Raw genomic sequence first — 55,012 nt, forward strand, 5'->3', positions numbered from 1 at the left:
TTCGTCTCAACCGAGGCGCGCATTCTACAGCAGCCTCTGTTGCTGTCAAGCGGTTATTTTCAGAAGTTTTCAAAGTTTCCTTTTCAACTTCAACCACTTGCGCTTCCGATCTCTCGTTAGCGGGAGGCGAATTCTACAGCGTTAGTCGCTGCTGTCAACACCTCTTTTTCTCCGCTTTCGACCGAGAAGATCGAACCGTCAATAAGGCGACAACACCCTGCCTTACCAACTCCTTCTGGGCCTCGATAACCTGAAGCAACTCGCTGCCGAAAACTGCGTAACTCATTGAATCTCAAGGAGTTTTCCGTTTCGACTGCGCCGGAAGTGGGGCGAATTATAGACGTCCAGAATCTGCCGTCAACCTCTAATTTGGCTTTTCTATCAATAGCTTGCAAAAAGCCGGGAAACCGCCCGTTTTCCGTCTATATGGGAGAGCAGAAACCACTTCCTCTATATAGACGAAGACTTCAGAGCACCCCCGCCTCTTTGAAAGCAGCGACTGCGCCGGCATCCAGACCCAATATCCGCTGAAGAACCTCCAGCGTGTGCTCACCCAATAGAGGCGGCGCGCTACGGTATTCCACCGGCGTATCGGACAGGCGTATCGGGCTCGCAACCTGCGGTACGATCCCGGCCAAAGCATGAGGCAGCTCAATAGCCAACCCACGAGCCTGAACCTGAGGATCGGCAAACACCTGAGCCAGATCATTGATCGGCCCACACGGCACGCCTGCCTGCTCCAGCTGCATCACCCATTCAGCAGTGGTCTTGAACACGGTCGCCTGGCGGATCAGCGGAATCAGTACCGCCCGATTCGCCACCCGCAACTTGTTGGTCGCAAAGCGCGGATCATCCGCCCACTGCGGTTGCCCGGCCACCTCCGCAAATTTGCGGAATTGCCCATCATTACCCACGGTGAGGATGAAGTCGCCATCGGCTGTAGGAAAGTCCTGATAAGGCACGATATTCGGATGGGCGTTGCCCAGGCGTTTAGGCGCAATGCCTGTAGTCAGGTAGTTCATCGCCTGGTTGGCCAGACACGCCACCTGAACGTCCAGCAATGCCATATCAATGTGCTGACCGCCACCGCCATGATCCCGATGAGCCAGCGCAGCCAGGATCGCTACCGTTGAATAGAGCCCAGTCAAAATGTCTGTCAGCGCCACGCCGACTTTCACCGGCCCCGCACCTTCATCTCCTTCGGGGCGACCGGTCAAACTCATCAGACCGCCCAACCCCTGGATCATGAAGTCATAACCCGCACGCTTGGCATACGGACCGGTCTGACCAAATCCGGTGATCGAGCAATAGATCAGCTTCGGATTGATCACCTTGAGCGACTCGTAGTCCAGCCCATAAGCCGCAAGACCACCGACCTTGAAGTTTTCGATGAGAATGTCCGACTTCGCCGCCAACTCACGCACCAACTGCTGCCCCTCTGGCCGCGTGAAGTCGATGGTCACCGATTGCTTGTTGCGGTTGGCGGACAAGTAATAGGCGGCCTCGCTGGTATTCTCGCCATAAGCGTCTTTAAGGAACGGAGGCCCCCAGGCGCGCGTGTCATCGCCATTGCCCGGACGCTCGACCTTGATGACTTCAGCGCCAAGGTCCGCCAGGATCTGCCCGGCCCAAGGCCCGGCAAGCACCCGCGACAAATCCAGTACTCGTAGATGCGAAAGCGCGCCCATGGCCGTTCTCCTATTAATAGAACGCCTGAATGCCGGTCTGCGCGCGACCGAGGATCAGCGCATGGACGTCATGCGTACCTTCATAGGTATTCACCACTTCCAGGTTGACCAGATGGCGAGCCACACCGAACTCATCGGAGATGCCGTTGCCACCCAGCATGTCACGCGCCATGCGGGCGATGTCGAGGGACTTGCCGCAGGAGTTGCGCTTCATTATCGAAGTGATCTCGACCGCAGCAGTACCTTCATCCTTCATACGTCCCAGACGCAGGCAGCCTTGCAGCGCCAGCGTGATTTCGGTCTGCATGTCGGCCAGCTTCTTCTGGATCAACTGAGTGGCGGCCAATGGACGACCAAACTGCTGACGATCCAGGGTGTACTGACGAGCGGTGTGCCAGCAGAACTCGGCAGCGCCCAGTGCGCCCCAGGAAATGCCATAACGTGCCGAGTTAAGGCAGGTAAAAGGGCCTTTCAAACCACGGACATCCGGGAAGATGTTCTCTTCAGGAACAAACACGTTGTCCATGACGATCTCGCCGGTGATGGATGCACGCAGGCCAACCTTGCCATGAATCGCCGGAGCGCTCAGACCTTTCCAGCCCTTCTCCAGTACAAAGCCGCGAATATCGCCCGCATCGTCCTTGGCCCAAACTACGAATACATCAGCGATCGGGCTGTTGGTGATCCACATCTTGCTGCCGGTGAGGCTGTAGCCACCTTCCACTTTGCGTGCACGAGTAATCATCGCGCCCGGATCGGAACCGTGGTTGGGCTCGGTCAGACCGAAGCAACCGATCCATTCACCCGAGGCCAGCTTTGGCAGGTATTTCTGCTTCTGTGCTTCGGTACCGAATTCGTTGATCGGAACCATGACCAGCGAGGACTGCACACTCATCATCGAGCGATAGCCGGAGTCGACACGCTCGACCTCACGGGCAATCAGGCCGTAGCTGACATAGTTCAGGCCGCTGCCACCGTATTGCTCAGGAATAGTCGCACCCAGCAGGCCCACTTCACCCATCTCACGGAAGATCGCCGGGTCGGTCTTCTCATGACGGAAAGCTTCAAGAACACGCGGCGCGAGCTTCTGCTGAGCGAATTGCTCGGCCGTGTCGCGAATCATGCGCTCTTCTTCAGTGAGCTGTTGATCCAGCAGCAGTGGATCGATCCAGTTGAAGCTAGCTTTACCGCCCATGAGTGAGTCCTCTCGAATCGGGTCAAATAACGTGGGTTGATCCTAGGCCGGGTTCGGCGTCTCGGCAAACGAGGATTTTGCATACTGTTGTGCTAATTTCTCACTTCGAAACGTTGCAGAATCGACTTTATACGATGCATTAGTGAGGTTGACGTACATGCGCAGGAAGATCCCCAGCACAACAGCTCTGATCAGCTTTGAAGCGGCAGCGCGCCACGAGAGCTTTACCAAGGCTGCCCAGGAGCTTTCTCTCACTCAGGGAGCGATTTGCCGACAGATTGCCAGTCTCGAAGAGTTCCTCAATGTCGAACTGTTCCGACGTTCGCGGCGCGGAGTGAAACTGACAGAAGCCGGGCTTTCCTACAGCCGCAGAGTGGCCACCCAACTCGACGCGGTTGAACGGGACACCTTGTCAGTGATGGGCCAGCAAGGCGCCAACGCGATCGAACTGGCGGTGGTTCCGACGTTCGGCACTCAATGGTTGCTGCCCCGGCTCAAGGACTTCCAGCACAAACACCCGGAGGTGACGGTCAACCTCACCAACCGTACGCGCCCCTTCCTGTTTGCCGACACCGACTTCGATGCCGCCATTTACTTCGGCGACGCCGACTGGCCGGGTACCGAATCCCACAGGCTAATGGGCGAAAATCCGATGCCGGTGTGCAGCCCCACGCTGCTGGGCCAAAAAACCAACCTGAGCCCCGGTGAAATCGCCGAGCTGCCCCTGTTGCAACAGACCACTCGCCCTTATGCCTGGCGCCAATGGTTCAACTCCCAGAACCTGAATATCCCGCGAGACATGACAGGACCGCGTTACGAGCTATTCTCCATGCTCGCCCAAGCGGCGATGCATGACATGGGGATCGCGCTGATTCCGCCATTCCTGATTCAGCGCGAGTTGGCGGAGAAGCGTCTGGTCATTGCCAATGCTCAAGCACTATCGAGCATCAAGGCTTACTACCTGATGATTCCTGATCGAAAGGTCGAATCAGCCTCTTTGAAGGCATTTCGCGATTGGCTGGTAAATCAGGCACATAGCTACAACCTAGAAGGATAAAGGCTCACACCAATTAGCTGACTCCGTAGTCAATAAAACAAAAGCACTACAGATATAAGTATTTGTCGCATATCGGAAGACTGTACTGAAAACAGCACAAACGTCCCACAAGCGTTTGAGTACGTGGCTTTGAGCCTCTATTGGCAAGCAATGACAACCTATTCACCGTGCAGATGTGTAAATTCTTGAATTTTGGCAAGAATCCTTAGAAGCCACGGCCTGCAAGGGATTTATCGGAGAGGTGCGACATTCGGTCACGGGGTGACTTGTAGTTAATTTTCCGTCACCCGTCATAATCCCTTGAAGGGCACAAAGTTCGCCTGCAAAATGCCGCGCCCCGCCCTGATTTGGCGGGATCGTGCTGATCGGCCGCCCCAGCCGCACCATCCGAAGTGCCTGGGTTTACTCAATAAGATCACGCAGGAGATTTGACGTGCACATTGGTGTTCCTCTCGAAACCCAGACGGGTGAAACACGGGTTGCTGCAACCCCGGAAACCATCAAGAAGCTGATCGGCCAGGGTCATAAGGTCACTGTTCAAAGCGGCGCCGGCATTAACGCCAGCGTTGTCGACAGTGCTTATGAAGCGGCAGGCGCAACCATTGGCAGCGCCAACGATGCGTTTGGTGCCGAGCTGATTCTCAAGGTGGTCGCCCCCAGCGACAGCGAACTGACGCTGATCAAGAGCGGCACCGTCGTGGTGGGCATGCTCAACCCGTTCAGCAATGAAACCATCGCCAAACTGGCCGAATGCGGCATTACCGCGTTTGCGCTGGAAGCTGCGCCACGCACCTCCCGCGCCCAGAGCCTGGATGTGCTGTCCTCCCAAGCGAACATCGCCGGTTACAAATCCGTGTTGCTGGCCGCTCACTACTATCCTCGCTTCATGCCGATGCTGATGACCGCCGCGGGCACCGTGAAAGCGGCGCGTGTGCTGATTCTCGGCGCTGGCGTAGCGGGTTTGCAGGCGATCGCAACGGCGAAACGTCTGGGTGCGGTGATCGAAGCCTCCGACGTGCGTCCTGCGGTAAAGGAACAAATCGAATCCCTGGGGGCGAAATTCGTCGATGTGCCGTACGAAACCGATGAAGAGCGCGAATGCGCCGTCGGTGTCGGCGGTTACGCGCGCCCCATGCCGGCCAGCTGGATGCAGCGTCAGGCCCTGGCCGTGCACGAACGCGCCAAGCAGGCTGACATCGTCATCACCACGGCCCTGATCCCGGGCCGCAAGGCGCCGACACTGTTGAGTGCCGAAACCGTGGCGCAGATGAAGCCAGGCTCGGTGGTCATCGACCTCGCGGCAGCGCAGGGCGGCAACTGCCCGCTGACCGTGGCCGATCAGGTGGTCGTCGAGAATGGCGTGACCATTTGCGGCCCGACCAATCTGGCCGGTGCGGTGGCGGCAGATGCTTCGGCGCTGTACGCACGCAACCTGCTGGACTTCCTGAAGCTGGTCTTCAACAAGGAAGGCCAATTCGAAGTAAACCTCGAAGACGACATCGTCGCCGCGTGCCTGATGTGCCGCGACGGCCAAGTCATCCGCAAAAACGCCTAAGCAGGGATTCAGACGATGGAAGAGCTTATCTCCCCCGGTATCTACAACCTGATCATCTTCGTGCTGGCAATTTATGTCGGTTATCACGTGGTCTGGAACGTTACACCTGCACTACACACGCCGTTGATGGCGGTAACCAACGCCATTTCGGCGATTGTGATCGTCGGCGCCATGCTGGCGGCAGCTTTGACCGTGACCCCACTGGGTAAGACCATGGGCACCCTGGCGGTGGCTCTGGCGGCCGTGAACGTGTTCGGTGGTTTCCTCGTGACTCGCAGAATGCTTGAGATGTTCAAGAAAAAAGCCCCGAAAGCCGTAAAAGAAGAGGCGCCCAAGTAATGAGCATGAATCTGGTAACGACGCTGTACCTGATCGCGTCGATCTGCTTCATCCAGGCCCTCAAAGGCCTGTCGCACCCGACCACATCTCGGCGCGGCAACGTCTACGGCATGCTCGGCATGGCCCTGGCGATCATCACCACGGTCGGCCTCATTTATAAGCTGGGGGCAGAGCTGGCGACTGCCGGCATCGGTTACGTCATCGTGGGTCTGCTGGTCGGCGGCACTGCCGGGTCGATCATGGCCAAGCGCGTTGAAATGACCAAGATGCCGGAACTGGTCGCCTTCATGCACAGCATGATCGGTATGGCCGCCGTGTTCATCGCCATCGCCGCCGTGGTCGAGCCGCAGTCGCTGGGCATCGTTAAACAGTTGGGGGATTCGATCCCGGCGGGCAACCGTCTGGAGCTGTTCCTCGGCGCAGCCATCGGTGCAATCACCTTCTCCGGTTCGGTGATCGCGTTCGGCAAGTTGTCGGGCAAGTACAGGTTCCGCCTGTTCCAGGGCGCACCGGTACAGTTCAGCGGTCAGCACAAACTGAACCTGTTGCTGGGTCTGGCGACGCTGGCATTGGGCGTCACCTTCATGCTGACCGGCAACTTCAGCGCATTCGCTCTGATGCTGGTCCTGGCCTTCGTGATGGGCGTGCTGATCATCATCCCGATCGGCGGTGCCGACATGCCTGTCGTGGTGTCGATGCTCAACAGCTACTCCGGCTGGGCCGCAGCGGGTATCGGCTTCTCGCTGAACAACTCGATGCTGATCATCGCTGGCTCGTTGGTGGGTTCGTCCGGTGCGATCCTCTCGTACATCATGTGCAAGGCGATGAACCGTTCGTTCTTCAACGTGCTGCTCGGCGGCTTCGGCAACACTGCGGATGCTGGCCCGGCAGGCTCCAAAGAAGCCCGGCCGGTGAAATCCGGTTCGGCTGATGACGCCACCTTCCTGCTGACCAACGCCGACACCGTGATCATCGTTCCAGGTTATGGCCTGGCAGTGGCTCGCGCGCAGCACGCCTTGAAAGAGCTGACCGAGAAGCTGAACCATCGCGGCGTGACCGTGAAGTATGCGATTCACCCGGTCGCTGGCCGGATGCCTGGCCACATGAACGTATTGCTGGCCGAGGCTGAAGTGCCTTACGACCAGGTGTTCGAGATGGAAGACATCAACTCCGAGTTCGGTCAGGCCGACGTGGTGCTGGTGCTCGGCGCCAACGACGTAGTGAACCCGGCGGCCAAGAACGACCCGAAATCGCCGATTGCCGGCATGCCGATTCTCGAAGCATTCAAGGCCAAGACCATCATCGTCAACAAGCGCTCGATGGCCAGCGGCTATGCCGGCCTGGACAACGAACTGTTCTATCTGGACAAGACCATGATGGTTTTCGGCGACGCCAAGAAAGTCATCGAAGACATGGTTAAAGCCGTCGAGTAATAACCTTCGGCAACTTGAACGCCCCGACTCGTCGGGGCGTTTTTGTTTGCGTCTATTACCGTTCCTGCAACGGTGTTTTACCTGAAAGCAGCGCAATAGACGCCTCGAATGCGACCTTGGTAGCGGGACGGGCACCGCCCAAATTCACTAGACTGCACACCTTGCTTCCGTTGCCCGAGATAACAATCATGTACCGTGACCGTATTCGCTTGCCTTCATTGTTGGACAAGGTGATGAGCGCCGCCGACGCTGCCGCTCTGATTCAGGACGGCATGACCGTCGGCATGAGCGGCTTTACCCGAGCCGGCGAAGCCAAGGCCGTGCCCCATGCGCTGGCCGAGCGCGCCAAGGTCGCGCCGCTGAAAATCAGCCTGATGACCGGCGCCAGCCTGGGCAACGACCTCGACAAACAGCTGACTGAAGCCGGCGTACTGTCACGACGCATGCCGTTCCAGGTGGATAGCACCCTGCGCAAGGCGATCAATGCCGGCGAAGTCATGTTCATCGACCAGCACCTGTCGGAAACCGTAGAGCAACTGCGCAACCAGCAACTCAAGCTGCCGGACATCGCGGTAATCGAAGCCGTGGCGATCACCGAGCAAGGCCATATCGTGCCAACCACCTCGGTAGGGAACTCGGCCAGCTTCGCGATTTTCGCCAAGCACGTGATCGTCGAGATCAACCTGGCTCACAATCCGAATCTTGAAGGCCTTCACGACATCTATATCCCGACCTACCGCCCGACCCGAACGCCTATTCCACTGGTGAAGGTCGATGATCGTATCGGCAGTACCGCCATCCCGATCCCACCGGAAAAAATCGTCGCGATCGTGATCACTGATCAGTCCGACTCGCCGTCCACTGTACTGCCGCCGGATAGCGACACCCAGGCCATCGCGGATCACCTGATCGACTTCTTCAAGCAAGAAGTGGCTGCCGGGCGCATGACCAACAAGCTCGGCCCGCTGCAAGCCGGTATCGGCAGCATCGCCAACGCAGTGATGTGCGGCTTGATCGACTCGCCGTTCGAAGACCTGACCATGTACTCCGAAGTGCTGCAGGATTCGACTTTCGATCTGATCGACGCCGGAAAACTGAGCTTTGCTTCGGGCAGTTCTATCACCCTGTCGAGCCGGCGCAATACCGATGTATTCGGGAATCTGGAGCGTTATAAGGACAAGCTGGTGCTGCGCCCCCAGGAAATCTCCAATCACCCCGAAGTGGTGCGGCGCCTGGGCATCATCGGCATCAACACCGCGCTGGAGTTCGACCTGTACGGCAACGTCAATTCCACCCACGTCTGCGGCACGCGGATGATGAATGGCATCGGTGGTTCGGGCGACTTTGCGCGCAATGCGCACCTGGCGATCTTTGTCACCAAGTCGATTGCCAAGGGCGGGGCAATTTCCAGTGTGGTGCCTATGGTCAGCCACGTCGACCACACAGAACATGACGTCGACATTCTCGTGACGGAGATCGGCCTGGCCGACCTCCGTGGCCTGGCGCCGCGCGAGCGTGCCCGCGTCATCATCGACAACTGTGTTCACCCGGACTATCGCCCGGCCTTGAATGATTACTTCACCGCTGCTTGTGCAGTGGGTGGACACACCCCGCACATCCTGCGCGATGCACTGAGCTGGCACATGAACCTGGAAGAAACCGGGCGCATGCTCGCGGTGTAATTGATATGGATAACAGCTGACGCAAACACAGTTTCGTCAGCTCGCTCTGACAACACCCAACTTCGCAAAAAACTGTACTGCTGTACCGGTCTTTTCCTACCGTAATTACCCACCTTTTCCAGCCAAACATCCAAAAACGCACCACTACGGTGCGCATAGGTACAGTTGCCTCAAATTAGACCAGTACACCATCGTTTAACAGTTAACTGGTCTCTCACAATACAGGTGAACTGTATCTACAGAGACTGGCCAAACAAGAGGATCATTGGCATCAGTCAAAGTTAAACCACTACCTAATCCCGCCATAAGCGGAAGGATGTCAACCATGGAACGTACACTCAGTTCCGAGCTGTTCTTCGAAGATACTGCTGCAAAAACCCAGGCTTCCCTGCCTCTGCGCGTTATCGCCAACCTGATGCTGTGGCAGCGCCGCATTACCAGCCGCCATCAACTGGCTCGTCTGGATTCGCGTCTGCTGGCTGACGCCGGGATTAGCGAAGCACAACGCTACGAAGAGCTGAGCAAGCCGTTCTGGCGCTAAGTCAGCGTCGCTGGCTCTGATCCCAACGGGTCCACCGCCAGCAACCCGAATTGAACAAACAGAACCCGTCGTGGGAAACCACGACGGGTTTTGTCGTTTTGGAGCTTCATATTTGGGCTTGTGCCGCCAAGCGGTACAGTTTTATCAAAAAGAAAAATTACCATCACAGTTTAAATACGTTATTTCTCTTCATTAACAGACGGGACTGTTCTAACTGATGTGCACAGGCCTAATATCCAGAAAGAACGTGGCGAGCGCTTTACGACAGGCATCTGATCCTGCGCCACCTCTCAATCGGTCCATCCAAAGGAGCTATTTCATGTCTCGTCTTCGTCTGCTCAGCGCTGCCGCCCTGCTTGCCATGGCTGCCAATGCCCACGCCACCAGCTTTATCGTGACCACCGACTCCATCGTGGGTGGCCTGAAGGCCTCCTCCGACGCGACTTCGGATGTCTCATCCTCCTTTCGCGACGACAAAATCGTCCGTGCTGCCCGTGACGACGCGGCCAGCTTCGTTGCCAGTGAAGGTGCCATCCGCGGCGTGAAACTGGAAAGCGCACTCGACCATATCCGCCAACAGGCTCCACAACTGAATGCGACTGACGCACAGCTGGCCCAGGCCATCCTGACGATCTAAACAACTGTGCTGAACCGGGACACGCCCGTCGTGTCCCATTGTTTCGGCGCTGGCTCTAGCCCGGGCATTGCGCTAGCCTTGGGGCTCGCTTTCAGCTATCGAGCCTCATGCGTTTTCTTTCAAGCCTGTTGATCACTCCGGTTTTTCTCGCGGCCTGCTGGTCGGGTTCGGCCCATGCCTTCGACGCTTTCAACCTGTCTACACAAGGCACCGTAGCCAGTGGTTACGCCAGCAGCATGGTGACCTCCGCGCCCTTCGACCACAAACGGCTGATCGCCGCCCGGGATGACGCTGCAGCGTTCATTGCCAGTGACGGCCAACTGCGAGGCGCGCAACTGGAGTCCGCCTTGATCTACCTACACCGGATCCAGCCAAAACTTCATGCCAGCGACCTTGAACTGGCGCAGGCAATTCTCGTCCAATAGTTATCCCTTGTTTCTCCGGAGTCATTCCATGCGTAGCCCGCTGATTGCTGCCACCCTTGGCCTGCTGTTATTGGCCGACGTGGCCCAGGCGCACACCCTGGTAGCCACCAGTAACATCATCATTCGTGCCTCCCAGCGCTCGCTTGATTTCACTTCCGATACCACCACGTCCATCCGCGATTCGAAGATCGTCCGTGAAGCCCACGACGATGCGGCCAGTTTCGTCGCCAGCGAGGGTGAAATCCGCGGTGCACACCTGGAAGCGGCCTTCGACACCTTGCGCACCCGCGTACCGGAAGCCCGCGACGCCAGTGATCAGGTTCTCGCCGAAGCCATCCTCGCACTGTGAAGTCACTAGGCGCCTGGTTGCTGGCCGGGGTTGTGTTGCTGCTTGGCAACACAGCTCAGGCCGGCCTGCAATTACGACTCAAGACCGACGGCCTGAGCCCCGCGCAACAGCAGGCCAGCCAGGCACTGCTCGATGAAGCCATGCAGGCGTTACCGCCGCGCTTCATCGAGCAACTGGACCGGCGCATCGACGTTGGCTGGACCGACGACATGCCGAGCGATGCCTACGGCCAGGCGTCGCTGGTGTCCGAGCTCGACCTGAATCGCAAGCTGCTCGCCAGCCTCACCGACGGCAGCGCCGCGACCCAAAAAACGTATCGCCCCCACGGCACCGTGCGCCGGGAAATGCTCGCCACGGTGCTGCACGAACTCACCCATATTTATGACCGCGCGCACCTGTGGCCAGACGCCGAGCGCACGCTGATCCAGCGCTGCACGCAACGCAACAGCAGCTCCGGTCCGATCGGCATCCCGGATCAATGCCGCGGGCAGACGGCGCGACGCTGGACCCTCAGCGATGACCCTCGCCTGCTGGATCTGGCCGGCTGGCCGCAATACGTCGGTCGGCGCGGTGAACGTGAACAGCACAACCGGCAGATTGCCCGCAGTCCGGACATCTACGAGACGAGCAGCCCGAAGGAGTTCGTCGCGGTCAACATGGAGTACTTTCTCCTGGACTCAAGCTACGCCTGCCGCCGCCCTGCACTGTACCGCTACTACAAAGAACACTTCGGCTGGGCACCCGCCGCCAAGGATGCGTGCGCCCAATCATTCGCCTTCCTCAATGCCGGTAACGACTTCGCCAAGCAACCCTTGGGTCAGGTCGATCCAGAGCGGGTTTACGCCGTCGACTATCTGCTGGCGGAAGCCAACCAGAACTGGGTCAGCCGCTGGGGCCACAGCATGCTGCGACTGGTGATCTGCGCACCAGGTCGGCCTCGCGGGCCGGATTGCCGTCTCGATCTGGATCAACATTTGGTGCTGTCCTACCGCGCCTTCGTCGGTGACGTACAGCTGTCGAGCTGGGATGGGCTGGTGGGCAAATACCCATCGCGTTTGTTTGTCCTGCCGCTGGCCCAGGTGATCGACGAATACACCAAGACCGAACTGCGCAGCCTGGCCTCAGTGCCGCTGAACCTGTCGCGCAGCGAGATCGAAGACGTGGTGGAGCACGCTGCCGAGATGCACTGGAGTTACGATGGCAATTACTTCTTCCTGTCCAACAACTGTGCAGTGGAAAGCCTGAAACTTCTGCGCAGTGGCAGCAATAATGCGCAACTGACAGGGCTCGACAGCATCATGCCCAACGGCTTGCTGGAAGTGCTCAAGGGGCGCGGGCTGGCGGACACCAGCGTACTGGATGATCCCCGCGAAGCGTTACGCCTGGGCTATCGCTTCGACTCCTTCCGCGAGCGTTATCAAGCGATGTTCGAAGTGCTGAAGAAGCATTTGCCGATCAAGCAAGCAAAGGTTGAAGACTGGCTGGCATTGAAAGCTGATGAGCGCCGCAAATGGATTGACCAGGCTGATCTGCGCACCAGCGCGGCATTGCTGTTGCTGGAGCAGGCCAGTTTCCGTCAGCAGATGGTGCTGGCCCAGGACGAAGTGAAACAACGCTATCTGGGCGCTCAGGAATTGAACAACGGCAGCATGGATAAGGCCAATGCGACCTTGAAGCAGATTCTCGCCAACAGCGGCTTCCTCAGCCGCCCGGCCGAACTGCTCGGCACCGGTGGCTACGGTTTGCCGCAGCCGAATGAATGGACACGCCTGGAGTCGGAAAGCAGCCTGCGCCAGAAGCAGCTTCAAGTGCTGACCGGGGATCTCGATAAAGAAGTCAGAGCCCTGCTCGAACCAAGCCGAGCCGCGGAAATGGCCGCCAATGAAGCCAACCTGAAACAGGTTGGCGAACATCTGAGGAAGTTGCACAAGGCAGCGGGCGGATTGGAGTTGCCCTGAAAGCAAAAGGGCTTCAGAACGTAGTCCTGAAGCCCTCGGTCTTGCTGTTTAGTCTGTGTCGCGAGGCGCTAATTCCTCCTTACCTTCAGCTGACCCGCGCTTTACGCACGCCGTCGGACAAGGCCGCACACAGGCTGAGTACGCCCTCTACAGCCTGATCCGGCGTTGAGGCATTAGCGATGTGATCGATCAATGCCGAGCCCACCACCACACCATCGGCCAGACGCGCGATAGACGCTGCCTGCTCCGGTGTACGAATACCGAAGCCGATGCTGATCGGCAGATCGGTATGGCGACGCAGACGGGTGACGGCCTCTTCGACATGTTCCAGAGTCGCCGCCCCCGCACCGGTCACACCCGCCACCGACACGTAGTAAACAAAACCGGAGCTGCCGTTCAGAACGGTCGGCAGACGCGCGTCGTCAGTCGTCGGCGTGGTCAGACGGATGAAGTCCAGGCCCGCCGCCTGTGCCGGGTCGCACAATTCAGCGTTATGCTCCGGCGGCATGTCGACCACGATCAGGCCATCGACACCGGCTTCTTTGGCCTCAGCAATGAAACGCGGCACGCCGTACATGTGAATCGGGTTGAAGTAACCCATCAGCACCAGCGGCGTCTCGCTGTTGCCTTCGCGGAACTCGCGAACCATTTGCAGGGTTTTCGCCAGGTTCTGTTTGGCGCCCAAGGCACGAATGTTAGCCAGCTGGATCGCCGGGCCGTCGGCCATCGGATCGGTGAAGGGCATGCCCAACTCGATCACGTCAGCGCCAGCACCGGGCAAACCTTTGAGGATCGCCAGGGACGTATCGTAGCTCGGGTCACCGGCGGTCACGAAAGTCACCAGGGCGGCGCGGTTCTGTTCCTTGAGTTCGGCAAAACACGTTTGCAGGCGGCTCATTAGTGTTTCTCCTGCTTGGACTGTTCCATATGGTGCATCACGGTTTGCATGTCTTTGTCGCCACGGCCGGACAGGTTGACCACCATCAGGTGATCTTTGGGCAGGGTCGGTGCGCGCTTGAACACTTCGGCCAAGGCATGGGCGCTTTCCAGTGCAGGAATAATCCCTTCCAGGCGGCAGCATTTGTGGAAGGCGTCGAGAGCTTCATCGTCGGTCACCGAGGTGTACTGGACGCGGCCAATGTCATGCAACCAGGCGTGCTCAGGGCCGATGCCCGGATAATCGAGGCCCGCGGAAATCGAGTGCGCGTCGATGATCTGGCCGTCGTCGTCCTGCAACAGGAACGTACGGTTGCCGTGCAGCACGCCCGGTACGCCACCGTTCAGGCTGGCCGCGTGCTTGCCGGTTTCGATGCCGTAGCCGGCCGCTTCGACGCCAATGATCTCAACGCTCTTGTCGTCGAGGAACGGGTGGAACAAGCCCATGGCATTGGAACCACCGCCGATACACGCCACCAGGCTGTCTGGCAGACGACCTTCCTGGGCTTGCATCTGCTCACGGGTTTCTTTGCCGATAACGGCCTGGAAGTCGCGAACCATGGCTGGATAAGGGTGCGGGCCGGCCACGGTGCCGATCAGGTAGAAGGTGCTGTCGACGTTGGTGACCCAGTCACGCAGGGCCTCGTTCATCGCGTCTTTCAGGGTGCCGGTGCCGGCGACTACCGGGATCACTTCGGCGCCGAGCAGCTTCATGCGGAACACGTTGGCCTGCTGGCGCTCGATGTCGGTGGTGCCCATGTAGATCACGCAGTCCAGACCGAAACGCGCGGCCACGGTGGCGGTTGCCACACCGTGCATGCCGGCGCCGGTCTCGGCGATGATGCGTTTCTTGCCCATGCGTCGTGCCAGCAGGATCTGGCCGATGCAGTTGTTGATCTTGTGTGCGCCGGTATGGTTCAGCTCTTCGCGCTTGAGGTAAATCTTCGCGCCGCCGCAGAACTCTGTCAGACGCTCGGCGAAATACAGCGGGCTTGGACGTCCGACGTAATCACGCTGGAAGTAGGCCAATTCTTCTTTGAAAGCCGGATCTTCCTTGGCCGCTTCGTATTCGCGGGCCAGATCGAGGATCAACGGCATCAGGGTTTCGGCGACGTAGCGGCCACCGAACGCGCCGAAGAGGCCGTTGGCGTCGGGGCCGTTGCGCAGATTAGTCTGGGTCATGGGTCGCTCCAGTTGTATTTCGAGAGGTGACGATGGGGTTCACTCTACCCCTGACATCCCACGCTGAAAACCGATAAGATCGCCGCAACCTGTCAGGAAAACTCACAGATATCATGAGCCATGACCTTCCCCCGCTGAACGCTCTTCGCGCCTTCGAAGCCACTGCCCGCCTGAACAGCGTCAGTCAGGCTGCCGAACAGCTGCACGTCACTCATGGCGCGGTCAGCCGGCAACTCAAGGTGCTGGAAGAACACCTTGGCGTGAGTCTGTTCATCAAGGATGGCCGCGGCCTGAAACTCACAGATGCCGGCGTTCGTTTACGCGATGCCAGCGGTGAAGCCTTCGAGCGTTTGCGCAGTGTTTGCGCCGAATTGACCCAAAGCACCGCCGATGCGCCGTTCGTGCTCGGCTGTTCGGGCAGCCTGCTGGCGCGCTGGTTCATTCCGCGTCTGGGGCGGCTAAACGCGGACCTGCCGGATCTGCGCTTGCACCTGTCGGCTGGCGAAGGCGATCTCGATCCACGGCGGCCCGGTCTGGATGCCCTGCTGGTGTTTGCCGAGCCGCCATGGCCGGCGGACATGCAGGTCTACGAATTGGCCAGTGAACGAATCGGCCCGGTGATGAGCCCACGATTCGCCGGGTACGAAAGGCTGCAAGGGGCACCGGCAAGCGCACTGTTGACCGAACCCTTGCTGCACACCACCTCACGCCCGCAAGCCTGGCCGAGCTGGGCACAGCAAAGCGGCCTCGATGACAAGACGCTGAAGTACGGTCAGGGTTTCGAGCATTTGTATTATTTGCTGGAAGCCGCAGTGGCCGGGCTCGGTGTGGCGATTGCGCCTGAGCCGCTGGTGGCCGAAGACTTGAAGGCCGGCCGCCTGGTTGCGCCGTGGGGTTTCTGTGAAACCCCGGCGCAACTGGCGCTGTGGCTACCCAAGCGCGCCGCAGACGGGCGCGCCCGGCAGTTGGCGCAGTGGCTTAAAAACGAACTGCACCAGACACCTTAATGACCGCGCTTGAACAATAAGTAGGCGGCGAGCAAGCCCAACGCACCGACGGCGACACCGGCTGTAGTCCAAGGGTGTTCCTGGGCGTAGTCACGGGTCGCGATCCCGGTTTCACGGGTTTTGACCTTGACCTCTTCATAGGCATCGGCGAGCAGATGGCGTGAGTGTTTCAGCGCGTTCTCGGCGTTGCTTTTCAGCGTTTTAAGGGTTCTACGCGACTCGTCCGAGGCGTCGTCCTTCAGGCTTTCCAACGATTTCAACAGACTCTCGATCTCGGCTTCCATGCTTTGCAATGAGGCTTTGCGTAACGACGTGTTGGCCATGGTGGCTCTCCTGCATTGTTGATGAGTGACGTGTGTTGATTGGGACTTCAGGGGTTCGAGAAAGTGCAGTAAATCTGATTGTCACTACGGATTGGTCGACAGAAGAAATACGAAAAATCGCTGCTAGGCTGTAGTTCACACCTCAAGGAGAACGCCATGACTGACCATCACACTTACAAGAAAGTCGAACTGGTCGGCTCGTCCACCAGCAGCATTGAAGACGCCATCAACAACGCCCTGGCCGAAGCCAACAAAAGCCTCAAGTACATGGAATGGTTTGAAGTGACCGAAACCCGCGGGCATATCAAGGACGGCAAGGCAGCACACTTCCAGGTGACGCTCAAAGTCGGATTCCGGATTGCCAGTAGCTGAGTTTGGGCCAGTCTTCTGAACTTGCGCGTCGGCCGAATGCCATAGGAAACGGCAAAGCGCCACATGGTGAGCGCATCCGGTCGGTGGCTGGATGCCCTCCCTCTATTGATCCGACCAGGGAGTGCAACCCATGAAGAAGTTTATTCTGGCAGCAGGTTTGTTGAGCCTTGCGGGAACAGCCTTTGCCCAGGGCAAGCCGTGCGAAGAGCTGAAAGCCGAAATCGCAGCAAAACTGGATGCCAAGGGCATCGCCAATTACACACTGGAGATCGTGGATAAAGGGACTGCCGCTGACGGAAAAGTCGTCGGCATCTGCGAAAAGGGCTCCAAGCAAATCGTCTACAAGCAGGGCTGACCGCTCTCGAGAATGAAAAAGCCGACGCAGTGGTGTCGGCTTTTTTGTGGGTGCTTGAACGTCAGCCCTTCATGACCTGCGCCAGCAGCTCATAGGAGCGCACGCGATCGGCATGTTCGTACAGGTCACAGGTAAAAATCAGCTCATCCGCCTGGGTCTGTTCGATCAGCACCTCAAGCTTGGCGCGGATTTTCTGCGGGCTGCCGACCATGGCCAACCCCAGGAAATCACCCACCGCTTCTTTCTCATGGGGCAGCCACAGCCCGTCCATGGTCTTCACGGGTGGGCGTTGCACCAGGCTCTGGCCACGCATCAACGCAAGAATCCGCTGGTAGACCGAAGTTGCCAGATAATCGGCCTGCTCATCGGTGTCTGCGGCCACCAGCGGCACACCAAGCATCACGTAAGGTTTATCCAACACCGTTGAAGGCTTGAAGTGGTTGCGATAGACGCGAATCGCCTCATGCATGAAACGCGGTGCGAAATGTGAGGCGAAGGCGTAGGGCAAACCGCGCTCACCAGCCAGTTGTGCACTGAACAGGCTCGAACCCAGCAACCAGACCGGGACATTGGTGCCGGTACCCGGCATGGCAATGATCCGCTGATCCGGCGTGCGTGGGCCGAGGTAGCGCATCAACTCGGCCACGTCTTGCGGGAAGTCGTCGGCGCTGCCGGAGCGTTCACGACGCAAGGCGCGGGCGGTCATCTGATCAGAGCCAGGTGCGCGCCCCAGTCCCAGGTCGATCCGGCCTGGATACAGACTTTCAAGGGTACCGAACTGCTCGGCGATCACCAGCGGCGCGTGATTGGGCAGCATCACACCGCCCGAGCCGACACGAATGGTCGAAGTGCCGCCGGCCAGATACCCCAGCAAAACCGAGGTCGCCGAACTGGCGATCCCGTCCATGTTGTGGTGTTCGGCGACCCAGAAGCGGTTATAGCCAAATTTTTCGACGTGCTGCGCCAGATCCAGGGAATTGCGCAGGGACTGGGCCGCACTGCCGTTCTCTCGCACGGGCACCAGATCGAGGGTCGAAAACTTGATCTCAGACAGTCGTTTCATAAACCTGCTTCTCCAATGGGTAAGCAGGTTCTTTCACGAACGAAAACCTGCCGAGTCTATAAGCGTGTTCTCTGCAATGAGGGCATATACCCGAGTTTCAATAGGAGAGACAAAATTCCTACGCAATTAGAGGACCGATCAGATGAGGTGAACTTTGCCCGACGGTCTATCCTCAGAACCCTGGTAACCGAAAAACCACGAAGGCGCGACGTTTAGCGCCGGATTTTGAGGAGGTAGACATGGCTATCACAAAGAAAGCATCGGCTCATTGGGAAGGTGATCTGAAGACCGGCATCGGCTCGATTTCCACGGAGACCGGTGTACTCAGAGAAGCGCCCTACGGCTTCAAGGCCCGTTTCGAAGGCGGTAAAGGCACCAACCCGGAAGAGCTGATCGGCGCGGCCCACGCAGGCTGTTTCTCCATGGCGTTTTCAATGATTCTCGGCGAGGCCGGCCTCAAGGCCGACAGCATCGACACCAATGCCGAAGTCACTCTGGACCAGGTAGACGGGGGTTTTGCAATCACCGCAGTGAAACTGATCCTCAAGGCGAAAATCCCCGGGGCGACCCAGGCGCAATTCGAGGAACTGAGTAACAAGGCCAAAGAGGGCTGCCCGGTGTCCAAGGTGCTGAATGCGAAAATCAGCCTGGATGCGACGTTGGTCAGCTAAACCGATAAAAGATCGCAGCCTTCGACACAGGTCACTCGATTCATGTAGCTGCTGAAAGCTGCGATCTTTTTTTAACGGTGACAAACCCGATTGGCAAAACTGTGGTCGAATAAATGACAGCAGCTTCAGCGCATCACCGTGCGCGCTGCCTCAAGGGAGCTTCAACCATGAAACGTTTTGCCTTGGCGGTTATCTGTTGCACGCTGGCCACATCGGCCCTCGCTCAACCGAAATCCTGTGAGGAACTCAAGGCCGAGATCGAAGCCAAGATCCAGGCTAACAACGTCTCGTCCTACACCCTGGAAATCGTCACCAACGACGAAGTACATGATCAGAACATGGTGGTCGGCACGTGCGAAAACGGCACGAAGAAAATCATCTACCAAAAAAATGACAGTTGATTCGCCTCATATGACGCAGTTGCTCTGCCAATCTTCAGCGACGATCTCCCGCTTGGCGTTGTACAGCCGGGCGCTGGGGGTGAACGCCAGGGAGCGAGCTTCCAGCAGATAACGCTGGCCGGCCTCGAAATGGTCGTACTTGATGCTCAGGTAGCACAACCGCTCCAGCGGAGCGTTCATCAAGCCCGAGCCCCCGCCGTAGACCTCAAAATCGAAGCGCACTCTCAGCTCATGGCTACCCGGAGTGACCTGAAAGTAACGCCCGTCGCTCAACCGCTGGTTGTCCAGCCGATCGGCCATCAACAGTTTCCCGCCGGGGCTCGGCGTAGCAAAGTCGATCCAGGCCATCTGCGGATCGACCGCCGGCAACGGACTCGCGCAGCCGACAAAGGCACCTGCAGCGAGTAACAGCAACAACCTGCGCATGATCAATATCCCAAGGACTGGTCATTCAGCATAGCGCCGATCAGGTGCGTTGGCAGCCCGCCGGCTTGCCCTGTCCAATCACTTTTCGCTGCTGATCATAGAGCTTTGCCCATGGCCGAAAGCCGATATTCCCCGCTTGCAGCTGATACCGCTGACCAGCGTTGAAGTCCTTGAATTTCACATTCAACCGGCAATCGCGCCACAACGGCTCGGCATCGGGACCAATGTTGGTCGGCTGGACCGCGAACAAGTAGCGAACCTTCAGCTCATGGCTGCCGGGCTGTACCTCGAAGTAACGCTTGTCGATGGAAGCCTTGTTATCGACTTCCAGCGCTTGCAGCGCGGTGTCTTCCTGCCGTGAATCCAGATCGATCCAGGCCTGCGAAGGATCAGGGGTGGGCAATCCGGCACAACCGGCCAGCATCAGCAGGCCTCCCGTCAGCATCAACTTGCGCATAGCGGAGCTCCAATAGGCGGGATAGTCTTGCGGGCAGACTTTCCAGGGATTTTTTTATTTTGATCAGGCCGTGTCCAAGCCTTGGGTTACTTGATCGCGTTTTACGCATTTTGTTTCCGGGTGCGATTCTTTTGTTGCTCAACGGCTGCGCGAGCGTCAGCTATTACGGCCAGTTGGCCAGTGGTCAGCTGCACTTGCTGCGGGCTCGGGAGCCGGTTGCCAAAGTGATTGCCGATCCCGGCCGCGATCAGCAATTGCGCGCGCATCTGGCCCAATCACAAAAGGCCCGGACATTCGCCAGCCAACACCTGCATCTGCCGGACAACCAGAGCTACCGCTTGTACGCCGACATCGGCCGGCCGTTTGTAGTCTGGAATGTTTTTGCCACGCCGGAGTTTTCGCTCAAGCCGCAAAACCATTGCTTCCCCATCGCTGGCTGCGTCGCCTATCGCGGGTTTTACAGCCAGAGCGCTGCCCGCGGTGAAGCCGCGCTGCAGCGCTTGCAAGGTATGGACGTGTCGATCGGCGGCGTCGAGGCTTATTCGACGCTCGGTTGGTTCAATGACCCGATTTTGAGCTCGATGATGGGTTGGGGCGACGAGCGGTTGGCCACGCTGATTTTCCATGAACTCGCCCATCAACGTTTTTATGTGAAAGACGACACTGAGTTCAACGAGTCCTTCGCCACCTTCGTCGAGCAGGAAGGCACTCGCCAATGGCGCGCATTCCAAGACCTGCCGCCGGATGATGGAGCGTTGGTGCGCCAGCGCGACCAGTTCATCCAGTTGATCCTGGACACCCGCACCAGGCTCGAACGGCTATATGCCCTGCCGCTTTCTGCTGAGCAAATGCGCGAGCGAAAAGCGGCAGAGTTCGAACAATTGCGCCGTGAATACTCGACGCTGCGCGACCGCCAATGGGCTGGCAACAAACGTTATGACGCCTGGATCAATGCCCCGATGAACAATGCCCGATTGCTGCCGTTTGGTTTGTATGACCAATGGGTGCCGGCGTTTGCAGCGTTGTTCAAGCAGGTCGATGGGGATTGGGTGAAGTTTTATGCAGCGGTGGAGCAGTTGGGCGCGTTGCCGGTTGGGGAGCGTAAGGCGGCGTTGAAAGCGTTGACGGGATCGACGAGTTCCGGTGGCTGAGCAGACCTATTCGCGGGCAAGCCCGCGAAAGCGCACTGATCAACGCGGCAAAAACGCCTGATGCAACTCATCCAGCGTCTCGAAGTGATACGCCGGTGCTTCGGCGCTCAACTCTTCCCGACTGCCAAACCCATACCCCACTGCCGCAGCATCCAGCCCGTTGCTGCGAGCACCGATCAGATCGTGTTTACGGTCGCCAATCATCAGCGTATCGGCCGGATCCAGGCCTTCTTCGGCCATCAAGTGCGCAATCAGCTCGACCTTGTTGGTCCGCGTGCCATCCAGCTCACTGCCGTAAATCACTTTGAAATGTTTGGCGAAGTCGAAGTGCCGGGCGATTTCCCGGGCGAAAACCCATGGCTTGGAGGTCGCGATGTACAGCTGTCGCCCTTGCCCACCGAGGGTTTCCAGCAGCGGCGTAACCCCATCGAACACCCGGTTTTCATACAGACCGGTGACCTTGAAGCGCTCACGATAGAAGTTCACCGCGTCCCAGGCCTTAGGCTCGTCGAAGTCGTAGAACTGCATGAACGCCTGCAATAAGGGCGGACCGATGAAATGTTCGAGCCTGGTCAGGTCCGGTTCATCAATGCCCAATTTGCTCAGGGCGAACTGGATGGAACGGGTGATGCCTTCGCGCGGGTCGGTCAGCGTGCCATCGAGGTCGAACAGAACGGTTTGGTAATGCATGAAATTTCCTGAGCAATAGCGAGACGCTTTCCGTTATCAAGAGGCTTAGTGCTGATCGTAGCCTTCGGCCAGATGCAGATCCTTGAGCTTCACGTAGTTCGCCGCGCTGTAGGTGAAAAAGGCTTTTTCCTTGTCAGTCAGCGGCCGGATCTGTTTCACCGGGCTACCGACATAAAGGAAACCGCTTTCCAGGCGCTTGCCCGGTGGCACCAGGCTGCCGGCACCGATGATCACATCGTCCTCGACCACCGCACCGTCCATGACGATGCTGCCCATGCCGATCAGAATCCGGTTGCCCACGGCGCAACCATGAAGCATGACTTTATGCGCGATGGTCACATCGTCGCCGATCAGTAACGGAAAGCCATTGGGGTTGAATGGCCCGGCGTGAGTGATGTGCAACACGCAGCCGTCCTGCACGCTGGTGCGCGCACCGATACGGATGCGATGCATGTCGCCGCGGATCACTGTCAGCGGCCAGACGGAGCTGTCTTCGCCGATTTCAACGTCGCCGATCACCACCGCCGAGCCGTCGACAAAGGCGCCTTTGCCCAGCAGCGGTGTGTGGTTCTGGTACTTGCGAAGGGTCACGATAGGGTTTCTCTCTGTTGCCGATAGCTGCGGTGAGCGTCGATTGTAATTAAGATGGGCGCATGTTTCTTCCCGCATGTTTTCCAGCCAAGGTACCAACCGTGAGCGTGAACAACCCTCTCCTGCAGTCCTACGACCTGCCGCCGTTCTCGGCGATCCGTGCCGAACACGTGCAACCGGCCATTGAAAAGATCCTGGCTGACAACCGAGCCGCCATCGTCGAGATCCTCAAAACCCAGGGCAAACAACCGACCTGGTCCGGCCTGGTGCTGGCGATGGACGAACTCAACGATCGTCTGGGCGCCGCCTGGAGCCCGGTCAGCCACCTCAACGCCGTGTGCAACAGTGCTGAATTGCGTGAGGCTTATGAGTCCTGCCTGCCGGCCCTGAGTGCCTACGCCACCGAGCTGGGCCAGAACCGTGAACTGTTTCAGGCCTATGAAGCGCTGGCCAACAGCCCTGAGGCCGCCGGTTTCGACGTGGCGCAGAAAACCATCCTGGAGCATGCCCTGCGTGACTTCCGGCTGTCGGGTATCGACCTGCCTGAAGCCGAACAAAAACGTTATGCCGACGTGCAGAGCAAGCTGTCGGAGCTGGGCAGCCGCTTCTCCAATCAGTTGCTCGACGCCACCCAGGCCTGGACCAAGCACATCACCGACGAAGCCGCCCTCGCCGGCCTGACCGAGTCGGCCAAGGCGCAAATGGCCGCCGCCGCGCAAGCCAAAGACCTCGATGGCTGGCTGATCACCCTGGAATTCCCGAGTTACTACGCGGTGATGACCTACGCCCAGGACCGCGCCCTGCGCGAAGAAGTCTACGCCGCCTACTGCACCCGTGCGTCGGACCAAGGCCCGAATGCCGGCCAGAATGACAACGGCCCGGTCATGGAAGAAATCCTCGACCTGCGTCAGGAACTGGCAAAACTGTTGGGCTTCGCCAGTTTCTCGGAGCTGAGCCTGGCCACCAAAATGGCCGAATCCAACGATCAGGTGCTGAGTTTCCTGCGCGACCTGGCCAAACGCAGCAAGCCGTTCGCTGCCCAGGATCTGCAACAGCTCAAGGCCTACGCCGCCGAACAGGGTTGCCCGGATCTGCAAAGCTGGGACAGCGGTTTCTACGGTGAAAAACTGCGTGAGCAGCGCTACAGCGTCGCTCAGGAAACCCTTCGCGCGTACTTCCCGATCGACAAGGTTCTGGGTGGTCTGTTCAGCATCGTCCAGCGCCTGTACGGCATCGAGATCGCCGAGCTGAAAGGCTTCGATACCTGGCACCCGGACGTTCGCCTGTTCGAAATCAAGGAAAACGGCCAGCACGTCGGCCGGTTCTTCTTCGACCTCTATGCCCGCGCCAACAAGCGTGGCGGTGCCTGGATGGACGGCGCCCGCGATCATCGCCGCACGATCAATGGCGTGCTGCAAAGCCCGGTGGCGAACCTGGTGTGCAACTTCACCCCGGCCGACAGCGGCAAACCGGCCTTGCTGACCCACGACGAAGTGACCACCCTGTTCCACGAATTCGGTCACGGCCTGCATCACCTGCTGACCCGCGTCGAGCACGCTGGCGTGGCCGGCATCAATGGCGTGGCCTGGGATGCGGTCGAGCTGCCAAGCCAGTTCATGGAAAACTGGTGCTGGGAGCCGGAAGGCCTGGCGCTGATTTCCGCTCACTACGAAACCGGCGAACCGCTGCCTCAGGATCTGCTGGAGAAAATGCTCGCGGCGAAGAACTTCCAGTCCGGCCTGATGATGGTCCGTCAACTGGAGTTCTCGCTGTTCGACTTCGAATTGCACGCCACCCACGGCGACGGTCGCAGTGTGCTGCAAGTGCTCGAAGGCGTGCGCGACGAGGTTTCGGTCATGCGTCCGCCGGCCTACAACCGCTTCCCCAACAGCTTCGCCCACATCTTCGCCGGTGGTTACGCCGCGGGTTACTACAGCTACAAGTGGGCCGAAGTATTGTCCGCCGATGCCTTCTCGAAATTCGAAGAAGACGGCGTGCTCAATGCCGAGACCGGTCGTGCGTTCCGTGAAGCGATCCTGGCACGGGGCGGTTCTCAGGAACCGATGGTGCTGTTCGTCGACTTCCGTGGCCGTGCACCCTCGATTGACGCACTCTTGCGCCATAGCGGCCTGAGTGAGGACGCGGCAGCATGAGTGAGGGACCTGTGATTACCAAAAAACGCTTTATCGCCGGGGCGGTTTGCCCGGCCTGCAGCGAGCCGGACAAGTTGATGATGTGGAGCGAAGACGCAGTTCCGCATCGCGAGTGCGTGGCCTGCGGTTATTCCGACACACTGAATGAACAAGGTCTGTCGGTGCCCAAGGAATTGGGCACCCGGGTCAACACCTCGGCATTGAAGGTGCCGGATGCCAAAGTCCAGGCCGTGCAGTTTTTCCCGAACCCGAAGTTGAAGAAAAAGCCTGACGAACAGCACTGACTGAACACCACCTTCCACTTCCAATGGGGTGGAAGGTGGTATCTATCTACCACCTTTGCCCTGCGCTTCCTTTTTAGGCTGACCACATTCAGCCTCCATTCAAGGAAGACGCCATGCCCGATATCAATCCACTTCTGCAGCACTGGGATCTGCCGCCCTATTCGGCCGTCCGCACCGAACATCTGGTGCCGGCCATCGACAAAATCATCAGCGACAACCATCAGGCCATTGCCGACATCATCGCCAGCCAATCGGCATTTGCGACCTGGGACGACCTGGTGTTGGCGGTCGATGAAACCGATGCACGCCTGGACGAAGCCATGGGCATCATCGAAACCCTCTCCATGATTAAGCACGACGGCAATGCCTGGGAAATCGCCAGTGGTATGTGTCGCGATGCAGCGACGCAGTACAAAACCGAAAAGTGGAGCAATCAGGCGCTGTTCCAGGCCTATCAACGCCTTGCGCAAAGCCCGGCCGCCGCGAATTTCGATGAGTCTCGCAAAGCGGTGCTGAACAAGATTCTGCGCAGGTTTCGTTTCTCTGGCATCGATTTGCCCCTCGATCAACGGCAGCAACTGGCTCGCCTGAATCGCGACATCAGCGCCCTCGAGGACCTGTTTCTAACGCATCTGGAAGAGGCCAGCGCAGCCTGGAGCAAGCGCATCGACGACATCGCCCAACTCAACGGCCTATCCCAGGTGACCACAGATCGCCTGGCACTCAACGCACAGCAGGCAGGACATGCGGGCTGGCTGATCACCCTGGACCAGGACACCTACAATCAAGTCATGGCCTATGCCGAAGATCGCTCCCTGCGTGAAGAATATTTCGTTGCCTTCAATACTCGAGCCTCCGATCAGGGCCCGCACGCCGGGCAATTCGATAATGGTCCGGTGTTGGAATCGCTGTTGGCTCAGCGTCATCGCAAAGCCCGACTGCTGGGGTATGAAAACTTTGCCCAACTGAGCCTGGCAAAACGGATGGCGGACTCAACCGCACAGGTCAGCGGATTCCTGCGTCGACAAGTGGCGCTGAAAACACCGAGCTTCGAGGAAGATGCGCAAGCGCTCGAGGTTTTCGCGGCCGGCCAGGGCATCGCTGAGGTACAGCCTTGGGACCACGAGTTTCTTGCCGAAAAGCTGCGTCAGCAATACCTCGATACCCCCCTGACAAACCTGCGCGATTATTTTCCCCTGGAAGGGACCCTGCGCCGAATCTGCCTGTTCAGCGAGCGCCTGCTAGGGGTCCGGATCGTTGAGCAAACAGAGTTCAGTCGCTGGCATGACAGCGTCCGTCTGTTGGAAGTCAGCGAGCATGGGCAGGTGATCGGGTACATTTACCTCGACCCGTTCCATCGCAAGGAAGCCCCTGACTACCCATGGACCGCAACACCACGCAACCGGCGGGTGGACGCCGAAGGCCGATTGACCCTGCCGATTGCCGTTATTCACGCCAACTTCACTGAGGTTGTGGCTGATCAGCCTTGTCTGCTGACTCATCTGGATCTGCGGGTGCTTTTCCATGAATTTGGTCACTGCCTGCACCACGTTCTGACTCGTTCACCGCACTACACCCTTTCAGGCATCTCCCAACTGGGACGCGACACGGCGGAGTTTTCCGGGCAACTCTTCGAACGCTGGTGTTTTTCACGAGAGTTTCTACGGTGGTTGGCGGCCCACTATCGGACCGGTGAACGCTTGAGCGAGGCTCAAATCGATAAAGCACTGACATCGATTCAAACCCATAGCAGCTGGCAGACAGCCAGATTACTGATGGCTGGCTTGTTTGATTTCCAATTGCACCGCTCCCAAGGCGATGGCCGTAGCGTTCGACAAATATTCGAAGACGTACAGCGGGAAATTCCTCACCTGAAACTGTCTTCCTACAGCCGACTCGCCAACAGTTTCGATTACATGGTGACCGGTTATGGCGCGTCGGTTTACGCCTACAACTGGTCAGATGTGCTGGCCGCCGAAGCCTTCAAACGCTTTGAACGGGATTGGGTTTTCAACGCCCAAACAGGTAAAGCTTTTCGCGAAGCCGTTTTTTCACCTGGGGATTCGCGCTCTCTATTGTCATCGTTAGAGGCGTTTCTGGGACGGCCGCTTGCCGAGGATCTTTTCCCAGTGGCTGTAGATAGCTGAAACGACGGTTACTCGATGTGGGCCGAGTTGAACCAACTCTTCATCGAGCACATGGCAAACGGACTGGTGCTGCAATCACCATTGGTCAGTGCCATACGAAGTTTGTCGACATCGGCCTGCATCATGTAACGCACACCATCCTTGAAATGGGTGCTGTCACCAAAACCGCCCTGGGTCATTTCGTTCAGGGCATCCTCTTTACTCCAGCCCTGCACCACCACCCGGTACATCGCGGCCATCAGACCAGTGCGATCCGAGCCGTGCTTGCAGTGCATCAACACCGGACCTTTGGCCTCGGCGGCCTGAATCGTGCGAAGGGCCTTGAGTACATCACTGTCATCCACGTGATTGGTACGGTAGGGCAACTGTATCTGCGTGATATCTGGTGTGGACAACCAGGTTGAATCCGCCTCGGGCAGGAAGTTGATGACGGTTGCTACCTTGAGTTTCTTCAGCAACGGCACCGCCCCGCCGTCCGGCAACGCGCTGCGATAGAGGGTCGGGGACATCTGATAGAGGTTGTATTGAACCTCCACCGATTGAGCCCAGTCCGTCGGCCGCGGCGGTGGGGTATCGTCGGCCCGGGCCAGTGACAGAGGAAAAGTTGCAGCCAACGACAGACAAAACGCTGGGAAAAGGCGGGGTTGGGACATGCTCAGACGACCGTGTGGGAAGAGACAACTGGATGACACCCAGATTCAGCTTTGAGCGGTCAAAGTCCTGTGAGCCATCTGTCAAAGAATCGTGAATAGGTCGATCCGGGATAGGGACGTGACGGCTATCGTCCGGGGTCGACAAAGCGCCCAGTGGCACTGGTCATATGAGCAGCGCCTCTATACTGTATATAAAAACAGTACAGAGGCGTTTTCATGTCTACCCCTCTTCCCCCGCGCGGTCGCGGCACCGCCACCAACCCGCATAACCGTTTCGCGCCAAGCCGTTCGGTGGCCGAGGATGACGGCTGGTATCAGGAAGCGCCGATCACCCAAGGCACCGAGGTGCACTTCGAGACAGCGAAAACCATCATCACCCGCAACAACTCGCCAGACTTACCCTTCGACCGTTCGATCAACCCCTATCGCGGCTGCGAGCACGGCTGTATTTATTGCTACGCACGGCCCAGCCACGCCTACTGGGACATGTCACCAGGGCTGGATTTCGAAACCAGACTGATCGCCAAGACCAACGCCGCCGATGTGCTGGAAGAACAACTGTCCAGGCGCGGCTATCAATGCGCGCCGATCAACCTGGGCTCCAACACCGACCCTTATCAGCCGATCGAGCGCGAGCACAGAATCACCCGCAAAATTCTGGAAGTGCTGCTGCGCTACCGCCACCCGGTGACCATCGTCACCAAGGGCTCGCTGATTCTTCGCGATCTGGACCTGCTGGCCGAACTCGCCGGGCAACGGCTGGTGGCCGTAATGATCAGCCTCACCACCCTGGACGATGAACTCAAACGCATCCTCGAACCCCGCGCCGCGGCGCCCAAGGCACGATTGCGGGCGATCCGGGTGATGCGCGAAGCCGGGATTCCTGTGGGTGTTTTGTGCTCACCGATGATTCCGATGATCAACGACAGCGAACTCGAGAGCCTGCTGACCGAAGCCCATGGGGCGGGCGCCCAGAGTGCGGCATACATGATGTTGCGCTTGCCGCTGGAAGTGGCACCGTTGTTCGAAGAATGGCTGGCTGCCCACTATCCTCAGCGCGCAGCCCACGTGTTGAGCCTGATCCGCCAGAGCCGTGGCGGCGACCTCTATGACAGCCGGTTTGGTGCCCGAATGCGCGGTGAAGGGCCGTTTGCCGACCTGTTGGCGCAACGCTTTGCCAAAACCATCAAACGCCTGGGGCTCAATCGTCGGGAAGGTTTCGATCTGGATTGCGAGGCCTTTTGTCCGCCGGGTCGCCAGATGTCATTGATTTAAGGACAATTGACCTATTGTGGAGTAGTGAAAAAGACACGCCACGTTTACGCTGGTCACGTTTTTCGTGACCTGGAACACACGTTCTAGAGCGTTTGATTCAGTTTGAGTTAAGCTTCAGCCGCTACCTTGTTCATCGAGTGACTGACGGGTCTGGAATCTCGACCTGGATGTTTTTTATACAGCCACTGGCTTCAGCAAAGAGGATGAATCATGAGTGACAAGGATAAACAGCCTTTGGCTGCATCGGCTGCAGCCCAACCGGAGGCGGAAACCGCCGATGCAGCGCTGCAGCATATCGTTGACGGCTTTTTGCATTTTCATCACGAGATCTTTCCGCAGCAGGAAGAACTCTTCAAAAAACTCGCCACGGCCCAGCGGCCTCGGGCGATGTTCATCGCGTGCGCCGATTCGCGCATCGTTCCCGAACTGATCACCCAAAGCGCCCCCGGCGATCTGTTCGTGACCCGTAACGTCGGCAACGTCGTGCCGCCTTATGGGCAAATGAACGGCGGTGTTTCCACGGCCATCGAATACGCAGTGCTGGCCCTCGGCGTGCAGCACATCATTATCTGCGGCCACTCCGACTGTGGCGCCATGCGCGCGGTACTCAACCCACAAAGCCTGGAAAAGATGCCGACGGTCAAAGCCTGGCTGCGTCATGCGGAAGTGGCTAAAACCATGGTCCAGGACAACTGCCATTGCTCGGATGAAAACGAGAGCATGCACATCCTCACCGAAGAGAATGTGATCGCTCAGTTGCAGCATTTGCGCACGCACCCGTCGGTGGCCTCGCGCATGGCCAACGGTCAGCTGTTTATCCATGGTTGGGTCTACAACATCGAAACCAGCGAAATCCAGGCTTACGACGCCGATATGGGGTGTTTCCTGCCACTCGATGGCAGCCATCCGATTCCGGTGGCGACGCCCAAAGCGCGCTTCTAAACCCTCCTAAATCCTCCTAAATCCAGTGTGGTTTAGCCGAGGCTGCTGATCAGGCAGCCCGGCTTTGCCATGCCTGAAGAAAACGTCGGGAGAGTCACCATGCGTGCCGCTCAATTAAAAGCTGTTCTGCCACGGGAGCTGCTGGCTTCGGTGGTTGTGTTTCTGGTCGCCCTGCCCTTATGCATGGGAATCGCCATCGCCTCGGGGCTGCCCCCGGCCAAAGGCCTGATCACCGGCATCATCGGTGGGCTGGTGGTCGGCTGGCTTGCCGGCTCACCGCTGCAAGTCAGCGGTCCGGCGGCGGGTCTGGCGGTATTGGTGTTCGAACTGGTGCGCCAGCATGGTATCGCCATGCTCGGGCCGATCCTGTTGCTGGCGGGTTTTCTGCAATTGGTGGCCGGGCGCTTGAAACTGGGTTGCTGGTTTCGGGTCACGGCGCCGGCTGTGGTGTATGGCATGCTCGCCGGCATCGGTGTGTTGATCGTGTTGTCACAGGTGCATGTAATGCTCGATGCCGTGCCCAAGCCTTCGGGGCTGGATAACCTGGCAGCCTTCCCCGCTGCCGTGATTCAGGCTTTGCCTTCGTTTGGCTGGCAAGCGGGTTTGCTCGGGCTGTCGACCATGGCCGTGATGTGGCTATGGGAGAAGCTGCGCCCGCATTCCCTGCGTTTCGTGCCTGGTGCATTGCTGGGAGTCGGTCTGGCAACGATCGCCAGCCTGGCGCTCGCCTTGCAGGTTAAACGCGTGGAAGTCCCGGCCAACCTGGCAGAAGCCATCGACTGGTTGCGCCCCGCTGATCTGCTTAACCTGGCAGACCCGACCCTGCTGATCGCCGCCTTCGCCGTGGCCTTTATCGCCAGCGCCGAAACCCTGCTCTCGGCTGCCGCCGTGGATCGCATGCACAGTGGCCAGCGCTCGGATTTCGACCGCGAATTGTCGGCGCAAGGTGTGGGCAACATGTTGTGTGGCCTGCTCGGCGCGCTGCCGATGACCGGGGTGATCGTGCGCAGCTCGGCCAACGTTCAGGCCGGCGCCACCACCCGACTGTCGACGGTGTTTCATGGTCTGTGGTTGCTGGCTTTCGTACTGCTGCTATCGAGCGTGCTGCAAAGCATCCCGGTGGCGAGCCTGGCAGGCGTTCTGGTTTATACCGGTTTCAAACTGGTGGACCTCAAGGCCTTTCGCGGTCTGGGCCGTTATGGCCGGATGCCGATGTTCACCTATGCGGCGACAGCACTGGCAATCATCTTCACCGACCTGCTGACCGGTGTGCTGATCGGCTTCGGCCTGACGCTGGCCAAATTGGCCTGGAAGGCTTCGCGCCTGAAAATCAGCCTGATCGATCTGCCGGCAGAGGGCGAGATGGAGCTGCGACTGGTGGGGGCGGCAACTTTCCTCAAGGTTCCGGCGCTGACCCAGGTGTTGGGGAGCATTCCCGCAGGCGCAACGGTGCATGTGCCGCTCAATAACCTGAGCTACATCGATCACTCGTGCCTTGAGTTGCTGGAGGAATGGGGGCGGGCCAATGCGGCCAAGGGTTCTAAATTATTAATTGAAGCGCGGGGGTTGAAGCGCAGGCTTGAAGGACGGTTGCGTACCACGACTGGAGTAGGCTCAGCCGCTTAAACCACTTGTAGGAGCGAGGCTTGCCCGCGAAGGCGGCGTGTCAGTCGACATCAATGTTGAATGTCAGGCAGCCTTCGCGGGCAAGCCTCGCTCCTACAGGGGTTGCTTGGATTTACGCGGCTGGCTGATCCAGCTCCAGCTCCACGCCCAATTGGCGCGACAGGCACGGCCAGCGCTTCCACGCGGCGCCGGTGTCCGGGCTGTTGAGTTGCTCGCGGTAGGCCTCCACCGACTCCAGCGCGAAACTTTCATCGTTAAGCATCTCGTCCACGGCGTGATGCACTGCCTCATCCAGTTGGTTGGCGAATTCCTCGCCAATCAATTGGTGGGCAATCAGGTTGGCAACCGTCATGTCCAAAGGGATCAGTGGCTGGCCAAAATGCTTGATGTACAGGTCGTTGACCTCTTCAACCAACCGATGCGCCAGATAAGCTTCGTCCAGCAGGCTGTCCAGGCCAACGTGACCGGCCATGATCGCCGGCGGCTGGAGGAAAAACTGCTCGGCGATTTTCAGTACCGGCTTGATCTGCGATTCGATACCCGCTTCCCTGGCGACTTCATTGGCTGCATCCAGCAGGTCTGGCACTTGTTCTATGTACGCGGCCACAAAACGCGTCATCACGCCGTTGGCGTCGACATCCGGCAATTGGATGGCGCAGTGAAGGTGCGGCAGTTGGGTTTCCAGCTGACGAGTCAGCAGGCCGGTTTCGGCTTCATGTTGTTTGGCTTTTTGGATCTGCTCGCGCAATGCGGCGGTGTTCATGAAAACTCCAGGAAACAAAGGCAATGAAATAGGGAAGACATAACTTAGCTGGCTTAGGAAAAAGGCTAAGACGCATTTGTCATAATTATTTCATTCTTGAGACGCCTGCGTTATATCGATTTGCCACCACTCGTCTACATCCTTCTCCATTCGTGACCTGGAACGCAAGTCCAGGCTGTTTCAGTTGATTTACGCCATCGCGTTGCGAGGTGGCAGTCGCTGTCTATACTCGCTTCTGAATGGAGTTAGCTGATGACACCCGACTGCATAGGCAGCAAGGCTCGGCGATTCAAGTTCGTGGTCTGAAAAAAGCCGCTCCCTTGCCGCAGGCGTTACGCCTACGGGATAACAAGAACGATAAGGGGAACCCGCAATGATGCGACATCCACATGTCTGGATGGGCCTCCTGTTGTGGTCGATTTTCAGTCAGGCGCAAGCGGCCTGGACTGTCAATATGGCGCCTGGAGCGACTGAGATCAGTCACGCAGTATTCGATCTGCACATGACCATTTTCTGGATCTGTGTGGTGATCGGCATCATCGTCTTCGGCGCCATGTTCTGGTCGATGATGGTCCATCGCCGCTCGACCGGGCAGGTGGCCGCCAAATTTCATGAAAGCACTACCGTTGAAATCCTCTGGACCGTCGTGCCCCTGCTGATTCTGGTGGCCATGGCGGTTCCCGCTACCGCCACCCTGATCAAGATGTACGACAACACGGAGCCGGATATCGATATCCAGGTCACCGGTTACCAGTGGAAGTGGCACTACAAATACCTGGGTCAGGACGTCGAGTTTTTCAGCAACCTGGCCACCCCCGCCGATCAGATCCACAACAAGGAAGCCAAGAGCGAACACTACCTGCTGGAGGTCGACAAGCCGCTGGTGCTGCCGATTGGTGCCAAGGTGCGCTTTCTGGTGACCTCCGCCGACGTCATCCACTCTTGGTGGGTGCCAGCCTTCGCGGTCAAGCGCGATGCGATTCCGGGCTTCGTCAATGAATCCTGGACCCGTGTCGACAAACCCGGCATCTACCGTGGCCAGTGCGCCGAGCTGTGCGGCAAGGACCACGGCTTCATGCCGATCGTGGTTGAGGTCAAGGAGAAGGCCGACTACGAAAAATGGCTCGGCGAGCGCAAGGCGCAAGCCGCGCAACTCAAAGAGCTGACCAGCAAGGAATGGACCCTCGACGAACTCAAGGAGCGCGGCGACAAGGTCTACCACACCACCTGCGTGGCCTGTCACCAGGCCGAAGGCCAGGGCCTGCCGCCGATGTTCCCGGCACTCAAGGGCTCGAAAATAGCCACCGGCCCGATCAAGGACCACCTGAACATCGTCTTCCACGGCAAGCCAGGCACCTCGATGGCGGCATTCGGCAAGCAACTCTCGGAAGTCGATATCGCAGCGGTCGTGACCTACGAACGTAACGCCTGGGGCAATAACAAAGGCGACATGGTCACCCCTAAAGAAGTGCTGGAGCTCAAACAGGCGGAAAGCAAATGACCCGGTCTATTGCGCACCCAAGGAATTGGTCGGGGTATGACGCTCCGATTCGCCCAGCCCACCCGTTTGCAGGAGACAGGACATGACTGCTGTAATCGATGACCATGTTCATACCGGCACCGCCCACGCCCACGGCCCCGCCAAAGGCCTGATGCGCTGGGTGCTGACCACCAACCACAAGGATATCGGCACGCTGTACCTGTGGTTCGCGTTCTCCATGTTCCTGCTGGGCGGCTCGTTCGCCATGGTGATCCGAGCCGAGCTGTTCCAGCCGGGACTGCAAATCGTCCAGCCGGAATTCTTCAACCAGATGACCACCATGCACGGTCTGGTGATGGTCTTCGGTGCGGTGATGCCGGCCTTCGTCGGTCTCGCCAACTGGATGATCCCGTTGATGGTCGGCGCGCCGGACATGGCCTTGCCGCGGATGAACAACTTCAGCTTCTGGCTGTTGCCGGCCGCATTCCTGCTGCTGGTATCGACCCTGTTCACCCCCGCTGGCGGCCCGAACTTCGGCTGGACCTTCTATGCACCGTTGTCGACGACCTACGCGCCGGAAAGCGTGACGTTCTTCATCTTCGCCATCCACTTGATGGGGATCAGTTCGATCATGGGGGCGATCAACGTGATCGCGACCATCCTCAACCTGCGCGCCCCCGGCATGACGTTGATGAAAATGCCGCTGTTCGTCTGGACCTGGCTGATCACCGCGTTCCTGCTGATCGCGGTGATGCCGGTACTCGCCGGCTGCGTGACCATGATGCTGATGGACATCCACTTCGGCACCAGTTTCTTCAGCGCCGCCGGTGGCGGTGATCCGGTGCTGTTCCAGCACGTGTTCTGGTTCTTCGGTCACCCCGAGGTGTACATCATGATCCTGCCGGCCTTCGGTGCCGTCAGCTCGATCATTCCGGCCTTTTCGCGCAAGCCGCTGTTTGGCTACACCTCGATGGTCTATGCCACGGCCAGTATTGCCTTCCTGTCATTCATCGTCTGGGCGCACCACATGTTCGTGGTCGGCATTCCGCTGGTGGGCGAGTTGTTCTTCATGTACGCGACGCTGCTGATCGCGGTGCCGACCGGCGTGAAGGTGTTCAACTGGGCCAGCACCATGTGGCAAGGCTCGCTGACCTTCGAGACGCCGATGCTGTTCGCCGTGGCGTTCGTCATCCTGTTCTCCATTGGCGGGTTCTCCGGGTTGATGCTGGCCATCGCCCCGGCGGACTTCCAGTACCAGGACACCTACTTTGTGGTGGCGCACTTCCACTACGTGCTGGTACCGGGGGCGATCTTCGGGATCTTCGCCTCGGCTTACTACTGGCTGCCGAAATGGACCGGCCACATGTACGACGAAACCCTCGGCAAGCTGCACTTCTGGCTGTCTTTCATCGGCATGAACATGGCGTTCTTCCCGATGCACTTCGTGGGCCTGGCGGGCATGCCACGGCGGATTCCGGACTACAACCTGCAGTTCGCCGACTTCAACATGGTGTCGTCGATTGGCGCATTCATGTTTGGTGCCACGCAGATCTTCTTCCTGTTCATCGTGATCAAGACCATTCGCGGCGGCGAGCCAGCACCGGCCAAGCCGTGGGATGGCGCAGAAGGCCTGGAATGGAGCATTCCATCGCCCGCGCCATATCACACCTTCACCACACCGCCGGAAGTGAAATGAACAACCTCGGTCCTGTAGGAGCCGGCTTGCTGGCGATGAACGCAGCGCGGTGTGTCAGACACTCCTCCTTCGCTGGCAAGCCAGCTCCTACAGGATTTGGCGTAGAGGCTGGAAATAATGGCTGACTCGATCTCGATGAAGAAACTGGTCACCCGTCTGGTGCTGGTGGTGGTGGCAATGTTTGTCTTCGGCTTTGCCCTGGTGCCGATCTACGACGTGATGTGCAAGGCGTTCGGCATCAACGGCAAAACCGCCGGGCAGTATGAAGGCGAGCAGACGGTCGACGCCTCGCGGCAGGTTCGCGTGCAGTTTCTGTCGACCAACGCCGCCGGCATGACTTGGGACTTCTACCCCAAGACAGATGAGCTGACCGCGCACCCCGGGGCGGTGAACGAGATGATTTTTATCGCCCACAACCCCACCGACCGGCCGATGAGCGCCCAGGCGGTGCCGAGTATCGCGCCGAGTAATGCCGCTGCGTACTTCCACAAGACCGAATGTTTCTGCTTTACCCAGCAAGTGCTGCAGCCCGGTCAACGCATCGAGATGCCGGTACGGTTCATCGTTGACCGCGACATGCCCAAGGAAGTGAAGCACCTGACGCTGTCCTACACGCTGTTCGATATCACCGCACGTCATCCGCCCGTGGCTGTAGCAGCCAACACTGGCGGTTAGGCGTTAAAGCGTGCCCGATAAGGAGAACAATAAATGGCAACTCATGAACATTATTACGTTCCAGCCCAGAGCAAATGGCCGATCATCGCCACGATCGGCATGCTGGTCACGGTGTTCGGCCTGGGCACCTGGTTCAACGACCTGAGGGCTGCGCGACCGGAGTCCCATGGCCCGCTGATCTTTTTCGTCGGCGGGCTGCTGCTGGCCTACATGCTGTTCGGCTGGTTCGGGACGGTGATAAAGGAAAGTCGCGCGGGGTTGTACAGCCCGCAACTCGATCGCTCGTTCCGCTGGGGCATGAGCTGGTTCATTTTCTCGGAGGTGATGTTTTTCATCGCCTTTTTCGGAGCACTGTTTTATGTGCGCAACATCGCCGGCCCGGCACTGGGCGGTGAAGGCACCAAAGGCCTCGCTCATATGCTGTGGCCGACGTTCGAGTTCACCTGGCCGCTGCTGAACAACCCGGACCCGAAACTTTTTCCCCCACCCAAGGAAGTCATCGGTCCCTGGGGCTTACCGCTGCTCAACACTGTGATTCTGGTGAGCTCCAGCGTCACCATCACGATTGCTCACCACGCCTTGAAGAAAGGCCATCGCGGCGCACTGAAAATCTGGCTGGCGCTGACCGTGTTGCTCGGCTGCACGTTCCTCGGTTTCCAGGCCGAAGAATACCTGCATGCCTATCGCGAGCTCGGCCTGACCCTGGGCTCCGGCATCTACGGTGCAACGTTCTTCATGCTCACCGGTTTCCATGGCGCCCACGTGACCATCGGCACCATCATCCTGTTCGTGATGCTGATGCGCATCCTGCGCGGGCACTTCGATGCCGACCACCATTTCGGCTTCGAGGCGGCGGCCTGGTACTGGCACTTCGTGGATGTGGTGTGGATCGGTCTGTTCGTTTTCGTCTACGTGATCTGAGCCTTGGCTCTCACTACCAAGGCGCGTGAGACACCAGCTGGCCGCTGAAAAAACCCCAGGCGATCAAGCCGACGGTGATGGCGGCCAACGCAACACGAACACTCAAGGCGATGACCAGGCGATTGGAGTGGCTGTCGTCCTTGACCAGAAAAAACAGGCCGCTGAACAGGCTGACAACCGTGGCAATCAGCATCAGGACGATAGCTGCTTTGAGCATGGTGACACTCCGGGGGACAGGCGATGCATTTGAGTATAGCTATCGCAACGACCGACTTTCTGGCGACGCCATGAAGCGCTTTCGGCCGGGCTTCGTGCCGACCCTCGCAGTCGCGGTGCTGCTGCCTTTACTGGTGTCGCTCGGCTTCTGGCAGTTGAGCCGGGGCGCGGAGAAAAGCACGCTGCTGCAAAGCTACGCCGAGCGCCGGGCGGCCGAACCGATGGCCAGCACCGAACTGCAACACACTGCAGATCCGGCCTTCCGCCGGGTTCGCCTGCACGGCCGGTTCGATGCAGAACACAGCCTGCTGCTGGACAACCGGCAGCGCGACGGCAAGGTTGGGGTCGAGTTGCTGCAACCGTTTCAGGATCAGGCCACCGGCCTCTGGCTGCTGGTCAATCGCGGCTGGCTGCCGTGGCCGGACCGGCGCACACCGCCGTCATTCACCACACCGACTGAGGCATTGAGTCTCGATGCCTGGGTCTATGTCTCCCCCGGCGCAACGTTCCAGTTGCACGCCGACCCCAACGCCACCACCTGGCCACAGCTGATCACCGCCGTTGAGCCGGCCAGGCTGTGGAAGGCGCTTGAGCGTGACGGTTTCGCCTACGAATTACGCGCGCAAAGCGGCCCCGCAACCTACCGGGCCGATTGGCCGGTGGTGGCTATAGGGCCGGAAAAACACCTGGCTTACGCCGTGCAGTGGTTCGCCCTGGCGATCGCGCTGTTCGGCCTTTATCTCTATCTCGGATGGCACAACGCAAAGGAGAACCATAATGGGAGCGGCCATGAATCCACCCGGCATGTCTGAAGCAAAAGCGCCGATCAATCGGCGGCGCGGGCGCTTGCAGTTGTTGCTGATCGTCCTGGGCGTGGTGGGTCCGATGATCCTCGCCACCGGCATGTACAAATTGCAGTTCTGGGTGCCGGAGGGCCGCAGTTATCACGGTGAACTGATCGGCAACGGCCAGACCCGCGCCGACATCGGCGTACAGGTACAAGAAGACCGCTGGCAATTGCTGGTGACAGCACCCAAGGACTGTTCAGTGGACTGCCAGCAGCTGGTTTATCTGGCGCGGCAGATCCAGATCGGCCTCGGACGCGATGCTGCCCGCGCCAGCCATGCGCTGGCCACCGCGCAACCGCTCAACAGTGATTACGCGACTAAACTTCAACGCGAGTACCCGCAGTTGCAACGTTATTCATTGGACCTGTCGTCCTACACCAAAGGCGCCCAGAGCAATGACACGCCGCACCTGTGGATCATCGACCCTCACGGCAATCTGGTGCTGCGTTACGACCCGACGGTGAAGGGCAAGGACCTGCTCAACGACCTGCGCCACCTGCTGAAACTGTCGAACATCGGATAAGGGCATCGACATGGCCAAACCTGGATTTCGCCTCGCGCTGTTTGCCACCTTGCTGGCACTGATTGTGGTGTTGCTCGGCGCTTACACACGCCTGACCCACGCCGGCCTCGGCTGCCCGGACTGGCCCGGCTGCTACGGTTTTATCAGCGTGCCGCAAAGCGAAGTCCAACTGGCTCATGCCGAACTGCATTTTCCAGACACTCCGGTGCAAGCTCACAAAGGCTGGAACGAAATGGTCCACCGCTACTTCGCCGGCACGCTGGGGCTGCTGATCGCGGTGCTGGCGGGCCGTGCCTGGGTCCATCGTCATCATCCAGGACAGCCGGTGAAGTTGCCGTTGTTTATATTGGCGGTGGTGTTCGCCCAAGCGGCGTTCGGCATGTGGACGGTGACACTCAAGCTTTGGCCGCAAGTGGTCACCGGGCATTTGCTCGGCGGTTTTGCGACGTTGAGCCTGTTGTTTCTACTGACCTTGCGCCTGTCCGGCGTGCTGCCGGCGCTGACCGTGCCTCGACGTTTACAGTACTGGGCAACCGCCGGCTTGCTGCTGGTGATCGGGCAGATCGCCCTCGGCGGCTGGGTCAGCTCCAATTACGCGGCGGTGGCCTGCATCGACTTTCCGACCTGCCATGGACAATGGCTGCCACCGGCTGATTTCGCCAACGGTTTTCACCTGAGCCAACACATCGGGCCGAATTACCTGGGCGGGCAACTGGACAGCGATGCCCGCACCGCGATTCACCTGACTCACCGCATCGGCGCATTACTGGTCACCCTCGTTCTGCTCGGTCTGGCCTGGCAACTGAAGGTCGTCGGCATGACGCGCCTGGCCGCCATGGTGCTGATCGCCCTGGCCGCACAAATCACCCTGGGCATCAGCAACGTGGTGTTCCACTTGCCGCTGCCGGTGGCTGTCGCCCACAACGCCGGCGGTGCAGCGCTGCTGCTGACGATGGTGCTGGTCAACTATCACGCGCGAACCAGCCTGGTTCGGGTCAAGCATCAGCCTCCTCGGCGCTGGCGTCTCAGCCTGCGTAAACACTCGGCCGGGCCCACCACAATAAAAGGAGAGATGCCATGGCGACTCTGATCAGCGAACGTCACAGTCGGGCCATCTGGCGGGATTACCTGGAACTGACCAAGCCCAAAGTGGTGGTGCTGATGCTTATCACCTCGCTGGTCGGCATGTTCCTCGCGACCCGCGCCGGAGTGCCATGGACGGTGCTGGTGTTCGGCAATCTGGGGATCGCCCTGTGTGCCGGCGGCGCGGCGGCGGTCAACCATGTGGTGGACCGGCGCATCGACGCGGTCATGGCCCGGACCCACAAACGGCCCTTGGCCGAGGGCCGGGTATCTCCGGCCGCCGCGCTGACCTTCGCCCTGGTGCTGGCGGTGCTCGGCCAGGCCTTGCTGCTGACCTTCACCAACCCATTGACGGCATGGCTGACCCTTGCCTCCTTGCTCGGTTATGCCGTGGTCTACACCGGCTTCCTGAAACGCGCGACGCCGCAGAACATCGTCATCGGCGGCCTCGCCGGAGCCGCCCCGCCGCTGCTCGGCTGGACCGCCGCCACCGGTCATGTCAGCGCCGAACCGTTGCTGCTGGTGCTGATCATCTTCGCCTGGACCCCACCGCACTTCTGGGCGCTGGCGATTCACCGCAAGGAGGAATACGCCAAGGCTGACATTCCGATGCTGCCGGTGACCCATGGCGAGCACTACACCAAAGTCCACATCCTGCTTTATACCTTTGCGTTGCTGGCCGTCAGCCTGATGCCCTACGTGATCCACATGAGCGGCGTGCTCTACCTGATTTGTGCCCTCCTACTTGGCGCGAGGTTTCTGCAATGGGCCGTGGTGCTGTACCGTGGCACTCGGCCGCACGCGGCGATCAACACGTTCAAGTACTCTATTTACTACTTGTTCCTGTTGTTTATCGCGCTGCTCGTAGACCACTACTTACTGTTGATCCTATGACTCGAACCCAGAAAACCGTCTTCATTCTTGTCGCCCTGATCGCGCTGATCCTGGGCCTGACCGTCAATAAAGTACTGACCGGGAAAAACCAGGGCGACCCGACGGCGCTGATCGACGCGGGGATCATCCTGTTGCCCCAAAGCCGTCACCTGCCGGACGTGAAGATGACCGACCAAGACGGCAAGCCGGTGGCGGTCAACGAACTGAAAGGCAAATGGAGTTTGCTGTTCTTCGGCTACACCTTCTGCCCGGACATTTGCCCGACCACCCTCGCCCAGTTGCGGCAGATCAAGAGTGAACTGCCGGCGGAGGCAGTGGATAAGTTGCAGATCGTCCTGGTCAGCGTCGACCCGAACCGCGACACGCCCAAGCAACTCAAGCAATACCTGGGCTACTTCGATCCGCAATTCATCGGGCTGACCGCGTCCTCGGTCGAAGACATCCAGAAACTGGCCAATGCGGTGAGCATTCCATTCATTCCGGCGGACACCAGCAAACCCAACTACACCGTCGACCACAGCGGCAACCTCGCGGTGATCGGCCCGGACGGGACTCAGCGCGGGTTCATTCGCGCGCCGTTGAACAACCAGAAACTGGTGGCCCAGTTGCCGGTGATGCTCAATCGCCAATAAGCACCACAGGGTCCGTGTTTCAGACGCAAAAAAGGGGCGCATTCGATGCGCCCCTTTTTCGTTACGTCAGCCGATCAGAACGCCGGTAATACCGCGCCTTTGTACTTCTCGGTGATGAATTTTTTGACTTCCGGGCTGTGCAGGGCAGCAACCAGTTTCTGCATCGCGGCGCTGTCCTTGTCGTCCGGACGGGCCACGAGGATGTTCACGTACGGCGAGTCGCTGCCTTCGATGACCAGCGCATCCTTGGACGGATCGAGCTTGGCCTCCAGCGCGTAGTTGGTGTTGATCAGCGCCAGGTCGACCTGGGTCAGCACGCGCGGGATGGTCGCGGCTTCCAGTTCACGGAATTTCAGGTCCTTGGTGTTCTCGGTGATGTCCTTGACGGTCGACAGGATGTTGTTCGAATCCTTCAACTTGATCAGGCCCGCCTTCGCCAGCAGCAACAGCGCACGGCCGCCGTTGGTGGCGTCGTTCGGGATCACCACGTGGGCGCCGCCCGGCAGCTCTTCCAGTTTCTTGTACTTGCTGGAGTAAGCGCCCAGCGGTTCCAGGTGCACACCGGCAACGCTGACAAGGTTAGTGCCCTTGGCCTTGTTGAACTCATCCAGGTACGGCTGGTGCTGGAAGAAGTTGGCGTCCAGGCGCTTCTCGGCCACCTGCACGTTCGGCTGAATGTAGTCGGTGAAGACTTTGACGTTCAGGTCCACGCCTTCTTTGGCCAGGGCCGGTTTAACGAACTCGAGGATTTCCGCGTGGGGCACCGGAGTGGCCGCGACGGTCAGGGTGTCGGCAGCGTGGGCGGAAAAGGCTGCAACGGCAGCGAACGCGACGAGTAGTTTTTTCATTCAGCTAACTCCTTGTGAGGCGCCCGTTTGGCGCCTGCCAGCGAATGGCCGGCTCATGTCTTAAGTGACGAAAACTGTTTATTTGCGGGAGAAATGAACCACCAGCTTGTCGCCGACGGTTTGCAACACTTGAACCAGCACCAGCAACAACACCACGGTGACCACCATCACATCGGTCTGGAAACGCTGATAACCGAAACGGATCGCCAGGTCGCCCAAGCCGCCAGCGCCGACCACACCGGCCATCGCTGTGTAGGACACCAGTGTAATCGCTGTCACCGTAATCGCCGCGAAGATGCCCGGACGGGCTTCCGGCAGCAAGGCGTTGGTGATGATCTGGCGGGTCGTCGCGCCCATGGCCTGGGTCGCCTCGATGATGCCGCGATCCACTTCACGCAGGGCGGTTTCCACCAATCGAGCAAAGAACGGCGTGGCGCCCACCACCAGCGGCGGGATCGCACCGGCGACACCCAGGGAGGTGCCGGTAATCAACACGGTGAACGGAATCATCACGATCAGCAAAATGATGAACGGCAGCGAACGCAGAATGTTCACCACCAGCGACAGCATCGCGTAGACGCCTTTGGCTTCCAGCAACTGGCGCGGGCTGCACAGGAACAACAACACGCCCAACGGCAGGCCCAACAACACGGTGAACAACAGCGAACCGCCGAGCATCAGCAGGGTGTCGCCGGTGGCCAGCCAGATTTCGTACCAGTCGATATTGGAAAAGAAACTCATCAGGACTTCCATCAGCGCAGCACCTCCATGTGGACATCAGCTGCGGTGAAGTGGGCGAACGCCGCGTCCATGTCGCCACCGGTGACGGCCAGGGTCAATTGGCCGTAGGGAACCTCTTTGATGCGATCGATACGACCGGCCAGGATGCTGTAGTCCACCCCCGTTTCCCGGGCGACGGTACCCAGCAACGGTGCGTAGGTCGCTTCGCCCTGGAAGGTCAGACGTACGATTCGGCCCGGTACATGAGCGAAGTCGTCGCGCTGCTCGCTTTCGTCGATCTGTTCGTCTTCCTGCACGAAGCGCTTGGTGGTCGGGTGCTTGGGATGCAGGAACACCTCGGCCACCGAGCCTTGCTCGACGATCACGCCGGCATCCATCACTGCCACCTGATCACACACTCGACGGATCACGTCCATCTCGTGGGTGATCAGGACGATGGTCAGCTTCAGCTCGCGGTTGATCTCGGCCAACAATTGCAAAACCGACGCCGTGGTCTGTGGGTCGAGGGCACTGGTGGCTTCATCGCACAGCAGAATTTTCGGCTTGGTCGCCAGAGCGCGGGCAATACCGACACGCTGCTTCTGACCACCGGACAGTTGCGCCGGGTATTTTTTCGCATGGTCGGCCAGGCCAACCCGTGCCAGCAATTGCGCCACACGCTGGTCGATTTCGCTGCGCGACAGCTCACCGGCGAGGGTCAGCGGCAGCGCGACGTTGTCGGCCACGGTCTTGGACGCCAGCAAATTGAAGTGCTGGAAAATCATCCCGACCTGTTGACGGAAACGTCGCAGGCCATTGGCATCCAGCGCCGTGACTTCTTCACCATCGACGATGATCTTGCCGCCACTGGAATTTTCCAGGCGATTGATCAGACGCAGCAGGGTACTTTTTCCCGCACCGGAATGGCCGATCAGGCCAAAGACCTGACCGTTCTCAATCGTCAGACTGGTCGGATGCAGGGCGGGAATATCCTTACCGGCGACGCGGTAAGTTTTGTGGACGTTTTGAAACTCGATCACGTAGCGAACCTTGTGGGGCGCGTTAGAAAAGGATCAGCGGTTAGCCGGGCGCGCATTTTAGCCTGTCCGTATAGAGGTTCTTAGCATTTATTTCGCCTTCAACCAGCGATTTGGCAATAAGGCGATCAAAGGTAGGAACCTGGGACCAAGGCAATTGCGGCCAGATGCATCTAGAAAAGCAAAAGATCGCAGCCTGCGGTAACTCCTACACGGTCCAGAGCTGCCGCAGGCTGCGATCTTTTCTTTATGGCTTGCGAGGACTCAAAACCATCTGCGCCGGAATATTGCGCAGAATCTGTTTCTCCAGCTTCAGATCAAACCCCGAATCCAGCTTCTTCACCCGTTTGGTCAGCAACGTGGCCAACCATGGGTAGTCCTGAGTACGGGGAACCTGAATGCTCACGTCGCACTGATAATTCACCACATCGGCGGCGATAGCATCAAGTTGACGACGAAGTTTGCTCATATCGGTGAGGTTCAATGCCACCGTCGTGCTTTCAGCCGTCGGGTCGATCACTTTGGCCTGCGGTTTGGCTTCGGCAGCCTTGAGGGCCGCTTCGGCTTTATCCAGTTCAGCCTTGCGTGCATGAACGATGGCATTGTTAACGCCACCGGTCAGCGCCGGGGCCTTGGGCATTAATACCCGGGCACGGCTGAGGGCAGTGGCCGCGGCATTCACATCACCTTTTTGCAACACGATCTGGCTGCGCAGCAAATAGGCTTCGGCCAATTGCCGCTGGTATTGCTCAAGGGATTGATCGTTGGGCGACTCGGCCTGCAAGGCCGCCAATTGATCCTCGGCGGTGGCCAGCTCGCTGCTGGCCAGGCTTTGTTCCAGTTGTGCAATAGCCGTGGCCCGCGCATCGGGAGCCTCGGTGGCCGCCGGTGGCGTGCTTTGGCAAGCGCCCAGTAGCAGCGAAAATGCGACAAGGAGCAGATAACGGGAGGCGAACGGCTTCATTCCTGCGACTCTCTATTTGCGCAAAAAACGAGCAAGTCTACACCCCTCGATGGGGCAGGACAAAACTCAGCAGAAACAGCACAGCGGCCGCCACCACAATCGACGGGCCGGCCGGGGTGTCCTTGAACCAGGACAACGCCAGCCCGCCACACACCGCGAGCATACCCAGCAGGCTCGCGCCCAGTGCCATCTGCTCCGGCGAGCGGGCGTGACGCTGTGCCGCAGCCGCCGGAATAATCAGTAACGAAGTAATCAGCAACACGCCGACGATTTTCATCGCCACCGCGATCACCACGGCGATCAGCAACATCAGGACCAGACGCAACGCCGCCACCGGCAAACCTTCCACCCTGGCCAGCTCTTCATGCACGGTGATCGCCAGCAAGGGTCGCCACAGCGTGACAAGCAATACCAGCACCGCCGCGCTGCCGCCGAGGATCCAGGCCAGATCGGTCGGGCTGATCGCCAGCAGGTCGCCGAACAGATAGGCCATCAGGTCGATCCGCACTTCATGCATGAAGCTTAGTACCACCAGCCCCAGAGAGAGCGTGCTCGGTGCGAGAATTCCCAACAGCGTGTCGGACGCCAATGGTTGCCGTTGTTGCAACGTCACCAGCAATACCGCCAGCAACAAGCAGCCTACAGTGACGGCCACGGTCGGGCTGACATCCAGCAGAAAGCCCAGCGCCACGCCGAGCAGTGCGGCGTGGGACAGGGTATCGCCGAAATAAGCCATGCGCCGCCAGACCACGAACGAACCCAGCGGGCCCGCGACCAGCGCCAGGGCCAGGCCTGCAAGCAGGGCGAAGAGCAGAAAATCAGCCATGCTTGCAGCTATCTCCATGAACGTGGGTATGGGCCGACGGGGCCGCGCTGACCACCGAGCCATGCAGGTCGTGGGCGTGGTCGTGATGGTGGTGATAAATCGCCAGGCTTTGTGCGTTTTTTCCGAACAGTTCGACGAACGCAGGGTCGCCGCTGACCTGCTCGGGATGCCCGGAGCAGCAGACGTGGCGGTTCAGGCACACCACCTGGTCGGTGGTGCTCATTACCAGATGCAGATCGTGAGAAACCATCAATACGCCGCAGCCATGACGGTCGCGCAGGCGTGTGATCAGGCTATAGAGTTCGGCTTGACCGGCCACATCGACGCCTTGCACCGGCTCATCGAGCACCAGCAATTCCGGCTCGCGCAGCAATGCCCGCGCCAGCAGCACCCGCTGCATTTCGCCACCGGACACACTTTGCACCGGGCTATCGATGACCTGTTCGGCGCCGACTTCCTTGAGGGCCGCCAAGGCCCGAGCGCGGTCCACGCCTGGGACCAGACGCAAGAAGCGCAGCACCGACAGCGGCAGGGTCGGATCGACATGGAGTTTTTGCGGCATGTAACCGACGCGCAACTTCGGCTTGCGCCAGACGCTGCCGCTGTCCGGTTTCAACAGACCGAGCACCGCGCGCACCAAGGTGGTTTTGCCGGCGCCATTGGGGCCGATCAGGGTAACGATCTGCCCCGGCTCGACGCTCAGTTCGATGTTATCCAGCACGTTTTGCCCGGCAAAGGTGACGGCCACCTGCTCAAGGCGAATCAGCGCGTTGCTCATCAAGCCCCCTGGCAACCCGAACAGAGACCGATGACTTCAACGGTCTGGGCCTCGACAACAAATCCGACATCCTTGGCGCTGCCAATGATCGCGTCACTGATGGACTTCTGCTCGAGCTCGATGGCGGCGTGGCATTGGCGGCAGATCAGGAACTGCCCCTGGTGGGCGTGTTCCGGGTGATTGCAGCCGACGAAGGCGTTCAGCGAGGAGATGCGATGCACCAGGCCGTTTTCCAGCAGGAAATCCAGCGCGCGGTACACGGTCGGCGGCGCAGCGCGGCGGCCGTCCTGCTCGCTGAGCACTGCCAGAATGTCGTAGGCACCCAGCGGCTTATGGCTTTGCCACACCAGTTCCAGTACCCGCCGGCGCAAGGCGGTCAGGCGTAACCCCTGACGTGCGCACAAGGCATCGGCCTCAGACAATGCGCTATGGACGCAATGAGAGTGGTCGTGGGGACGGCTGGCGATCGGTGTTTTAGGCATGAGCGGCGACGAGTGTGGTGAGAGACGTTATTATGTTACCCGTTCTCGCCTCTTCGAGTGGTCATCGTGTCCCGACTTTTTTCTATCTTTGTCGCATTTGTCGCCAGTTTTCTGCTGATCGGTCCAGCCCAGGCCGAAGTCAAAGTCCTTACCAGCATCAAGCCGCTGCAGCTGATCGCCGCTGCGGTGCAGGAGGGCGTAGCGATTCCGGAAGTGTTGCTGCCGCCCGGGGCTTCGCCTCATCACTATGCCTTGCGCCCATCCGACGTACGGAAGGTGCAATCGGTGGATCTGGTGTATTGGGTCGGCCCGGCGATGGAAGGTTTCCTGCCTCGCGTGCTGAACGGTCGTACGCTACCCAGCGTTGCGGTGCAGGATTTGCCTGGCCTTAAACTGCGGCATTTTGCCGAGGACAACCATTCCCACGCCGAAGAAGCCGACGAGCATGATCACGATCATCGTCCCGGCAGCCTGGATGCTCACTTGTGGCTGTCACCGATCAACGCCCGAGCGATCGCCGCCAAAATGGCCACCGACCTGAGCGCTGCCGATCCGGCCAATGCGGCGCGCTACCAGAGCAACCTCAAAACCTTCAATGAGCGTCTGGATGCCTTGGACCTGCGGCTGAAAACTCGCTTGGCGGGCATCGCCGGCAAGCCGTACTTCGTGTTCCACGAAGCCTTCGACTACTTCGAAGACGCCTATGGCCTCAAGCACGCCGGCGTGTTCAGTGTCGCCGCCGAAGTGCAGCCCGGTGCCCAGCACGTCGCGGCGATGCGCACGCGCTTGCAGGAAGTGGGCAAAACTTGCGTGTTCAGCGAACCGCCGCTGCGCCCGCGCCTGGCAGAAACCCTGGTGGCCGGGCTACCGGTGAAACTGGCGGAGCTGGACGCACTGGGCGGGTACACGCCTGCGACCGCTCAGGGGTATGAGCAGGTGCTGGAAAAATTGGGTAATGATTTGGCGGGATGCCTGGAGTCGTTGTAAGCACCCCATAGACCCTGTGGCGAGGGGGCAAGCCCCCTCGCCACATTTTAAAGAGCGAAAGGCAACGGCGTATCAACCTTCTGCCGCTGCGCCAACCGCAGCTGAAACTCCATCGGATCGTGAATCAACACGTCCTGCCCGGCGAAAGACTCCGCCGCAATCAAGCGCGACAACCAGAACCGCACACACGCCACGCGCAGCATGGTCGGCCACAGCTCGGCTTCGGCAGCGGTGAACGGTCGCAGCGTGGCATAAGCGCCCAGCAACGCCCGCGCCCGCGCGCCGTCGATCTGCCCTTGCTCGTCCGAACACCAGTCGTTCAAGGCAATCGCCACGTCATAGAGCATCGGCCCTGAACAGGCGTTGTAGAAGTCGATCAACCCGGTCAGGTGCGTGCCTTCGAACATCGCATTGTCACGGAACAGGTCCGCATGGATGTTGGCCCGCGGCAGCGCCAGAATTTTCGTCTTCTGCTGGGTGATCTCTTCCAGGGCTCGTTGCAGCAAATCGCTTTGCTCGGCGTTCAAGTGCGAAAGAAACTGCGTGCCCTCTTCCAGCATCCAGTCCAGACCGCGATCGGTTTTGCGCTTGATCATGTTGGCCTGGGTCGCCAGGTGTAGATGCGCCAGCAGCTCGCCGACCTGAGCGCAATGCTGCGCGTTGGCGTCCTTGATGTGCTTGCCCGCCAGACGTGGCTGCAACAGCGCAGGTTTACCGGCCAGTTCGCGCAAAGCGACGCCATCGGTGGTGCGCAGGGCATAAGGCACCGGCAGGTCAGCGTCGTGCAGCACGTCGAGCAGTTCGATGAAAAACGGCATTTCCTGCACCGGACCACGCTCGACCAGGGTCAGGACAAACTCGCCCTGCTCCAGGCTGATAAAGAAATTGGTGTTTTCGCTACCGGCGGCGATCCCCTGGAAATCAAGCAGGCGGCCGAGCCCATAAGGGGCGAGAAAGGTTTCCAGCTCGGGCCGAGCCAGGGGGGTGAACACAGACATGGTTAAAACTGCCAGTACGGGCGCCGCTGCACGCAAGCGCCGATTAAAGTTAAGAACCGCTTACCACTTAAAGATTTCCCACGCAGGAATCAGCATATCCGGTTGATCCGAGCGAATGAAGTTACCGTCCGAGCCATCAGCGCGCACCAGGAAATACGGTTTGCCGACCTTTGGCGTCACCTTGATGGCGTACAAAAAGCCGTTCTGCCGATATTCCTGAATGGTTTTATCGCCTTCGGTGCGGATCGTGACATCCGGATCTGCCGAGGGCGCGTCATCCGCCGCCATGACAGCCAAAGGAGTCATTGCAAACAAGCCAGCCAGCAACAAGCGATTTAGTGTGCGCATGATAACCTTGTCCCTTTGTCGTCAACGGTCCCGCTATTCTAGCGCCGGACCCGCCGAAAAGGTTGATCCTGCTCATGAGCCAAGCCCCCCTCGTCCTGGTGGACGGTTCTTCTTACCTGTACCGCGCCTTTCACGCGCTGCCACCGCTGACCACGTCCAAAGGCCTGCCGACCGGTGCGGTCAAGGGCGTATTGAACATGCTCAAGAGTCTGCGCAAGCAGTATCCCGACAGCCCGTTCGCCGTGGTGTTCGACGCCAAGGGCGGGACGTTCCGCGACGCGATGTTCGCCGAATACAAGGCCAACCGCCCGAGCATGCCTGACGATATGCGGGTCCAGATCGAGCCGCTGCACGCCAGCGTCAAGGCCCTGGGCTTTCCGTTGCTGTGCGTGGACAACGTCGAAGCGGACGACGTGATTGGCACCCTGGCTCGCAGCAGCGCGGCCGCCGACCGGCCGGTGATTATCTCCACCGGTGACAAGGACATGGCGCAGTTGGTCGACGGTCACATTACCTTGGTCAATACGATGACCGGTAGCACGCTGGACGTTGAGGGCGTGAAGGAGAAATTCGGCGTCGCTCCCGAGCAGATCATCGATTATCTGGCGCTGATGGGCGATTCGTCCGACAACATTCCGGGCGTTCCGGGTATTGGCCCGAAAACCGCGTCCGGCCTGCTGGTGGGCGTGAACGGCGGCCTGGCCGAACTCTATGCGCAGCTCGATATTGTCCCGACCCTGCCGATCCGCGGCGCCAAAACACTGCCGGCCAAGCTCGAAGAACATAAGGAAATGGCGTTCCTCTCCTATCAATTGGCAACCATCAAGATCGACGTACCCCTGGACTTCGGCCTCGACGACCTGCATATGGGGCCACCGGATCACGACAAACTCGCCGAGCTGTATTCCCTGCTGGAATTCAAGAGCTGGTTCGAAGAGAACCAGCGCGATGCCAAGCGCGCGGGTCAGGACATTGTCGAGGTCGTTCAGGAGCAGCCAGGTGCCGCCGAAGCGAAATACGAAACCATCCTCGACCAGAAACGCTTCGAGGCCTGGCTGGACAAGCTCGACAAGGCACCGCTGATCGCCTTCGTCACCGAAACCAACGGCAGCGATGCCCAACACTCGCAACTGGTAGGCCTGTCGTTTTCCGTCGCGGCCAACGAAGCGGCCTACATTCCGCTGACCCACTCCTACATGGGCGTGCCGGAACAACTGGATCGCGACACCGTACTGCTGGCGTTGAAACCGCTGCTGGAAAACCCGAATAAGCTGAAAGTCGGCCAGCACGCCAAGTTCGACACCAACATCCTCGCCAATTGCGCCATCGGTGGCGATCAGAGCAACGGGATTACTGTTCAGGGGATTGCCTACGACACCATGCTCGAATCCTACGTACTGGACTCGACGGCCACCCGCCACGACATGGACAGCCTGGCGCTCAAGTACCTGGGCCAAAGCAAGACCGACATCCAGGAGATTGCGGGCAAAGGCGTCAAACAGCTGACCTTCGACCAGATTTCCCTTGAGCTGGCAGGTCCCTATGCCGCCGAAGACGCCGATGTCACCTTCCGCCTGCATCTGGCCTTGCAGGAAAAACTGGCCGCGACACCAAGCCTGGTCAAAGTGCTCAACGAGATTGAAATGCCACTGATGCCGGTCCTGGCCCGTATCGAGCGCCAGGGCGCCCTCGTGGACGCCAACCTGCTGGGCATCCAGAGCGTCGAGCTGGGCGAGAAACTGGTCGCCCTTGAGCGTGAGGCCTTTGCCATTGCCGGGGAAGAATTCAACCTCGGCTCGCCGAAGCAACTGGGCGTGATCCTCTACGAAAAACTCGGTTTGCCCGTACTCAGCAAAACCGCCAAGGGCCAGGCCTCGACGGCCGAAGCGGTGTTGGCCGAGCTGGCCGAGCAGGACTACCCGCTGCCCAAGGTGCTGATGCAATACCGCTCGCTGAGCAAGCTCAAAAGCACCTACACCGACCGTTTGCCAGAGCAGATCAACGCTCGCACCGGGCGTATTCATACGTCTTACCAGCAAGCCGTCGCGGCCACCGGGCGTTTGTCGTCCATCGACCCGAACCTGCAGAACATTCCGATCCGTACCGCCGAAGGTCGCCGGATTCGCCAGGCATTCGTCGCGCCCAAAGGCTACAAGCTGCTGGCCGCGGACTACTCGCAGATCGAACTGCGGATCATGGCGCATCTGGCCAAGGACGAAGGCTTGCTGCACGCCTTCCGCAACAACCTCGATGTCCACCGGGCCACGGCCGCCGAGGTATTTGGTGTCGAGCTGGCCGCGGTCACCAATGATCAGCGTCGTAGCGCGAAAGCCATCAACTTCGGCCTGATCTACGGCATGAGCGCGTTTGGCCTGGCCAAGCAGATCGGCGTTGACCGCAAGCAGTCCCAGGCTTACATCGACCGTTATTTCGCCCGTTATCCCGGCGTTCTGGAATACATGGAGCGCACGCGCGCCCAGGCCGCCGAGCAAGGTTTCGTCGAAACCATCTTCGGTCGTCGCCTGTACCTGCCGGAAATCAACGCGAAAAACCAGGCCCTGCGCAAAGCGGCCGAGCGCACGGCGATCAATGCCCCGATGCAAGGCACCGCGGCGGACATCATCAAGAAAGCCATGGTGGCGGTGGACAACTGGCTGACATCGTCGGGCCTGGACGCCAAAGTCATTCTGCAGGTGCACGATGAATTGGTGCTCGAGGTGCGCGAGGACCTGGTCGACCAGGTACGCGAGGAGATTCGCATGCACATGAGCAGCGCCGCACAGCTGGATGTACCGCTGCTGGTCGAGGTGGGCGTAGGCAACAACTGGGATGAAGCGCACTGAGCCGTTGTGCTGCGGCACTTTGCCGCGGCACAAAATAACGAAGAACCATAGAGCGGAAAATGACGACGATTATTTCCAATGGTTTTTGAAAATAGTCTGAACTAAATCCGTGAACCGCCACTCAGAGATACTGAATGGCTGGTGAAGCCCTTCGATGCTCCTATGTTGTGTTAAGTGTTGGCAGATATCTGGACCCCGCCCTAGCGGTCCGGAACTTGAACCCCGGAACTTCTCCCTCCCCATACGAAGTCCGGGGTTTTTTTTGCCTGCTGATTTGTCCGGGGAGCTTTACTCGGTAGCCTCAGCACCCTTGTCCGCCAACTCCAGCCAGCCCGCCAGTACGGTGTAGGCGTCTTCCAGCCCCATGCGCTTGGGTGCCGAAAACAGCTGGATTGTGACCGTATCGCCCCACCCCTTGCGGATTTCCGACTGAACCTTGAGCAGCGTGTTTTTCGCCGCGCCGTAGGTCAGCTTGTCTGCCTTGGTCAGCAGAATATGCATCGGCATGCCGCTGGCGACAGCCCAGTCGAGCATCAGCAGGTCGAAGTCGGTCATTGGATGACGGATGTCCATCATCAGAATCAAACCTTTCAAACTCTCGCGACCGCCCAGATAGGCTTCCAGGTGACGCTGCCAGTGCATCTTCAGCGGGATCGGCACTTTCGCGTAACCGTAACCTGGCAGGTCGACCAGACGGCGTTCATCGTCTAGCTTGAAGAAGTTCAACAGCTGTGTGCGACCGGGTGTTTTCGAGGTCCGCGCCAGGCTGGCGTGCGTCAGGGTGTTCAACGCGCTGGACTTGCCGGCATTGGAACGCCCGGCGAAGGCCACTTCAAAGCCTTCGTCGTCGGGACATTGGTCGACTTTGGCGGCGCTGAGCATGAAGGTGGACTGTTGGCACAGGCCGAGGATGGGATTCTTGAGTTGCATGGGATTTCCGATGTGGGCGGCGCCGGGAATGGACGCGGCAAGCAGTGTCGTTTCCGTTTCAGTGACGCCAGTATATAATGCCGCAGATTTTGTGTGCGCTTTGTCCCAGCGTAGGATGAAGTTCACGAGAGCGATTGACCTTGATTGCGCACTAGAACGCAGCACGCTCTCAACCCTGAAAAGGTCGTTTTATGACGAAATGGCTGCTAGCTGCCGGTGTCTTGATGCCGCTTTACAGCGCTCAGGCTACACAGGATCCGGAAGCTGTGTACAACCGTGTTTGTGGTGCCTGTCATTCCGGCCAACTCCCCATGGCGCCTCGCAAGGGCGATCAGGAAGCTTGGACGCCGAGGTTGGCGAAAGGTATGGAGACGCTGGTGCAACACGTGACCCAGGGTTTCAAGGCGATGCCGCCGCGTGGTTTGTGCATGGACTGCAGTGCCGAGGATTACCGAGCCATCATCCAGTGGATGAGCGAGTAAACCCGGTCCATAACTCTTTAACCCTTAGCCGTAGTTGGATTAGCTGATGAACAAATTGATCGTGAGTCTGCTGTTGACCGTGGGGATCTCCGGCATTGCCCATGCTGCAGGTGATGCGACTGCTGGTCAGGCGAAAGCCGCAGTATGTGGCGCCTGTCATGGCCCGGATGGCAATAGCATGGCGCCTAACTTTCCGAAACTGGCAGGCCAGGGCGAGCGTTATCTGAACAAGCAGCTGCACGACATCAAGTCCGGCAAACGCACGGTACTGGAAATGACCGGCCTGCTGACCAACCTGAGCGATCAGGACCTGGCTGATATCTCCGCCTACTTCGCCAGCCAGAAAGGCAGCGTCGGTGCCGCCGACCCTAAAGTCGTGGCTCGCGGTGAAGCACTGTTCCGTGGCGGTGATCTGGCCAAGGGCCTGCCTTCCTGCACCGGCTGCCATTCGCCTAATGGCACCGGCAACGCCGCAGCGGGCTTCCCGCATCTGGGCGGGCAACACGCTCAATATGTCGCCAAGCAACTGACCGAATTCCGCAAGGAAGAAGGCGGCCGGACCAACGATGGCGATACCAAACCGATGCAAAGCATCGCCAAAAAGCTGAGTGACGAGGATATCGCCGCCGTCTCCAGCTATATTCAAGGCTTGCACTGAAGCCTGTAATCGAGCGTTGTGAGTGATGTACATCTCTTGCAACGTTAACACTCGATTAATCCGTCGATGCAAACATAAAAAGGGTAGCTTTGGCTGCCCTTTTTTGTGGCCGCTGCCGTTACACTACAGCACTCAAGCCCGCCGGAATCTGTCTGAAAGCAGGTCGCGCGAGGCGCCCAAATTGTCCAGGAGTAAAGCATGCGTAATCTGATCATCAGCGCCGCACTCGTCGCTGCCAGCCTGTTCGGCATGACTGCCCAAGCCGCCGAAAAACCTGAAGCGCCCTACGTCGAACTGAGCAATCCGGTCCCGGTGGCCGTGCCTGGCAAGATCGAAGTCGTGGAGCTGTTCTGGTACGGCTGCCCGCACTGCTATGCCTTTGAACCCGTCATTAACCCATGGGTTGAAAAACTGCCTTCCGACGTGAATTTCGTGCGTATTCCGGCCATGTTTGGCGGCCCTTGGGATGCACACGGCCAGATGTTCCTGACGCTTGAAGCCATGGGTGTCGAGAGCAAGGTTCACGCCGCGGTGTTCAACGCGATCCAGAAAGAACACAAGAAACTGACTGATAAAGATGACATGGCGGACTTCCTGGCGACCCAAGGCGTCGACAAGGAAAAATTCCTGGCCACCTTCGACTCCTTCGCCATCAAGGGCCAGATCAACAAAGCCAAAGAGCTTGCAAAGAAATATGAAATCTCCGGCGTGCCGACCATGATCGTCAACGGCAAGTATCGTTTTGACATCGGCTCTGCCGGCGGTGCCGAACAAGCGCTGAAACTGGCCGACCAACTGGTCGCCAAAGAGCGAGCG

At 59.1% G+C, this 55,012-nt stretch carries 59 protein-coding genes (1 of these 59 cut by a window edge); 36 read left to right on the forward strand and 23 right to left on the reverse strand.

All coding sequences use genetic code 11. From position 1 onward, the window contains the following. Positions 1-467: 467 nt before the first annotated feature. The gene (locus tag HCU66_RS13135) at positions 468-1,688 is read right to left on the reverse strand and encodes a CaiB/BaiF CoA transferase family protein (RefSeq protein WP_205888893.1); all 1,221 of its coding nucleotides are present in this window, start codon (positions 1,686-1,688) and stop codon (positions 468-470) included. 13 nt (positions 1,689-1,701) lie between these two features. Continuing rightward, entirely contained in the window at positions 1,702-2,883 is a 1,182-nt protein-coding gene (locus tag HCU66_RS13140; protein WP_205888894.1) for an acyl-CoA dehydrogenase, read from the reverse strand. Between the two features lie 157 nt (positions 2,884-3,040). Here HCU66_RS13140 and HCU66_RS13145 point away from each other — a divergent pair, with 157 nt between their 5' ends. The 10 genes from HCU66_RS13145 (at position 3,041) to HCU66_RS13190 (ending at position 12,859) form a co-directional block, all read left to right on the forward strand. Further along, positions 3,041-3,940 (forward strand): LysR family transcriptional regulator, encoded by a 900-nt coding sequence (locus tag HCU66_RS13145; RefSeq protein WP_205888895.1) that lies wholly within the window; start codon positions 3,041-3,043, stop codon positions 3,938-3,940. A 433-nt stretch (positions 3,941-4,373) separates the two neighbouring features. Then, positions 4,374-5,495, forward strand: a complete 1,122-nt coding sequence (locus HCU66_RS13150; protein WP_205888896.1) for a Re/Si-specific NAD(P)(+) transhydrogenase subunit alpha — start codon at positions 4,374-4,376, stop codon at positions 5,493-5,495. 15 nt (positions 5,496-5,510) lie between these two features. Next, positions 5,511-5,834 (forward strand): NAD(P) transhydrogenase subunit alpha part 2, encoded by a 324-nt coding sequence (locus HCU66_RS13155; RefSeq protein ID WP_003187010.1) that lies wholly within the window; start codon positions 5,511-5,513, stop codon positions 5,832-5,834. Continuing rightward, positions 5,834-7,267 carry an NAD(P)(+) transhydrogenase (Re/Si-specific) subunit beta gene (locus HCU66_RS13160; RefSeq protein WP_205888897.1) on the forward strand — a complete coding sequence of 478 codons (1,434 nt, stop codon included), beginning with the start codon at positions 5,834-5,836 and terminating at the stop codon, positions 7,265-7,267. The genes HCU66_RS13155 and HCU66_RS13160 overlap by 1 nt, the downstream gene beginning before the upstream one ends. A gap of 188 nt (positions 7,268-7,455) precedes the next feature. Next, complete coding sequence (locus HCU66_RS13165; RefSeq protein ID WP_205888898.1) at positions 7,456-8,949, forward strand: acetyl-CoA hydrolase/transferase family protein; 1,494 nt, start codon at positions 7,456-7,458, stop codon at positions 8,947-8,949. A gap of 325 nt (positions 8,950-9,274) precedes the next feature. After that, positions 9,275-9,490 (forward strand): DUF1127 domain-containing protein, encoded by a 216-nt coding sequence (locus HCU66_RS13170; RefSeq protein ID WP_008018491.1) that lies wholly within the window; start codon positions 9,275-9,277, stop codon positions 9,488-9,490. A 319-nt stretch (positions 9,491-9,809) separates the two neighbouring features. Further along, positions 9,810-10,127, forward strand: a complete 318-nt coding sequence (locus tag HCU66_RS13175; protein WP_105342757.1) for a DUF2388 domain-containing protein — start codon at positions 9,810-9,812, stop codon at positions 10,125-10,127. A gap of 107 nt (positions 10,128-10,234) precedes the next feature. After that, complete coding sequence (locus HCU66_RS13180; RefSeq protein ID WP_205888899.1) at positions 10,235-10,552, forward strand: DUF2388 domain-containing protein; 318 nt, start codon at positions 10,235-10,237, stop codon at positions 10,550-10,552. Positions 10,553-10,580: 28 nt separating this feature from the next. After that, positions 10,581-10,901 (forward strand): DUF2388 domain-containing protein, encoded by a 321-nt coding sequence (locus HCU66_RS13185; RefSeq protein ID WP_205888900.1) that lies wholly within the window; start codon positions 10,581-10,583, stop codon positions 10,899-10,901. After that, entirely contained in the window at positions 10,898-12,859 is a 1,962-nt protein-coding gene (locus HCU66_RS13190) for a DUF7844 domain-containing protein (RefSeq protein WP_205888901.1), read from the forward strand. Before HCU66_RS13185 ends, HCU66_RS13190 begins: the two co-directional genes overlap by 4 nt. A gap of 85 nt (positions 12,860-12,944) precedes the next feature. Here the strand turns inward: HCU66_RS13190 and trpA are convergent, their stop codons facing one another. Next, positions 12,945-13,757 carry a tryptophan synthase subunit alpha gene (trpA, locus tag HCU66_RS13195; RefSeq protein ID WP_205888902.1) on the reverse strand — a complete coding sequence of 271 codons (813 nt, stop codon included), beginning with the start codon at positions 13,755-13,757 and terminating at the stop codon, positions 12,945-12,947. Then, positions 13,757-14,977 carry a tryptophan synthase subunit beta gene (gene trpB, locus HCU66_RS13200; protein ID WP_205888903.1) on the reverse strand — a complete coding sequence of 407 codons (1,221 nt, stop codon included), beginning with the start codon at positions 14,975-14,977 and terminating at the stop codon, positions 13,757-13,759. The genes trpA and trpB overlap by 1 nt, the downstream gene beginning before the upstream one ends. Positions 14,978-15,090: 113 nt before the next feature. On the opposite strand from trpB, the gene HCU66_RS13205 reads away from it, so the two are divergent. Continuing rightward, positions 15,091-15,984, forward strand: coding sequence for a LysR family transcriptional regulator (locus HCU66_RS13205; RefSeq protein WP_205888904.1), 894 nt, complete (start codon positions 15,091-15,093; stop codon positions 15,982-15,984). Here HCU66_RS13205 and HCU66_RS13210 read toward each other — a convergent pair. Further along, a complete protein-coding gene (locus tag HCU66_RS13210; protein ID WP_205888905.1) occupies positions 15,981-16,307 on the reverse strand; it encodes an ElaB/YgaM/YqjD family protein in 327 nt (108 codons plus the stop codon). The genes HCU66_RS13205 and HCU66_RS13210 overlap by 4 nt on opposite strands. 156 nt (positions 16,308-16,463) lie before the next feature. Between HCU66_RS13210 and HCU66_RS13215 the strand changes: the two genes are divergently transcribed. Beyond that, on the forward strand, positions 16,464-16,679 hold the full coding sequence (locus HCU66_RS13215; RefSeq protein WP_007940746.1) for a dodecin: 216 nt from the start codon (positions 16,464-16,466) through the stop codon (positions 16,677-16,679). Between the two features lie 130 nt (positions 16,680-16,809). Next, positions 16,810-17,034 carry a DUF1161 domain-containing protein gene (locus HCU66_RS13220; RefSeq protein WP_205888906.1) on the forward strand — a complete coding sequence of 75 codons (225 nt, stop codon included), beginning with the start codon at positions 16,810-16,812 and terminating at the stop codon, positions 17,032-17,034. A gap of 61 nt (positions 17,035-17,095) precedes the next feature. Here HCU66_RS13220 and HCU66_RS13225 read toward each other — a convergent pair whose 3' ends face one another. Next, positions 17,096-18,097, reverse strand: a complete 1,002-nt coding sequence (locus HCU66_RS13225; protein WP_205888907.1) for an LLM class flavin-dependent oxidoreductase — start codon at positions 18,095-18,097, stop codon at positions 17,096-17,098. 239 nt (positions 18,098-18,336) lie between these two features. Between HCU66_RS13225 and HCU66_RS13230 the strand changes: the two genes are divergently transcribed. Beyond that, positions 18,337-18,768, forward strand: a complete 432-nt coding sequence (locus HCU66_RS13230; RefSeq protein WP_007940742.1) for an OsmC family protein — start codon at positions 18,337-18,339, stop codon at positions 18,766-18,768. Between the two features lie 167 nt (positions 18,769-18,935). Beyond that, a complete protein-coding gene (locus HCU66_RS13235; RefSeq protein ID WP_205888908.1) occupies positions 18,936-19,169 on the forward strand; it encodes a DUF1161 domain-containing protein in 234 nt (77 codons plus the stop codon). Positions 19,170-19,175: 6 nt separating this feature from the next. Here the strand turns inward: HCU66_RS13235 and HCU66_RS13240 are convergent, their stop codons facing one another. Beyond that, a complete protein-coding gene (locus HCU66_RS13240; protein WP_205888909.1) occupies positions 19,176-19,595 on the reverse strand; it encodes a PA0061/PA0062 family lipoprotein in 420 nt (139 codons plus the stop codon). A gap of 40 nt (positions 19,596-19,635) precedes the next feature. Further along, complete coding sequence (locus tag HCU66_RS13245; protein WP_205888910.1) at positions 19,636-20,052, reverse strand: PA0061/PA0062 family lipoprotein; 417 nt, start codon at positions 20,050-20,052, stop codon at positions 19,636-19,638. 59 nt (positions 20,053-20,111) lie between these two features. Here HCU66_RS13245 and HCU66_RS13250 point away from each other — a divergent pair, with 59 nt between their 5' ends. Next, positions 20,112-21,203: an aminopeptidase gene (locus HCU66_RS13250; RefSeq protein WP_205888911.1), complete on the forward strand. Its 1,092-nt coding sequence runs from the start codon at positions 20,112-20,114 to the stop codon at positions 21,201-21,203. Between the two features lie 39 nt (positions 21,204-21,242). Here the strand turns inward: HCU66_RS13250 and HCU66_RS13255 are convergent, their stop codons facing one another. Together HCU66_RS13255 and HCU66_RS13260 are read right to left on the reverse strand one after the other, a co-directional pair. Beyond that, complete coding sequence (locus HCU66_RS13255; RefSeq protein ID WP_205888912.1) at positions 21,243-21,893, reverse strand: HAD family hydrolase; 651 nt, start codon at positions 21,891-21,893, stop codon at positions 21,243-21,245. A 45-nt stretch (positions 21,894-21,938) separates the two neighbouring features. Then, positions 21,939-22,484 (reverse strand): gamma carbonic anhydrase family protein, encoded by a 546-nt coding sequence (locus tag HCU66_RS13260; protein ID WP_205888913.1) that lies wholly within the window; start codon positions 22,482-22,484, stop codon positions 21,939-21,941. Between the two features lie 62 nt (positions 22,485-22,546). Between HCU66_RS13260 and prlC the strand changes: the two genes are divergently transcribed. The 3 genes from prlC to HCU66_RS13275 all read left to right on the forward strand — a co-directional run bounded on the left by prlC (position 22,547) and on the right by HCU66_RS13275 (position 27,068). Next, on the forward strand, positions 22,547-24,637 hold the full coding sequence (gene prlC, locus HCU66_RS13265; protein ID WP_205888914.1) for an oligopeptidase A: 2,091 nt from the start codon (positions 22,547-22,549) through the stop codon (positions 24,635-24,637). Further along, the gene (locus tag HCU66_RS13270; RefSeq protein ID WP_048397319.1) at positions 24,634-24,921 is read left to right on the forward strand and encodes a YheV family putative zinc ribbon protein; all 288 of its coding nucleotides are present in this window, start codon (positions 24,634-24,636) and stop codon (positions 24,919-24,921) included. Before prlC ends, HCU66_RS13270 begins: the two co-directional genes overlap by 4 nt. Positions 24,922-25,034: 113 nt before the next feature. Next, positions 25,035-27,068: a M3 family metallopeptidase gene (locus HCU66_RS13275; protein WP_205888915.1), complete on the forward strand. Its 2,034-nt coding sequence runs from the start codon at positions 25,035-25,037 to the stop codon at positions 27,066-27,068. An 8-nt stretch (positions 27,069-27,076) separates the two neighbouring features. Here HCU66_RS13275 and HCU66_RS13280 read toward each other — a convergent pair whose 3' ends face one another. Beyond that, positions 27,077-27,721, reverse strand: a complete 645-nt coding sequence (locus tag HCU66_RS13280) for a dual specificity protein phosphatase family protein (RefSeq protein WP_205888916.1) — start codon at positions 27,719-27,721, stop codon at positions 27,077-27,079. A gap of 216 nt (positions 27,722-27,937) precedes the next feature. Here HCU66_RS13280 and HCU66_RS13285 point away from each other — a divergent pair, with 216 nt between their 5' ends. The 3 genes from HCU66_RS13285 (at position 27,938) to HCU66_RS13295 (ending at position 31,564) form a co-directional block, all read left to right on the forward strand. Continuing rightward, entirely contained in the window at positions 27,938-28,996 is a 1,059-nt protein-coding gene (locus HCU66_RS13285; protein ID WP_205888917.1) for a PA0069 family radical SAM protein, read from the forward strand. Between the two features lie 210 nt (positions 28,997-29,206). Continuing rightward, positions 29,207-29,938, forward strand: a complete 732-nt coding sequence (locus HCU66_RS13290; protein ID WP_205888918.1) for a carbonic anhydrase — start codon at positions 29,207-29,209, stop codon at positions 29,936-29,938. A 99-nt stretch (positions 29,939-30,037) separates the two neighbouring features. Beyond that, complete coding sequence (locus HCU66_RS13295) at positions 30,038-31,564, forward strand: SulP family inorganic anion transporter (protein ID WP_205888919.1); 1,527 nt, start codon at positions 30,038-30,040, stop codon at positions 31,562-31,564. Positions 31,565-31,676: 112 nt separating this feature from the next. Here the strand turns inward: HCU66_RS13295 and HCU66_RS13300 are convergent, their stop codons facing one another. After that, positions 31,677-32,327, reverse strand: coding sequence for a hypothetical protein (locus HCU66_RS13300; protein ID WP_205888920.1), 651 nt, complete (start codon positions 32,325-32,327; stop codon positions 31,677-31,679). A gap of 373 nt (positions 32,328-32,700) precedes the next feature. Between HCU66_RS13300 and coxB the strand changes: the two genes are divergently transcribed. The 4 genes from coxB to HCU66_RS13320 all read left to right on the forward strand — a co-directional run bounded on the left by coxB (position 32,701) and on the right by HCU66_RS13320 (position 37,099). Further along, positions 32,701-33,828 (forward strand): cytochrome c oxidase subunit II, encoded by a 1,128-nt coding sequence (coxB, locus tag HCU66_RS13305; protein ID WP_205888921.1) that lies wholly within the window; start codon positions 32,701-32,703, stop codon positions 33,826-33,828. 82 nt (positions 33,829-33,910) lie between these two features. Further along, positions 33,911-35,503 (forward strand): cytochrome c oxidase subunit I, encoded by a 1,593-nt coding sequence (gene ctaD, locus HCU66_RS13310; RefSeq protein WP_205888922.1) that lies wholly within the window; start codon positions 33,911-33,913, stop codon positions 35,501-35,503. 117 nt (positions 35,504-35,620) lie between these two features. After that, positions 35,621-36,178 carry a cytochrome c oxidase assembly protein gene (locus HCU66_RS13315; RefSeq protein WP_205888923.1) on the forward strand — a complete coding sequence of 186 codons (558 nt, stop codon included), beginning with the start codon at positions 35,621-35,623 and terminating at the stop codon, positions 36,176-36,178. A 33-nt stretch (positions 36,179-36,211) separates the two neighbouring features. Continuing rightward, the gene (locus HCU66_RS13320; RefSeq protein ID WP_205888924.1) at positions 36,212-37,099 is read left to right on the forward strand and encodes a cytochrome c oxidase subunit 3; all 888 of its coding nucleotides are present in this window, start codon (positions 36,212-36,214) and stop codon (positions 37,097-37,099) included. A 13-nt stretch (positions 37,100-37,112) separates the two neighbouring features. On the opposite strand, the gene HCU66_RS13325 is transcribed toward HCU66_RS13320, so the two are convergent. After that, entirely contained in the window at positions 37,113-37,316 is a 204-nt protein-coding gene (locus HCU66_RS13325) for a twin transmembrane helix small protein (protein WP_205888925.1), read from the reverse strand. Between the two features lie 70 nt (positions 37,317-37,386). On the opposite strand from HCU66_RS13325, the gene HCU66_RS13330 reads away from it, so the two are divergent. Genes HCU66_RS13330 through HCU66_RS13350 form a run of 5 tightly spaced genes read left to right on the forward strand, consistent with a single transcriptional unit; the run spans position 37,387 to position 41,295 of the window. Further along, entirely contained in the window at positions 37,387-38,127 is a 741-nt protein-coding gene (locus HCU66_RS13330; protein ID WP_205888926.1) for an SURF1 family protein, read from the forward strand. After that, on the forward strand, positions 38,093-38,686 hold the full coding sequence (locus tag HCU66_RS13335; protein ID WP_205888927.1) for a hypothetical protein: 594 nt from the start codon (positions 38,093-38,095) through the stop codon (positions 38,684-38,686). Before HCU66_RS13330 ends, HCU66_RS13335 begins: the two co-directional genes overlap by 35 nt. A 10-nt stretch (positions 38,687-38,696) precedes the next feature. After that, complete coding sequence (locus HCU66_RS13340; protein ID WP_205888928.1) at positions 38,697-39,776, forward strand: COX15/CtaA family protein; 1,080 nt, start codon at positions 38,697-38,699, stop codon at positions 39,774-39,776. Then, positions 39,764-40,663, forward strand: coding sequence for a heme o synthase (cyoE, locus tag HCU66_RS13345; protein WP_205888929.1), 900 nt, complete (start codon positions 39,764-39,766; stop codon positions 40,661-40,663). The genes HCU66_RS13340 and cyoE overlap by 13 nt, the downstream gene beginning before the upstream one ends. Next, positions 40,660-41,295: an SCO family protein gene (locus HCU66_RS13350; protein WP_205888930.1), complete on the forward strand. Its 636-nt coding sequence runs from the start codon at positions 40,660-40,662 to the stop codon at positions 41,293-41,295. Before cyoE ends, HCU66_RS13350 begins: the two co-directional genes overlap by 4 nt. Positions 41,296-41,369: 74 nt before the next feature. Here HCU66_RS13350 and HCU66_RS13355 read toward each other — a convergent pair whose 3' ends face one another. The 7 genes from HCU66_RS13355 to zur form a co-directional block, all read right to left on the reverse strand. After that, positions 41,370-42,143 (reverse strand): MetQ/NlpA family ABC transporter substrate-binding protein, encoded by a 774-nt coding sequence (locus HCU66_RS13355; protein WP_205888931.1) that lies wholly within the window; start codon positions 42,141-42,143, stop codon positions 41,370-41,372. A gap of 78 nt (positions 42,144-42,221) precedes the next feature. Beyond that, positions 42,222-42,896 carry a methionine ABC transporter permease gene (locus tag HCU66_RS13360; RefSeq protein WP_018927268.1) on the reverse strand — a complete coding sequence of 225 codons (675 nt, stop codon included), beginning with the start codon at positions 42,894-42,896 and terminating at the stop codon, positions 42,222-42,224. Continuing rightward, on the reverse strand, positions 42,896-43,903 hold the full coding sequence (locus tag HCU66_RS13365; protein ID WP_205888932.1) for an ATP-binding cassette domain-containing protein: 1,008 nt from the start codon (positions 43,901-43,903) through the stop codon (positions 42,896-42,898). Before HCU66_RS13365 ends, HCU66_RS13360 begins: the two co-directional genes overlap by 1 nt. A gap of 244 nt (positions 43,904-44,147) precedes the next feature. Continuing rightward, positions 44,148-44,864 carry a PA5502 family lipoprotein gene (locus HCU66_RS13370; RefSeq protein WP_205888933.1) on the reverse strand — a complete coding sequence of 239 codons (717 nt, stop codon included), beginning with the start codon at positions 44,862-44,864 and terminating at the stop codon, positions 44,148-44,150. 37 nt (positions 44,865-44,901) lie between these two features. Next, positions 44,902-45,690: a zinc ABC transporter permease subunit ZnuB gene (gene znuB, locus HCU66_RS13375; protein ID WP_205888934.1), complete on the reverse strand. Its 789-nt coding sequence runs from the start codon at positions 45,688-45,690 to the stop codon at positions 44,902-44,904. Next, on the reverse strand, positions 45,683-46,468 hold the full coding sequence (znuC, locus tag HCU66_RS13380) for a zinc ABC transporter ATP-binding protein ZnuC (protein WP_162438892.1): 786 nt from the start codon (positions 46,466-46,468) through the stop codon (positions 45,683-45,685). Before znuC ends, znuB begins: the two co-directional genes overlap by 8 nt. Then, positions 46,468-46,950, reverse strand: a complete 483-nt coding sequence (gene zur, locus HCU66_RS13385) for a zinc uptake transcriptional repressor Zur (protein WP_205888935.1) — start codon at positions 46,948-46,950, stop codon at positions 46,468-46,470. The genes znuC and zur overlap by 1 nt, the downstream gene beginning before the upstream one ends. Positions 46,951-47,016: 66 nt before the next feature. Here zur and HCU66_RS13390 point away from each other — a divergent pair, with 66 nt between their 5' ends. Continuing rightward, complete coding sequence (locus HCU66_RS13390) at positions 47,017-47,937, forward strand: metal ABC transporter solute-binding protein, Zn/Mn family (RefSeq protein ID WP_205888936.1); 921 nt, start codon at positions 47,017-47,019, stop codon at positions 47,935-47,937. 47 nt (positions 47,938-47,984) lie between these two features. Here HCU66_RS13390 and HCU66_RS13395 read toward each other — a convergent pair whose 3' ends face one another. Both HCU66_RS13395 and HCU66_RS13400 read right to left on the reverse strand, forming a co-directional pair. Further along, positions 47,985-48,935, reverse strand: a complete 951-nt coding sequence (locus tag HCU66_RS13395) for a homoserine kinase (protein WP_205888937.1) — start codon at positions 48,933-48,935, stop codon at positions 47,985-47,987. A gap of 60 nt (positions 48,936-48,995) precedes the next feature. Further along, positions 48,996-49,283: a DUF2782 domain-containing protein gene (locus tag HCU66_RS13400; protein WP_205888938.1), complete on the reverse strand. Its 288-nt coding sequence runs from the start codon at positions 49,281-49,283 to the stop codon at positions 48,996-48,998. A 74-nt stretch (positions 49,284-49,357) separates the two neighbouring features. Between HCU66_RS13400 and polA the strand changes: the two genes are divergently transcribed. Next, complete coding sequence (gene polA / locus HCU66_RS13405) at positions 49,358-52,126, forward strand: DNA polymerase I (protein ID WP_205888939.1); 2,769 nt, start codon at positions 49,358-49,360, stop codon at positions 52,124-52,126. Between the two features lie 288 nt (positions 52,127-52,414). On the opposite strand, the gene yihA is transcribed toward polA, so the two are convergent. Next, positions 52,415-53,056, reverse strand: coding sequence for a ribosome biogenesis GTP-binding protein YihA/YsxC (gene yihA / locus HCU66_RS13410; RefSeq protein ID WP_205888940.1), 642 nt, complete (start codon positions 53,054-53,056; stop codon positions 52,415-52,417). 191 nt (positions 53,057-53,247) lie between these two features. On the opposite strand from yihA, the gene HCU66_RS13415 reads away from it, so the two are divergent. The 3 genes from HCU66_RS13415 to HCU66_RS13425 all read left to right on the forward strand — a co-directional run. Continuing rightward, a complete protein-coding gene (locus HCU66_RS13415) occupies positions 53,248-53,538 on the forward strand; it encodes a c-type cytochrome (RefSeq protein ID WP_003196231.1) in 291 nt (96 codons plus the stop codon). A gap of 46 nt (positions 53,539-53,584) precedes the next feature. Then, the gene (locus HCU66_RS13420) at positions 53,585-54,196 is read left to right on the forward strand and encodes a c-type cytochrome (protein ID WP_205888941.1); all 612 of its coding nucleotides are present in this window, start codon (positions 53,585-53,587) and stop codon (positions 54,194-54,196) included. A gap of 198 nt (positions 54,197-54,394) precedes the next feature. Then, positions 54,395-55,012: the 5' portion of a thiol:disulfide interchange protein DsbA/DsbL gene (locus HCU66_RS13425; RefSeq protein WP_205888942.1), read on the forward strand. 24 nt of this gene lie beyond the right edge of the window; only the first 618 of its 642 coding nucleotides appear in the window; its start codon is at positions 54,395-54,397; its stop codon lies off the right edge, out of view.

Source organism: Pseudomonas frederiksbergensis (assembly GCF_017114915.1).
Taxonomy (GTDB): Bacteria; Pseudomonadota; Gammaproteobacteria; order Pseudomonadales; family Pseudomonadaceae; genus Aquipseudomonas; species Aquipseudomonas frederiksbergensis_I.

Coding starts and splice junctions, on each gene's coding strand:
- HCU66_RS13270 (WP_048397319.1), top strand. CDS start 24,634: ATGAGTGAGGGACCTGTGATTACCAAAAAACGCTTTATCGCCGGGGCG.
- HCU66_RS13145 (WP_205888895.1), top strand. CDS start 3,041: ATGCGCAGGAAGATCCCCAGCACAACAGCTCTGATCAGCTTTGAAGCG.
- HCU66_RS13210 (WP_205888905.1), bottom strand. CDS start 16,307: ATGGCCAACACGTCGTTACGCAAAGCCTCATTGCAAAGCATGGAAGCC.
- HCU66_RS13320 (WP_205888924.1), top strand. CDS start 36,212: ATGGCAACTCATGAACATTATTACGTTCCAGCCCAGAGCAAATGGCCG.
- HCU66_RS13235 (WP_205888908.1), top strand. CDS start 18,936: ATGAAACGTTTTGCCTTGGCGGTTATCTGTTGCACGCTGGCCACATCG.
- polA (WP_205888939.1), top strand. CDS start 49,358: ATGAGCCAAGCCCCCCTCGTCCTGGTGGACGGTTCTTCTTACCTGTAC.
- HCU66_RS13170 (WP_008018491.1), top strand. CDS start 9,275: ATGGAACGTACACTCAGTTCCGAGCTGTTCTTCGAAGATACTGCTGCA.
- HCU66_RS13165 (WP_205888898.1), top strand. CDS start 7,456: ATGTACCGTGACCGTATTCGCTTGCCTTCATTGTTGGACAAGGTGATG.
- HCU66_RS13300 (WP_205888920.1), bottom strand. CDS start 32,327: ATGAACACCGCCGCATTGCGCGAGCAGATCCAAAAAGCCAAACAACAT.
- HCU66_RS13330 (WP_205888926.1), top strand. CDS start 37,387: ATGAAGCGCTTTCGGCCGGGCTTCGTGCCGACCCTCGCAGTCGCGGTG.
- HCU66_RS13240 (WP_205888909.1), bottom strand. CDS start 19,595: ATGCGCAGGTTGTTGCTGTTACTCGCTGCAGGTGCCTTTGTCGGCTGC.
- HCU66_RS13370 (WP_205888933.1), bottom strand. CDS start 44,864: ATGAAGCCGTTCGCCTCCCGTTATCTGCTCCTTGTCGCATTTTCGCTG.
- prlC (WP_205888914.1), top strand. CDS start 22,547: ATGTTTCTTCCCGCATGTTTTCCAGCCAAGGTACCAACCGTGAGCGTG.
- HCU66_RS13160 (WP_205888897.1), top strand. CDS start 5,834: ATGAGCATGAATCTGGTAACGACGCTGTACCTGATCGCGTCGATCTGC.
- HCU66_RS13340 (WP_205888928.1), top strand. CDS start 38,697: ATGGCCAAACCTGGATTTCGCCTCGCGCTGTTTGCCACCTTGCTGGCA.
- ctaD (WP_205888922.1), top strand. CDS start 33,911: ATGACTGCTGTAATCGATGACCATGTTCATACCGGCACCGCCCACGCC.
- trpB (WP_205888903.1), bottom strand. CDS start 14,977: ATGACCCAGACTAATCTGCGCAACGGCCCCGACGCCAACGGCCTCTTC.
- HCU66_RS13350 (WP_205888930.1), top strand. CDS start 40,660: ATGACTCGAACCCAGAAAACCGTCTTCATTCTTGTCGCCCTGATCGCG.
- HCU66_RS13205 (WP_205888904.1), top strand. CDS start 15,091: ATGAGCCATGACCTTCCCCCGCTGAACGCTCTTCGCGCCTTCGAAGCC.
- cyoE (WP_205888929.1), top strand. CDS start 39,764: ATGGCGACTCTGATCAGCGAACGTCACAGTCGGGCCATCTGGCGGGAT.
- coxB (WP_205888921.1), top strand. CDS start 32,701: ATGATGCGACATCCACATGTCTGGATGGGCCTCCTGTTGTGGTCGATT.
- HCU66_RS13400 (WP_205888938.1), bottom strand. CDS start 49,283: ATGCGCACACTAAATCGCTTGTTGCTGGCTGGCTTGTTTGCAATGACT.
- HCU66_RS13185 (WP_205888900.1), top strand. CDS start 10,581: ATGCGTAGCCCGCTGATTGCTGCCACCCTTGGCCTGCTGTTATTGGCC.
- HCU66_RS13415 (WP_003196231.1), top strand. CDS start 53,248: ATGACGAAATGGCTGCTAGCTGCCGGTGTCTTGATGCCGCTTTACAGC.
- HCU66_RS13255 (WP_205888912.1), bottom strand. CDS start 21,893: ATGCATTACCAAACCGTTCTGTTCGACCTCGATGGCACGCTGACCGAC.
- HCU66_RS13215 (WP_007940746.1), top strand. CDS start 16,464: ATGACTGACCATCACACTTACAAGAAAGTCGAACTGGTCGGCTCGTCC.
- HCU66_RS13395 (WP_205888937.1), bottom strand. CDS start 48,935: ATGTCTGTGTTCACCCCCCTGGCTCGGCCCGAGCTGGAAACCTTTCTC.
- HCU66_RS13220 (WP_205888906.1), top strand. CDS start 16,810: ATGAAGAAGTTTATTCTGGCAGCAGGTTTGTTGAGCCTTGCGGGAACA.
- HCU66_RS13295 (WP_205888919.1), top strand. CDS start 30,038: ATGCGTGCCGCTCAATTAAAAGCTGTTCTGCCACGGGAGCTGCTGGCT.
- HCU66_RS13175 (WP_105342757.1), top strand. CDS start 9,810: ATGTCTCGTCTTCGTCTGCTCAGCGCTGCCGCCCTGCTTGCCATGGCT.
- HCU66_RS13290 (WP_205888918.1), top strand. CDS start 29,207: ATGAGTGACAAGGATAAACAGCCTTTGGCTGCATCGGCTGCAGCCCAA.
- trpA (WP_205888902.1), bottom strand. CDS start 13,757: ATGAGCCGCCTGCAAACGTGTTTTGCCGAACTCAAGGAACAGAACCGC.
- HCU66_RS13275 (WP_205888915.1), top strand. CDS start 25,035: ATGCCCGATATCAATCCACTTCTGCAGCACTGGGATCTGCCGCCCTAT.
- HCU66_RS13285 (WP_205888917.1), top strand. CDS start 27,938: ATGTCTACCCCTCTTCCCCCGCGCGGTCGCGGCACCGCCACCAACCCG.
- HCU66_RS13230 (WP_007940742.1), top strand. CDS start 18,337: ATGGCTATCACAAAGAAAGCATCGGCTCATTGGGAAGGTGATCTGAAG.
- zur (WP_205888935.1), bottom strand. CDS start 46,950: ATGCCTAAAACACCGATCGCCAGCCGTCCCCACGACCACTCTCATTGC.
- HCU66_RS13335 (WP_205888927.1), top strand. CDS start 38,093: ATGGGAGCGGCCATGAATCCACCCGGCATGTCTGAAGCAAAAGCGCCG.
- HCU66_RS13135 (WP_205888893.1), bottom strand. CDS start 1,688: ATGGGCGCGCTTTCGCATCTACGAGTACTGGATTTGTCGCGGGTGCTT.
- HCU66_RS13180 (WP_205888899.1), top strand. CDS start 10,235: ATGCGTTTTCTTTCAAGCCTGTTGATCACTCCGGTTTTTCTCGCGGCC.
- znuB (WP_205888934.1), bottom strand. CDS start 45,690: ATGGCTGATTTTCTGCTCTTCGCCCTGCTTGCAGGCCTGGCCCTGGCG.
- HCU66_RS13420 (WP_205888941.1), top strand. CDS start 53,585: ATGAACAAATTGATCGTGAGTCTGCTGTTGACCGTGGGGATCTCCGGC.
- znuC (WP_162438892.1), bottom strand. CDS start 46,468: ATGAGCAACGCGCTGATTCGCCTTGAGCAGGTGGCCGTCACCTTTGCC.
- HCU66_RS13325 (WP_205888925.1), bottom strand. CDS start 37,316: ATGCTCAAAGCAGCTATCGTCCTGATGCTGATTGCCACGGTTGTCAGC.
- HCU66_RS13155 (WP_003187010.1), top strand. CDS start 5,511: ATGGAAGAGCTTATCTCCCCCGGTATCTACAACCTGATCATCTTCGTG.
- HCU66_RS13315 (WP_205888923.1), top strand. CDS start 35,621: ATGGCTGACTCGATCTCGATGAAGAAACTGGTCACCCGTCTGGTGCTG.
- HCU66_RS13355 (WP_205888931.1), bottom strand. CDS start 42,143: ATGAAAAAACTACTCGTCGCGTTCGCTGCCGTTGCAGCCTTTTCCGCC.
- HCU66_RS13360 (WP_018927268.1), bottom strand. CDS start 42,896: ATGGAAGTCCTGATGAGTTTCTTTTCCAATATCGACTGGTACGAAATC.
- HCU66_RS13140 (WP_205888894.1), bottom strand. CDS start 2,883: ATGGGCGGTAAAGCTAGCTTCAACTGGATCGATCCACTGCTGCTGGAT.
- HCU66_RS13225 (WP_205888907.1), bottom strand. CDS start 18,097: ATGAAACGACTGTCTGAGATCAAGTTTTCGACCCTCGATCTGGTGCCC.
- HCU66_RS13280 (WP_205888916.1), bottom strand. CDS start 27,721: ATGTCCCAACCCCGCCTTTTCCCAGCGTTTTGTCTGTCGTTGGCTGCA.
- HCU66_RS13245 (WP_205888910.1), bottom strand. CDS start 20,052: ATGCGCAAGTTGATGCTGACGGGAGGCCTGCTGATGCTGGCCGGTTGT.
- yihA (WP_205888940.1), bottom strand. CDS start 53,056: ATGCAACTCAAGAATCCCATCCTCGGCCTGTGCCAACAGTCCACCTTC.